The organism is Streptomyces sp. NPDC048424 (assembly GCF_040651555.1).
Lineage (GTDB): Bacteria > Actinomycetota > Actinomycetes > Streptomycetales > Streptomycetaceae > Streptomyces.
On the sequence record NZ_JBEZKE010000010.1, the window covers coordinates 218,400 to 273,418 of the forward strand.

The 55,019-nt window shown below is 73.7% G+C and carries 54 protein-coding genes (2 of these 54 cut by a window edge); 30 read left to right on the forward strand and 24 right to left on the reverse strand.

What is annotated here, in order from left to right:
* The 3 genes in view from AB0D29_RS17315 to AB0D29_RS17325 are tightly spaced (at most 23 nt apart) and all read right to left on the reverse strand, a layout consistent with a single transcriptional unit that may run on beyond the window.
* Positions 1-166 carry the start of a hypothetical protein gene (locus AB0D29_RS17315; RefSeq protein ID WP_362855009.1) on the reverse strand. Its footprint begins 362 nt before the window's first position, so 166 of the gene's 528 nt are visible here — the first part of the coding sequence; its start codon is at positions 164-166; the stop codon falls past the left edge of the window.
* Between the two features lie 23 nt (positions 167-189).
* A complete protein-coding gene (locus tag AB0D29_RS17320; protein WP_362855010.1) occupies positions 190-1,026 on the reverse strand; it encodes a class II fructose-bisphosphate aldolase in 837 nt (278 codons plus the stop codon).
* Positions 1,023-1,925, reverse strand: a complete 903-nt coding sequence (locus AB0D29_RS17325) for an SIS domain-containing protein (RefSeq protein WP_362855011.1) — start codon at positions 1,923-1,925, stop codon at positions 1,023-1,025. The genes AB0D29_RS17320 and AB0D29_RS17325 overlap by 4 nt, the downstream gene beginning before the upstream one ends.
* A gap of 199 nt (positions 1,926-2,124) precedes the next feature.
* Between AB0D29_RS17325 and AB0D29_RS17330 the strand changes: the two genes are divergently transcribed.
* The gene (locus tag AB0D29_RS17330) at positions 2,125-2,904 is read left to right on the forward strand and encodes a DeoR/GlpR family DNA-binding transcription regulator (RefSeq protein ID WP_362855013.1); all 780 of its coding nucleotides are present in this window, start codon (positions 2,125-2,127) and stop codon (positions 2,902-2,904) included.
* Positions 2,905-2,955: 51 nt separating this feature from the next.
* Here the strand turns inward: AB0D29_RS17330 and AB0D29_RS17335 are convergent, their stop codons facing one another.
* The 4 genes from AB0D29_RS17335 to tdh form a co-directional block, all read right to left on the reverse strand.
* Positions 2,956-3,684: a hypothetical protein gene (locus AB0D29_RS17335; protein WP_362855014.1), complete on the reverse strand. Its 729-nt coding sequence runs from the start codon at positions 3,682-3,684 to the stop codon at positions 2,956-2,958.
* A gap of 233 nt (positions 3,685-3,917) precedes the next feature.
* A complete protein-coding gene (locus AB0D29_RS17340) occupies positions 3,918-4,832 on the reverse strand; it encodes a LysR substrate-binding domain-containing protein (RefSeq protein WP_351288977.1) in 915 nt (304 codons plus the stop codon).
* 255 nt (positions 4,833-5,087) lie between these two features.
* Positions 5,088-6,296 carry a glycine C-acetyltransferase gene (locus AB0D29_RS17345; protein ID WP_362855016.1) on the reverse strand — a complete coding sequence of 403 codons (1,209 nt, stop codon included), beginning with the start codon at positions 6,294-6,296 and terminating at the stop codon, positions 5,088-5,090.
* 124 nt (positions 6,297-6,420) lie between these two features.
* Entirely contained in the window at positions 6,421-7,449 is a 1,029-nt protein-coding gene (gene tdh / locus AB0D29_RS17350; protein ID WP_362855017.1) for an L-threonine 3-dehydrogenase, read from the reverse strand.
* A 211-nt stretch (positions 7,450-7,660) separates the two neighbouring features.
* On the opposite strand from tdh, the gene AB0D29_RS17355 reads away from it, so the two are divergent.
* A complete protein-coding gene (locus tag AB0D29_RS17355) occupies positions 7,661-8,569 on the forward strand; it encodes an alpha/beta hydrolase (protein WP_362855018.1) in 909 nt (302 codons plus the stop codon).
* Positions 8,570-8,607: 38 nt separating this feature from the next.
* Here AB0D29_RS17355 and AB0D29_RS17360 read toward each other — a convergent pair whose 3' ends face one another.
* Positions 8,608-9,345: a class I SAM-dependent methyltransferase gene (locus tag AB0D29_RS17360; protein WP_362855019.1), complete on the reverse strand. Its 738-nt coding sequence runs from the start codon at positions 9,343-9,345 to the stop codon at positions 8,608-8,610.
* Positions 9,346-9,459: 114 nt separating this feature from the next.
* Positions 9,460-10,380, reverse strand: coding sequence for a LysR family transcriptional regulator (locus AB0D29_RS17365; protein ID WP_362855020.1), 921 nt, complete (start codon positions 10,378-10,380; stop codon positions 9,460-9,462).
* Positions 10,381-10,555: 175 nt separating this feature from the next.
* Between AB0D29_RS17365 and AB0D29_RS17370 the strand changes: the two genes are divergently transcribed.
* Together AB0D29_RS17370 and AB0D29_RS17375 are read left to right on the forward strand one after the other, a co-directional pair.
* Positions 10,556-12,019 carry an MFS transporter gene (locus tag AB0D29_RS17370; RefSeq protein WP_362855021.1) on the forward strand — a complete coding sequence of 488 codons (1,464 nt, stop codon included), beginning with the start codon at positions 10,556-10,558 and terminating at the stop codon, positions 12,017-12,019.
* A gap of 49 nt (positions 12,020-12,068) precedes the next feature.
* The gene (locus AB0D29_RS17375; protein ID WP_362855133.1) at positions 12,069-14,171 is read left to right on the forward strand and encodes a SpoIIE family protein phosphatase; all 2,103 of its coding nucleotides are present in this window, start codon (positions 12,069-12,071) and stop codon (positions 14,169-14,171) included.
* 13 nt (positions 14,172-14,184) lie between these two features.
* Here the strand turns inward: AB0D29_RS17375 and AB0D29_RS17380 are convergent, their stop codons facing one another.
* Positions 14,185-16,026: a glycoside hydrolase family 15 protein gene (locus tag AB0D29_RS17380; RefSeq protein ID WP_362855022.1), complete on the reverse strand. Its 1,842-nt coding sequence runs from the start codon at positions 16,024-16,026 to the stop codon at positions 14,185-14,187.
* A gap of 112 nt (positions 16,027-16,138) precedes the next feature.
* Positions 16,139-16,702: a DoxX family protein gene (locus AB0D29_RS17385; protein ID WP_362855024.1), complete on the reverse strand. Its 564-nt coding sequence runs from the start codon at positions 16,700-16,702 to the stop codon at positions 16,139-16,141.
* A 119-nt stretch (positions 16,703-16,821) separates the two neighbouring features.
* Between AB0D29_RS17385 and AB0D29_RS17390 the strand changes: the two genes are divergently transcribed.
* Positions 16,822-17,286 carry a MarR family transcriptional regulator gene (locus AB0D29_RS17390; protein ID WP_351288959.1) on the forward strand — a complete coding sequence of 155 codons (465 nt, stop codon included), beginning with the start codon at positions 16,822-16,824 and terminating at the stop codon, positions 17,284-17,286.
* Between the two features lie 55 nt (positions 17,287-17,341).
* On the forward strand, positions 17,342-17,647 hold the full coding sequence (locus tag AB0D29_RS17395) for a YkvA family protein (RefSeq protein WP_362855025.1): 306 nt from the start codon (positions 17,342-17,344) through the stop codon (positions 17,645-17,647).
* A 56-nt stretch (positions 17,648-17,703) separates the two neighbouring features.
* On the opposite strand, the gene AB0D29_RS17400 is transcribed toward AB0D29_RS17395, so the two are convergent.
* The 3 genes from AB0D29_RS17400 to AB0D29_RS17410 all read right to left on the reverse strand — a co-directional run bounded on the left by AB0D29_RS17400 (position 17,704) and on the right by AB0D29_RS17410 (position 20,067).
* Positions 17,704-18,075 (reverse strand): VOC family protein, encoded by a 372-nt coding sequence (locus tag AB0D29_RS17400; RefSeq protein ID WP_362855026.1) that lies wholly within the window; start codon positions 18,073-18,075, stop codon positions 17,704-17,706.
* A gap of 64 nt (positions 18,076-18,139) precedes the next feature.
* Positions 18,140-18,775 carry an alpha-ketoglutarate-dependent dioxygenase AlkB gene (locus tag AB0D29_RS17405; RefSeq protein ID WP_362855027.1) on the reverse strand — a complete coding sequence of 212 codons (636 nt, stop codon included), beginning with the start codon at positions 18,773-18,775 and terminating at the stop codon, positions 18,140-18,142.
* A gap of 56 nt (positions 18,776-18,831) precedes the next feature.
* Positions 18,832-20,067, reverse strand: coding sequence for an MFS transporter (locus AB0D29_RS17410; RefSeq protein ID WP_362855028.1), 1,236 nt, complete (start codon positions 20,065-20,067; stop codon positions 18,832-18,834).
* A 370-nt stretch (positions 20,068-20,437) separates the two neighbouring features.
* Here AB0D29_RS17410 and AB0D29_RS17415 point away from each other — a divergent pair, with 370 nt between their 5' ends.
* The 7 genes from AB0D29_RS17415 (at position 20,438) to AB0D29_RS17445 (ending at position 27,507) form a co-directional block, all read left to right on the forward strand.
* Entirely contained in the window at positions 20,438-20,665 is a 228-nt protein-coding gene (locus tag AB0D29_RS17415; protein WP_030708804.1) for a CbtB-domain containing protein, read from the forward strand.
* A gap of 12 nt (positions 20,666-20,677) precedes the next feature.
* Complete coding sequence (locus AB0D29_RS17420; RefSeq protein WP_362855030.1) at positions 20,678-21,508, forward strand: CbtA family protein; 831 nt, start codon at positions 20,678-20,680, stop codon at positions 21,506-21,508.
* A gap of 92 nt (positions 21,509-21,600) precedes the next feature.
* Positions 21,601-21,951, forward strand: coding sequence for a metalloregulator ArsR/SmtB family transcription factor (locus AB0D29_RS17425; protein ID WP_030708808.1), 351 nt, complete (start codon positions 21,601-21,603; stop codon positions 21,949-21,951).
* Between the two features lie 112 nt (positions 21,952-22,063).
* On the forward strand, positions 22,064-23,401 hold the full coding sequence (locus AB0D29_RS17430) for an MFS transporter (RefSeq protein WP_362855134.1): 1,338 nt from the start codon (positions 22,064-22,066) through the stop codon (positions 23,399-23,401).
* Positions 23,402-23,519: 118 nt separating this feature from the next.
* On the forward strand, positions 23,520-24,899 hold the full coding sequence (locus AB0D29_RS17435; RefSeq protein ID WP_362855032.1) for a hypothetical protein: 1,380 nt from the start codon (positions 23,520-23,522) through the stop codon (positions 24,897-24,899).
* Between the two features lie 65 nt (positions 24,900-24,964).
* A complete protein-coding gene (locus AB0D29_RS17440; protein WP_362855034.1) occupies positions 24,965-26,269 on the forward strand; it encodes a MoxR family ATPase in 1,305 nt (434 codons plus the stop codon).
* Positions 26,266-27,507 carry a VWA-like domain-containing protein gene (locus AB0D29_RS17445; RefSeq protein WP_362855036.1) on the forward strand — a complete coding sequence of 414 codons (1,242 nt, stop codon included), beginning with the start codon at positions 26,266-26,268 and terminating at the stop codon, positions 27,505-27,507. Before AB0D29_RS17440 ends, AB0D29_RS17445 begins: the two co-directional genes overlap by 4 nt.
* On the opposite strand, the gene AB0D29_RS17450 is transcribed toward AB0D29_RS17445, so the two are convergent.
* The gene (locus AB0D29_RS17450; RefSeq protein ID WP_362855038.1) at positions 27,453-28,349 is read right to left on the reverse strand and encodes an alpha/beta hydrolase; all 897 of its coding nucleotides are present in this window, start codon (positions 28,347-28,349) and stop codon (positions 27,453-27,455) included. The genes AB0D29_RS17445 and AB0D29_RS17450 overlap by 55 nt on opposite strands.
* A gap of 77 nt (positions 28,350-28,426) precedes the next feature.
* On the opposite strand from AB0D29_RS17450, the gene AB0D29_RS17455 reads away from it, so the two are divergent.
* Positions 28,427-29,059 carry a sigma-70 family RNA polymerase sigma factor gene (locus AB0D29_RS17455; RefSeq protein ID WP_362855040.1) on the forward strand — a complete coding sequence of 211 codons (633 nt, stop codon included), beginning with the start codon at positions 28,427-28,429 and terminating at the stop codon, positions 29,057-29,059.
* Here the strand turns inward: AB0D29_RS17455 and AB0D29_RS17460 are convergent.
* Both AB0D29_RS17460 and AB0D29_RS17465 read right to left on the reverse strand, forming a co-directional pair.
* On the reverse strand, positions 29,056-29,565 hold the full coding sequence (locus tag AB0D29_RS17460; protein WP_362855136.1) for a DM13 domain-containing protein: 510 nt from the start codon (positions 29,563-29,565) through the stop codon (positions 29,056-29,058). The two genes, AB0D29_RS17455 and AB0D29_RS17460, sit on opposite strands and share 4 nt — an antisense overlap.
* A gap of 153 nt (positions 29,566-29,718) precedes the next feature.
* On the reverse strand, positions 29,719-30,312 hold the full coding sequence (locus tag AB0D29_RS17465; RefSeq protein ID WP_362855041.1) for a GNAT family protein: 594 nt from the start codon (positions 30,310-30,312) through the stop codon (positions 29,719-29,721).
* A 217-nt stretch (positions 30,313-30,529) separates the two neighbouring features.
* Between AB0D29_RS17465 and AB0D29_RS17470 the strand changes: the two genes are divergently transcribed.
* Positions 30,530-31,159 carry a molybdopterin-dependent oxidoreductase gene (locus AB0D29_RS17470; protein WP_362855042.1) on the forward strand — a complete coding sequence of 210 codons (630 nt, stop codon included), beginning with the start codon at positions 30,530-30,532 and terminating at the stop codon, positions 31,157-31,159.
* On the forward strand, positions 31,146-32,417 hold the full coding sequence (locus AB0D29_RS17475; RefSeq protein ID WP_362855044.1) for a Dyp-type peroxidase: 1,272 nt from the start codon (positions 31,146-31,148) through the stop codon (positions 32,415-32,417). The genes AB0D29_RS17470 and AB0D29_RS17475 overlap by 14 nt, the downstream gene beginning before the upstream one ends.
* Before the next feature lie 151 nt (positions 32,418-32,568).
* Here AB0D29_RS17475 and AB0D29_RS17480 read toward each other — a convergent pair whose 3' ends face one another.
* Positions 32,569-33,402, reverse strand: coding sequence for a class I SAM-dependent methyltransferase (locus tag AB0D29_RS17480; RefSeq protein WP_362855045.1), 834 nt, complete (start codon positions 33,400-33,402; stop codon positions 32,569-32,571).
* A 147-nt stretch (positions 33,403-33,549) separates the two neighbouring features.
* Here AB0D29_RS17480 and AB0D29_RS17485 point away from each other — a divergent pair, with 147 nt between their 5' ends.
* From AB0D29_RS17485 to AB0D29_RS17500, 4 genes are all read left to right on the forward strand, one after another.
* Positions 33,550-34,284 carry a helix-turn-helix domain-containing protein gene (locus AB0D29_RS17485; protein ID WP_362855047.1) on the forward strand — a complete coding sequence of 245 codons (735 nt, stop codon included), beginning with the start codon at positions 33,550-33,552 and terminating at the stop codon, positions 34,282-34,284.
* 129 nt (positions 34,285-34,413) lie between these two features.
* Complete coding sequence (locus tag AB0D29_RS17490; RefSeq protein WP_362855049.1) at positions 34,414-35,394, forward strand: DMT family transporter; 981 nt, start codon at positions 34,414-34,416, stop codon at positions 35,392-35,394.
* Positions 35,391-36,320, forward strand: a complete 930-nt coding sequence (locus AB0D29_RS17495; protein WP_362855051.1) for a 2-dehydropantoate 2-reductase — start codon at positions 35,391-35,393, stop codon at positions 36,318-36,320. Before AB0D29_RS17490 ends, AB0D29_RS17495 begins: the two co-directional genes overlap by 4 nt.
* A 145-nt stretch (positions 36,321-36,465) precedes the next feature.
* Positions 36,466-37,692, forward strand: a complete 1,227-nt coding sequence (locus AB0D29_RS17500) for a cytochrome P450 (RefSeq protein WP_362855053.1) — start codon at positions 36,466-36,468, stop codon at positions 37,690-37,692.
* 24 nt (positions 37,693-37,716) lie between these two features.
* Here the strand turns inward: AB0D29_RS17500 and AB0D29_RS17505 are convergent, their stop codons facing one another.
* Positions 37,717-38,646 (reverse strand): SigB/SigF/SigG family RNA polymerase sigma factor, encoded by a 930-nt coding sequence (locus AB0D29_RS17505; RefSeq protein WP_362855055.1) that lies wholly within the window; start codon positions 38,644-38,646, stop codon positions 37,717-37,719.
* Between the two features lie 173 nt (positions 38,647-38,819).
* On the opposite strand from AB0D29_RS17505, the gene AB0D29_RS17510 reads away from it, so the two are divergent.
* Together AB0D29_RS17510 and AB0D29_RS17515 are read left to right on the forward strand one after the other, a co-directional pair.
* A complete protein-coding gene (locus tag AB0D29_RS17510; RefSeq protein ID WP_362855057.1) occupies positions 38,820-39,209 on the forward strand; it encodes a helix-turn-helix domain-containing protein in 390 nt (129 codons plus the stop codon).
* 54 nt (positions 39,210-39,263) lie between these two features.
* A complete protein-coding gene (locus AB0D29_RS17515; protein ID WP_362855059.1) occupies positions 39,264-39,530 on the forward strand; it encodes a DUF6296 family protein in 267 nt (88 codons plus the stop codon).
* A 69-nt stretch (positions 39,531-39,599) separates the two neighbouring features.
* Here AB0D29_RS17515 and AB0D29_RS17520 read toward each other — a convergent pair whose 3' ends face one another.
* From AB0D29_RS17520 to AB0D29_RS17530, 3 genes are all read right to left on the reverse strand, one after another.
* Complete coding sequence (locus AB0D29_RS17520; RefSeq protein WP_362855061.1) at positions 39,600-42,023, reverse strand: SpoIIE family protein phosphatase; 2,424 nt, start codon at positions 42,021-42,023, stop codon at positions 39,600-39,602.
* Positions 42,020-46,039, reverse strand: a complete 4,020-nt coding sequence (locus AB0D29_RS17525) for a HAMP domain-containing protein (protein ID WP_362855063.1) — start codon at positions 46,037-46,039, stop codon at positions 42,020-42,022. Before AB0D29_RS17525 ends, AB0D29_RS17520 begins: the two co-directional genes overlap by 4 nt.
* Before the next feature lie 236 nt (positions 46,040-46,275).
* A complete protein-coding gene (locus AB0D29_RS17530) occupies positions 46,276-46,620 on the reverse strand; it encodes an STAS domain-containing protein (protein WP_362855065.1) in 345 nt (114 codons plus the stop codon).
* 218 nt (positions 46,621-46,838) lie between these two features.
* Between AB0D29_RS17530 and AB0D29_RS17535 the strand changes: the two genes are divergently transcribed.
* The 8 genes from AB0D29_RS17535 to AB0D29_RS17570 all read left to right on the forward strand — a co-directional run bounded on the left by AB0D29_RS17535 (position 46,839) and on the right by AB0D29_RS17570 (position 51,926).
* On the forward strand, positions 46,839-47,765 hold the full coding sequence (locus AB0D29_RS17535; RefSeq protein WP_362855067.1) for a SigB/SigF/SigG family RNA polymerase sigma factor: 927 nt from the start codon (positions 46,839-46,841) through the stop codon (positions 47,763-47,765).
* Positions 47,766-47,774: 9 nt separating this feature from the next.
* Positions 47,775-48,134 (forward strand): STAS domain-containing protein, encoded by a 360-nt coding sequence (locus AB0D29_RS17540; protein WP_362855069.1) that lies wholly within the window; start codon positions 47,775-47,777, stop codon positions 48,132-48,134.
* Positions 48,131-49,093 carry a sensor histidine kinase gene (locus AB0D29_RS17545; protein WP_362855071.1) on the forward strand — a complete coding sequence of 321 codons (963 nt, stop codon included), beginning with the start codon at positions 48,131-48,133 and terminating at the stop codon, positions 49,091-49,093. The genes AB0D29_RS17540 and AB0D29_RS17545 overlap by 4 nt, the downstream gene beginning before the upstream one ends.
* A gap of 77 nt (positions 49,094-49,170) precedes the next feature.
* Positions 49,171-49,635 (forward strand): ATP-binding protein, encoded by a 465-nt coding sequence (locus AB0D29_RS17550; protein ID WP_362855073.1) that lies wholly within the window; start codon positions 49,171-49,173, stop codon positions 49,633-49,635.
* An 84-nt stretch (positions 49,636-49,719) separates the two neighbouring features.
* Entirely contained in the window at positions 49,720-49,842 is a 123-nt protein-coding gene (locus AB0D29_RS17555; protein ID WP_351288897.1) for a hypothetical protein, read from the forward strand.
* Positions 49,843-49,896: 54 nt separating this feature from the next.
* Positions 49,897-50,559 carry a DUF4230 domain-containing protein gene (locus AB0D29_RS17560; protein WP_362855075.1) on the forward strand — a complete coding sequence of 221 codons (663 nt, stop codon included), beginning with the start codon at positions 49,897-49,899 and terminating at the stop codon, positions 50,557-50,559.
* A 115-nt stretch (positions 50,560-50,674) separates the two neighbouring features.
* Positions 50,675-51,124: an SRPBCC family protein gene (locus AB0D29_RS17565; RefSeq protein ID WP_362855077.1), complete on the forward strand. Its 450-nt coding sequence runs from the start codon at positions 50,675-50,677 to the stop codon at positions 51,122-51,124.
* Between the two features lie 193 nt (positions 51,125-51,317).
* Positions 51,318-51,926: a response regulator transcription factor gene (locus tag AB0D29_RS17570; RefSeq protein ID WP_362855079.1), complete on the forward strand. Its 609-nt coding sequence runs from the start codon at positions 51,318-51,320 to the stop codon at positions 51,924-51,926.
* 58 nt (positions 51,927-51,984) lie between these two features.
* Here AB0D29_RS17570 and AB0D29_RS17575 read toward each other — a convergent pair whose 3' ends face one another.
* Both AB0D29_RS17575 and AB0D29_RS17580 read right to left on the reverse strand, forming a co-directional pair.
* The gene (locus AB0D29_RS17575) at positions 51,985-53,724 is read right to left on the reverse strand and encodes an ABC transporter ATP-binding protein (RefSeq protein WP_362855137.1); all 1,740 of its coding nucleotides are present in this window, start codon (positions 53,722-53,724) and stop codon (positions 51,985-51,987) included.
* 71 nt (positions 53,725-53,795) lie between these two features.
* Positions 53,796-55,019, reverse strand: the 3' portion of a protein-coding gene (locus AB0D29_RS17580) for an ABC transporter ATP-binding protein (RefSeq protein WP_362855081.1). Its footprint extends 591 nt past the window's final position; the window shows 1,224 of its 1,815 coding nt (coding positions 592-1,815); the start codon falls outside the window, past its right edge — the gene reads right to left on this strand; its stop codon occupies positions 53,796-53,798.

The following is a 55,019-nucleotide window of genomic DNA, read 5'->3' on the forward strand; positions in this document are numbered from 1 at the left end:
TCCCGAAGCGGGACTTCAGCGGGTCGAGGTCGGTGCGGACCCGGACCCTGGACGGGTCCGGCTCCGGCCAGGCGGCGTACGCGGTGAGCCCGCCCACGGCCAGCAGCGGAAGCCCGGCGATCAGCAGGAACCTGCGCCGATTCGTACGTCCCGGCTGTGCTTCCACGACCGCCCCGCCCCCCGTGCCCGTCAGTTCAGGGCGCTGATCATAGCCGCCGCGGTCGCCGTCATCGCCGTACGGGCGGCCGTCAGGTACGGCCGGGGGTCCGCCGCCGTGAGGTGGGTGCGGATGGCCTCGGTCATGGCCACATTGAGCGCGGTGCCGATGTTGACCTTGCGGATTCCGCCGGCGACGGCCGCCGCGAGCTCGGCGTCCGGCAGCCCGGAGGAGCCGTGCAGGACGAGCGGCACGTCCACCGTCTTGGCCAGCCGGCCCAGCAGCACGTGGTCCAGGGCCGCGGTCCGGCTGGTCATGGCGTGGCTGCTGCCGATGGCGACGGCCAGCGCGTCGACCCCGGAGTCGGCGACGAACCGCCGCGCCTCGTCGGGGTCCGTACGGGCGCCGGGCGCGTGCGGGTCCAGCGGGGCGGCCCCGTTCTTCCCGCCGACCTCGCCCAACTCGGCCTCGATCCACAGCCCGTTGGCGTGCGCCCAGTCGGCGGCGGAGCGCGTCGCCTCCAGGTTCTCCCCGTACGGGAGCTGCGCGGCGTCGTACATCACCGAGCTGTACCCGGCGTCGCAGGCCTGGCGGAGCAGTTCCGTGCTCTTGACGTGGTCCAGGTGCAGGCCGACCGGGACCCCGGCGGCCTCCGCGCAGGCGGTGGCCGCGCGGGAGATGGGCAGCAGCCGTCCGCCGCGGAACTTCACGGCGTTCTCGCTCAGTTGCAGGATGACCGGCAACCCGGCGGCCTCGGCCCCGGCCACGACCGCTTCGGCGTGCTCCAGGGTGATGATGTTGAAGGCGGCGACGGCGCGGCCCGCGCGGGCCGCCTCCAGGACGAGGGGGCCCGCGGGTACGAGGCTCATCGGACCGCCTCCTCGCCGGTGGTGAGGATCACCGAGCGGGTGAGATGGCGCGGCGCGTCCGGATCCAGCTGCTGGTGGGCGGCGACGGCGAGGGCGAGGCGGTGGACGCGGACCAGTTCGGCGAGCGGGTCGAGCCGCCCGGCCACCCACTGGGCGCCGGTGGCCCGTACCTGCGCGGCGAGTCCCTCGGGGGCCTCGTCGAGCGACCAGGTGGCGGTGCCGGGTCCGGAGACGCTGATCGGCCCGTGTCGGTACTCCATCGCCGGGTAGGACTCGGCCCAGGACAGCGAGGCCTCCCGCATCTTCAGCGCGGCCTCGTTGGCCAGCCCGACGCTCCAGCCGCGGCCGAGGAAGGTGAACTGCCCCCGGCTCGCCAGCTCGGCGGGCAGCGGCTCGGTGAGGGCGGTCCGGGCGTCGGCGACCACGGCGGGGGTGTGCAGCCCGACGTGGGCGCGCAGCAGGGTGAGGGCGGTGGTCGCGAAGCGGGTCTGCACGACGGACTGTTCGTCGGCGAAGTCGAGGACGACGAGCTCGTCCGCGAGGGTCATCACCGGGGTCGCGGGATCGCCGATGACCGCGGTCGTGGGCACGCCCGCGTCGCGCAGGGCGCCCAGCAGGTCCAGTACCTCGGTGGTGGTGCCGGACCGGGTCAGGGCGACGACCCGGTCGTAGCGGCGGTGGCGGGGGAACTCCGAGGCGGCGAAGGCGTCGGTCTCCCCCTGCCCGGCCTCCTCGCGCAGGACGGCGGCCGCCTGGGCCATGAAGTACGAGGTCCCGCACCCGACGATCGCGGTACGCTCCCCCGGCTGCGGCAGCACCGCCCGCCGGGCCGGGGCCAGTTCGGCGGCCCGCTCCCAGCATGCGGGCTGTGTGCCCAACTCGTACGCGACGTGACTCATACAGGCTCCCTCGTGCGACAGGCGGGTCTGAATGCGTTTTCCTGCAAGATATCGGGCAGTTTCACGCAACTTCAAGCATCCACGGGGTGATCGGTTGAGTTAGTGTCGCCGGGTCGGCCGGTGGAGGCCGAGGGAACCCACCGGCGGACGTCGTGGAACGAATGTCTCAGAACACGCAGAACATCGAAGGGGGCGGCCGATGACGCGCAAGGAGCGCTGGCAGACACTGCTGGACCTGCTCGTGGAGCGGGGCGAGCTGGAGGTGGAGCCGGCGGCGGAGGCCCTCGGGGTGTCGGCCGCGACCATCCGCCGCGACCTCGACCAGCTCGCCGAGCAGCAGCTGCTGGTCCGCACCCGTGGCGGGGCCGTGCTGCACGGGGTCTCGTACGAACTCCCGCTGCGCTACCGGACCTCGCGCCGCGCCGCCGAGAAGCGCCGGATCAGCGAGGCGGTGGCGGCCCTGGTCGCCCCGGGCGAGGTGATCGGCCTGACGGGCGGCACCACGACCACCGAGGTGGCGCGGGCCCTGGCCGGCCGCCCGGACCTGGCCCAGGGCTCGCCGGCGCTCACGGTGGTCACGAACGCCCTCAACATCGCGGGCGAGCTGGTGATCCGGCCGCAGTTCAAGATCGTGCTGACGGGGGGTGTCGCCCGCCCCCAGTCGTACGAGCTCACGGGCCCCCTCGCCGAGCAGGTGCTCGGCCAACTCGCCGTGGACACCGCGGTGCTCGGTGTGGACGGCTTCGACCCGGCGGACGGCGCCGCGACCCGGCACGAGGACGAGGCCTCGGTCAACCGCCTGCTGTGCGAGCGGGCCCGCCGGGTGGTCATCGCGGCCGACTCCAGCAAGCTGGGCGTACGCGCCTTCGCCCGCATCTGCGCGACCTCGTCGGTGGACGTGCTGGTGACCGACACCGGCCTCGCACCGGAGGTGGCGGCCCGATTCACGGCGGCGGGGGTGGAGGTCGTCCGGGTCTGAGGCCCCCGGCCGGCCTCGGCCGGGGGCCTTGCTCCACCCGCTCCCGGGGCGCTAGGGCTGGGGGTTCACCGCCACCCACTGGGACTGCGGGGTGTTGCCCTGCGCCGGCGCGGGACAGATGACAGTGGAGCCGTTGGACGCGCAGTGCAGGGTGTGGACCGTTCCGGCCGTGGTGATGATCTTGTAGAACACGTCGCTGCCTTGGGAGTCCACCGAGATGTCGCACACGGGGGAAGCCGTCGGGTATCCCGTGATGGCGCTCAGGTTGGTCCAGCCCGGGGTGTTGCCCGGACCCGACACGATGTTCGGGCTGTCCGGGGCGGTGTTGGTGGCGGCCCGCCTGCCGGCGTACGGCACCCCGTTCACCAGCGCGGCGAGGAACTGCTCGTTGCCGTTCGACTTTGCCGAGTCGACGCCCGTGCCGCACGCCGTGGTGGTCGCCGTCGCCGTGACGGTGGCCGTGGCGGTCACCGTCACGGTCGCCGTCGGGGTGGCGGTGACCGTCCTCGTCACCGTGACGGTCGGTCTGGCCTTCGGGGTCTTGCACTTCTTGTTCGGGTACTCGTCTTCTTCGTCGTCGTAGTCGTCGTCGCAGTGCGGATCGGCGGCGTACGTCGTGCCGGTGCCGGACTGGCTGGTCGCGGCGGCGGCCACCGCCACCGCGGGGGTCCCCACAGCGACGGTCACCGCCGCCGCGATCGCGACGAGCCTGCGGATCCCCGTCAAGCCGCCGCGGGCTGTCGCCCCACCCTGCTGGGTCGTGCTGTGCTCAGGACTCATGTGGATGCTCCTTGCGCTCGGAGAGCCCCGGGGTGTTCCCCGAGTCTGAGCGCGAGCCTGACCCCAGCGGACCGGAGTATCGCCCTAAACCCCGGCCAACACGCGAATACGCCAGCAAATCGGACTAACGGCGATCGTCCGGCACCGGGCGGCAGGAGCCCGGGGCGATCACGGGCGCCCCGTCCCGAGGGGTTCTCCGGACCCTCCCCGATGCCGGCCGTGCGGGTGCCCCCTCAATGCGCGGGCAGGCGTTCCGACTCGCGGACCAGGGCGGCCAGGACCGGGGCGATCAGGGGGTGGGTCTCGGCGCCGCGGCGGGTGGCGGCGAAGACCCGGCGGGTCGCGGCCGGGCCGGTGACCGGGCGGACCTGGACCTCCTTGAGGTCCATGCCCCGCAGTGCCGAACGCGGTACGAGGGCCACGCCGGCCCCGGCGCCGACCAGTGCGGTCACGGCGCGGAAGTCGTCGGAGGAGTGGACGAACCGGGGCTGGAAGCCCGCCAGTTCGCAGGCTAGCAGCGTCACGTCGTGGCACGGGTTGCCGGGGTACTGGCCCACCCAGTCCGCGTCGGACAGGTCCGCCAGCGACACCGCGGGCGGGTCTGCCAGCGGGTGCCCCGCCGGCAGCACCGCGTCGAAGGGCTCCGCGTACAACGGGAGGACCGACAGCCGGGCGTCGTCCGCCCCCGGGCCGCCCCGGTATTCGACCGCCAGGGCCACGTCCGCCTCGCCGTCCAGCAGCAGCGGCAGGCTCTGGTCGCCCTCCGCGTCACGGACCCGCAGCCGGATGCCCGGCCGCTCCAGGGCGAGCCGGGCGATGGCCGGGGCCAGGACCTCCGCGATCCCCGTCGCGAAGGCGGCCACGGTGACCTCGCCCGCCGAGCCGTCCGCGTACGCCGCGAGTTCGGCCTCCGCCCGCTCCAGCTGCGCCAGCACCTCGTGGGTGTGGCCGAGGAGGATCTCACCGGCCGCGGTGAGCCGTACGCCCCGGCCGCTGCGGGTGAGCAGCGCGTGGCCGGTCTCCTGTTCCAGCGCCGCGAGCTGCTGGGAGACGGCCGAGGGGGTGAGGTACAGGGCTGCGGCCGCGGCGGTCACCGTACGGTGGTCCGCCACGGCCCGCAGGATGCGCAGCCGGCGGGGGTCGATCACCCCTCCATTGTCGCAGGCCACGCAGGGCCCCTCGGCCGCTCGGACCCCGCGGACCCCGCAGACCTCTGCGGCCCCTCGGGCCGCCCCGACCCGTCGGACCGATCCGGCCGCTCCGGCCCCTCGGACCACTCCGACCTCGCGGACCGCTCCGGCCTCTCGGACCGCTCCGGCCGCGCAAGCCGCTGAGGCCGATCAGGCCACGCGGAGCTCTCCGGCACCTCAGGCCACGCAGCCCACTCAGGCCGGTCAGGCCGGTCAGGCCTTCTCGGCCGCCAGCGCCGCACGCGCGTCGGTGAACGCGGCCACCGCGCGCTCCACGTCGGCCGTCGAGTGGGCCGCCGACAGCTGGACGCGGATGCGCGCCGCACCCATCGGCACCACCGGGTAGGAGAAGCCGATCACGTAGACCCCGCGCTCCAGCAGCAGCTCCGCCATCCGGGCCGCCTCGGCCGCGTCGCCGATCATCACGGGGGCGATGGCGTGGTCGCCGGGGAGGATCTCGAAGCCGGCCTCGGTCATCTTCGTGCGGAAGAGCGCGGTGTTGGCGGCGAGCTGCTCGCGCAGGTCGCCGGCGGACTCCAGCAGGTCGAGGACCTTGAGGGAGGCCGCCGCGATGACCGGGGCGAGGGAGTTGGAGAAGAGGTACGGGCGCGAGCGCTGGCGCAGCAGCTCCACGATCTCGGCGCGCGCGGCGACGTAGCCGCCGGAGGCGCCGCCGAGGGCCTTGCCGAGGGTGCCGGTGATGATGTCGATGCGGTCCATGACCCCGTGCAGCTCGGGGGTGCCGCGGCCGCCGGGGCCGACGAAGCCCACGGCGTGCGAGTCGTCGACCATGACCATGGCGTCGTAGCGCTCGGCCAGGTCGCAGATCTCGGCGAGCGGGGCGACGTAGCCGTCCATGGAGAAGACGCCGTCGGTGACGACCAGCTTGCGGCGGGCGCCGCCCTCGGTGGCTTCCTTCAGGCGGGCTTCGAGCTCGGCCATGTCGCGGTTGGCGTAGCGGAAGCGCTTGGCCTTGCTCAGCCGGATGCCGTCGATGATGGAGGCGTGGTTGAGGGCGTCGGAGATGACCGCGTCCTCGGCGCCGAGGAGGGTCTCGAAGACTCCGCCGTTGGCGTCGAAGCAGGAGGAGTAGAGGATCGTGTCCTCCTGGCCGAGGAAGGCCGACAGCCGCGCCTCCAGCTCCTTGTGCACCTCCTGGGTGCCGCAGATGAAACGGACGGAGGCCATGCCGTAGCCCCAGCGGTCCAGCGCGTCCTTCGCGGCGGCGACGACCTCGGGGTGGTCGGCCAGGCCCAGGTAGTTGTTGGCGCAGAAGTTGAGGACCTCGCCGGGGGTGCCGCCCGCGGTGACGGCGACCGCGGCGTTCTGCGGGGTGCCGATGACGCGCTCGGGCTTGTGCAGGCCGGCGGCGCGGATCTCGTCGAGGGTGGTGCGGAGGTCCTCGCGGACGGTCTCGAACATGTGCGGTTCTCCTTGTGCGGCGGAGGGCGGCGAGGGGACGAGGAAGGGGGGGGCCGGGCCCCGCGGAGGGGGGAGGGTGTGCGGAGCCCGGCCGGAGGGAGATGGTTCAGGGGGCGGAGGGCGGTTACGCCGTCCAGTCCAGGATGATCTTGCCGCTGCGGGCGGTCGACGCCTCGTCGAAGGCGGCCTCGAAGTCGCGGTGCGAGTAGCGGCCGGTGATCACGGGGCTGAGGTCGAGCCCGCCCTCCAGCAGCACGGTCATCGCGTACCAGGTCTCGAACATCTCGCGGCCGTAGATGCCCTTGATGGTGATCATCGAGGTGACGACCTTCGCCCAGTCCACCGGGAACTCCTGCGCGGGCAGGCCCAGCATGGCGATCTTGCCGCCGTGCGTCATGTTGTCGATCATGTCGCGCATCGCCTCGGCGCGGCCGGACATCTCCAGGCCGACGTCGAAGCCCTCGCGCAGGCCGAGCTGCGTCTGGGCCTCGGCGATCGAGGACTCGGCGACGTTCACGGCGAGCGTGGCGCCCGCCTTGCGGGCGATCTCCAGCCGCTCGGGGCTGACGTCCGTGATGACCACGTTGCGCGCGCCGGCGTGCTTGGCCACGGCCGCCGCCATGATCCCGATCGGGCCGGCGCCCGTGATCAGTACGTCCTCGCCGACCAGCGGGAAGGACAGGGCCGTGTGCACGGCGTTGCCGAACGGGTCGAAGATCGCCGCGACGTCCAGGTTCACGGTGGTGCGGTGGACCCACACGTTCTGCGCGGGCAGCACCACGTACTCGGCGAAGGCACCGTCCCGGCCGACGCCGAGCCCGATCGTGCTGCGGCACAGGTGGCGGCGGCCGGCCAGGCAGTTGCGGCACCTGCCGCAGACCAGGTGGCCCTCGCCGCTGACGAGCGCGCCGATCTCGATGTCGCGGACGTCCGCGCCGAGCGCCGCTACCTCGCCGACGAACTCGTGGCCGAGTACGAGCGGGGTCTTGACCGCGCCCTGCGCCCAGCCGTCCCAGGCCCGGATGTGGAGGTCGGTTCCGCAGATGCCGGTGCGCAGCACCTTGATCAGCACATCACCGGGGCCGTACTCGGGCTCGGGGACGTCCATCAGCCACAGTCCGGGCTCGGCCTTGTGCTTGACGAGTGCCTTCATGGGGTGGCTCCAGGCATGCGGAAGGGGGCGCCGCGGGCGTGCGGGCCCGGACGGCGTCGGTGACGGGCACCAATCTGCCGATCGGCGCGGTGATCAGTCCATCGAGACTTTCTTAAGCGGGTCGACAGCGCAGCTTCACGCCTATGCTCCTCAGGTGACGGGGCAGGGTCCCGTGCCGGTACGGGCACGGGGAAAAGGGGAGGTGAGGGGCGTGCCGAGTCTGCGCAGCAGGGCGCTGTCGGCGGCGCTGATCGCGGCGGGACGCCGAAGACGGTTCGCCACTGCCGAGGCGGTACGGACCCGGGTGGCGGAGTCCGCCCGCCGACCGGCCTCGCATCTGCCGCCGCGTTCGCTGGGGCGGGTCGCGGACATCTCGCGGACCTTCGTCGGAGCCTGGCCGGTGTACGACGTCTCCCCGCTCGGGAGGGAGCCCGCGGCGCAGGTGCTGTACGTGCACGGCGGCGGGTACATCAACGAACTGGTCCGCCCGCACTGGGCGCTGATCCGGACCCTGGTCACGCAGGCGCGGGCCCGGGTCGTCGTACCGGCGTACATCCTCGCGCCGCGCGGTACCGCCGACCGGACCGTCCCGGTCGCCGCCGACCTGCTGAGCGGCCTGATCGCGGGCGGCGGCGGTGGCGGAACGGTGCTGATCGGGGACTCGGCGGGGGCCGGGCTGGCGCTGGCGGCCGCGCAGCGGCTGCGCGACCGTACCGGGGCTCAGCCCTCCCGGATCGTGCTGATCTCGCCCTGGCTGGACGTGACGATGAGCCATCCGGACCAGGCGGCCCTCGAGGCGGCCGATCCGATGCTGGCCCGTTCGGGGCTGCGGGAGGCCGGCCGGCTGTACGCGGGGACCCTGGCCGCCGACGATCCCCGGGTGAGCCCGTTGCACGGGGGCTTCGCGGGGCTGGCGCCGCTGACGGTGTTCACCGGGACCCGGGACGTGCTGGCCACGGACAGCAGGGAGCTGCTGCGCCGGGCGCGCGCGGACGGGGCCGAGGTGGAGTTCCACGAGGCCGCGGGGTTGCCGCACGGCTACCCGCTGCTTCCGGTGCCGGAGGGGCGGGCGGCGCGCGACCGGATCGTCGAGCTGATCAGGGCGACGGCGGAGCTGTGACCTGTCCGTCATGACCTGTCCGCCCACGCCGGGGTGCCCTACGCCGTGCAGGTCATCAGTGAGCTGATCGGCCAGGACCGGTACCCCGTCCAGTACGCCTCGTCGCGTACGGCGTCGGCGGGCGGGGTCCGGTTCGGCTGCCAGCCGACGGTGACGAAGCCCGCCTCGACGGCCGCTTCGGCGAGGTCGGCGTGGGCCCATTCGCGGAACTCGAAGGGAACCGGCGGCTCGGTCAGGAAGTGCGCCTTCAGCAGCGGTGCGTCGCCGTCCGGGATCCGGTCGAGGATGCGGACCCCGTACGGCGACCAGTCCACGCGCGGGAACGCCCCCGCGTTGGGCACGATGGCCAGCAGCCGCCCGCCGGCGCGCAGGTTGGCGCGGACGGACCGGAACATCGCGTGCAGGGACCGGCGGTCGGGCGCGTAGCTGAAGACGTACGCGGCGGTGGCCAGGTCGAAGGGGCCGAGGTGGGGAAGGCCGGCGGCGTCGGCGACGTGGTACTCGACGTCCGGCCGGTCCTTCGTGGCCTCGTGTTCGCGGGCCAGCCGGATCATCTCCTCCGAGACGTCCACGCCGACGGTCCGGCGGGCCCCGCCGCGGGCCAGCAGCCGGGTGTTGTAGCCGTATCCGCAGGCCAGGTCGAGGGCGTCGAGCCCGCGCACCCCGCCGAGCGCGTCGAGGGCTCCGTGCAGCGTGTAGGTGTCGGCCGCCGAGAAGGCCGCCGTGGTCTTCGACTCCGCGTAACGCTCGCCGATGGTGTCGTACTGGAACCGCATGCTCTGCCTTCCGGGGGCCTGCCGCAGGTGGGACGCGTGCGTATCGTCCCCCGCGGCGCGGCCGGGGGCCGGGCCGTACACCCGTACGTCCCCCGGACGAGGGAGGCGGTCGGCCTATCGCGGCTCCCGGTCCGGCGGGGGCACCAGCTCGCGGGCGCAGGCGCGCAGCCAGGCGTGCGCCGGGTCGGCGTCGTGGCGCGGGTGCCAGGCCATGCCGAAGGGCAGCGGCGGCAGGTCCAGCGGTATCTCGAAGGTCTCCAGTCCCAGCGCGGCGGCGAGCGGTGCGACCTGGCTGGTCAGCAGTCCGACGAGGTCGCTCTCGCGCAGGACGAACAGGGAGGCGGGGAAGGTGCCCACGCTGCCCACCACGCGCCGGGCCAGCCCCTGGTCGGCGAGCGCGGCGTCCACCGGGCCTTCGAGGCGGCCGCGCCGGGAGGCGGTCAGGTGCTCGGCCGCGGCGAACCGGCGCACCGTGATGCGGCCGCGCAGCAGCGGGTGCCCGCGGCGTACGACGCCCAGCATGCGCTCGTCGGAGAGGTGCTCGACGCGCACTTCGGGGGAACGGGTGTCGACGACGCCGAGTTCCAGGTCGGCGACGCCTTCGCGCAGCGCGGGGACGTCCACGTGGCTCTCCGGGAGGAAGCGCAGCCGCACCCCCGGCGCCTCGCGGGTCATCCGGTTGAAGAGCGTGGCCCCGTAGACGGCGGTGAAGGCGTCGTTGGCCAGCACGGTGAAGGTGCGGGTGAGCGTGGGCAGGTCCACCTCCGCCCCGGTGAGGAAGAGGGCGCGGGCCCGTTCCACGACCGCGCGGACCTCTCCCTGCACGGCGAGGGCGTGCGGGGTCGCCACCATGACCCGGCCGGCCCGGACCAGGACCGGGTCGCCGAGGGCCTTGCGGATCCGGCCGAGGGTCCGGCTCATGGCGGGCTCGGACAGGTGCATGCGGGCCGCGGCCCGGGACACGCTCGCCTCCTCCAGGAGGACGTCCAGGGCGACGAGGAGATTCAGGTCCAGCCCGGATTGCGTCACACGCATAGATCCCTTGCACAAGTTGCACTGGAAAGCAGGTCGGCCCAACTCTACTGTGGCCCAAGGGCGATGGCCGCAGCCGGCCGCCCTTCCTTCCTTCCTTCCTTCCTTCCTTTCGTTCTTGCTTTCCCTCTTCCTTCCTTCCGCCGTACCGCCACGCCACCGACTCCGAGGAGGAGCCGTGCTCCGCCATGCCGTCACGCAGGGTCCCGCCGTACCCGCACCCACCCTCACCCGGCCCGCCCTGCTCGTCCTGTGCGCCTGCGTGCTGGTCGCCCAGGGGATGGTCGCCGCCGTCAACCTGCTGATCCCCCAGCTCGCCGCGTCCGAGCTGCATCCGGATCCCGGCGAGCTGCTGTGGTCGGTGGACGCGTACGTGATCGTCTTCGCCGCGCTGCTCATCCCCGCCGGGGCGCTCGGCGACCGCTACGGCCGCAAGGGCGCCCTGCTCGCCGGGCTCGGCCTGTTCGCGGCGGGCGGGACCGCCAGCGCCCTCGCCGAGGCCCCGGCCGTGCTGATCGCCGGCCGCGGGGTGTGCGGGGCGGGCGCGGCCCTGATCATGCCCGCCACCATGTCCGTCCTGATCCACCTGACTCCGCCCGAGCGCCGCAGCCGCGCCCTGGCCACCTGGACGCTGTCCGCGGGCCTCGGGGGCCTGGCGGGCAACGTCGGCGGTGGCCTGGCCGGGGAGTACCTGACCTGGCGGGCCCTGTTCTGGGCCGTCGTCCCGCTCGGCGCGCTGCTCGCGCTCGCGGTCGCCCGCGCGGTCCCCCGTACTCCGTCCCGGCCCACCGCTGCCGTCGACCCCCTGGGGGCGGCGCTGCTCGCGGGTGCGCTGCTCGCGGTGGTCTACGGGATCATCGAGGGGCCGGCGTACGGCTGGGCCTCGGTACAGGTGCTGACCGCCTTCGGCCTGGGTGCGGGGCTGCTCGCCGCGTTCACCGGCCATGCGCTGCGCGCCGCCCGGCCGCTGCTGGACCCGCGGATCTTCGGCTCGCGCAGGCTCCGCGCCGGGACGCTCGGCATCGGCACCGCCTTCTTCGGACTCTTCGCCCTGTTCTTCGTCAATGCCCAGTACCTCCAGTACGCGAAGGGCTTCTCCCCCGCCCAGACCGGCTTCGCGATCGTCCCGCTCACCGTCGGCATGGCGCTGGTGCCCCGCTTCGGCGCCCGGCTCCAGGAGCGGATCGGGCCGCGGCTGCCGGTCGGCGCCGGGCTCGGCCTGATCGGGGCGGGGCTGCTGCTGGTCTCCACCGCCGACGCGGGCACCCCGTACCCCGTGTACGCGCTCTACCTGCTGGTGCTGTCCGTGGGCACGGGCCTGTGCGCGCCTTCTCTGACGCTGACGGTGGTCGCCGAGCTGCCCTCCCACCAGGCCGGGCTCGGCTCCGGGCTGAACACGGCGGCCCGGGAGATCGGCGCCGCCCTCGGGGTGGCGGTGGTCGGCACGGTGCTGGCCTCGCGCTTCCACGGGAACCCGCAGGATCCGGCTCAGGTCGCCGCCTTCACCGACGCGATGGGGGCCGCGCTGCGCACGGTGGCCGTGGTGCTGTTGTGCGCCTCGGCCGCGGTGGTGACCGGGTACCGGGCGGGGCGGCGCGGGCGCGGCCGGGATGCAGTGGCCGCCGCCGAGGGCGCATCCTGACTGTGTGATCGCGAGAGCGGACAGCGGCGGCGTACCGGCCCCCGATGCCATGACGCAGGCACTCGCCCGGGCGACCGTGAACGCCGTGCAGGCCGTGGGTGGGTACGCGGGCGGGATCTACCTGCGCTCGCCCACCGCCGGTCTCCTGCTGCTGGCGGTGTTCATGGGCCTGCCGCTGCCCCTGTTCCGCCCGTGGTGGCGGATCCAGGTGAACCGCCCGTACCCGCCCGCCGAGGTCTACCGCACCGGGCAGGCCGTGCACCTGGCGGACGCGGAGTCGGCCGTGGGCCGCTTCCCCCAGCTCGTGGCCAGCCTGCCGTTCCCCTTCGCCTCCCTGTACGAGCCGGTGACCGCCGGGACGCAGCGGTTCGGCGTGCTGCTGGTGCTGCGCCCGGCGACCCCCGGCATCCCTGTCGGGGCCGTCGACCGGGAACGGTTGCGGAAGGCCGCGGACCAGCTGGCGCAGGACCTCGCGGAGCTCGCCACGGCCGGCGCGCCCGTGGCGTGGGAGGGCGACCCGGTGGCGGTACCGACGCCGCCGCCCGACACGGGGTCCGCGGGGGCCCGCGCCGCCCTGGACCGGCTCGCGCTGGCGGTGCTCTCCCTGGACCGGCAGGGCAGGATCGGGTTCGTCAACAGGGCGGCCGAGGAGCTGCTCGGCCTCGCCGGCCCCCAGCTGTACGGGAAGGTGCTGTGGGAGGCTCTGCCGTGGTTGGGGCACCACGCCTACGACGACCACTTCCGGGCCGTCTTCATGTCCGGCGAGCCGGCGCGCTTCCCGGCCCGTCGCGGCCGCCACCCGCCCGGGGAGTGGCTGTCGGTGGACCTGCACCCCGCCCCCGACGGCGTGACCCTGACGATCGGCCGCTCCGAGAAGCCCGCCTACGCGCCCGCGCCGGTGGTCCAGCCCGCTGCCGGCCCGGCTTCGCCCGTGGACCAGGCCTCCGCGCTGTACCGGCCGGTGGCCCTCGCCATCGCGCTGTCGGAGGCCGTCACGGCCCGGCAGGTGTCGGCGGTGGTCACCGAGGAGCTGCTGCCGGCCTTCGGCGGCCGCCAGCTGGCGATCTACCTGCTCGACGAGCGGCACCTGTACCTCGCCTGGGAGACCGGTTTCCCGCAGGGCTTCCTCAACCGGTTCGACGGGGTCTCCCTCGATGTGCGGCTGCCGGGCGTGGAGACGCTGACCACGGGCCGGCCGATGTTCTTCGAGTCGATGCAGCACCTCGCCGCCGCCTATCCGGGCATTCCGCTGGACGCCCACGTCGGTGCCCGCGCCTTCCTGCCGCTGATCGCCTCCGGCCGGCCCGTCGGCTCGTGCATCCTGGGCTTCGACTCGCCCCGCGGCTTCAGCTCGGAGGAGCGTACGGTGCTCACGGCGCTGGCCGGCCTGATCGCACAGGCCCTGGCGCGGGCCCGGCGCTACGACAGCGAGGCGGCCCTCGCGCGCGGGCTCCAGGCGGCCCTGCTGCCGCACCGGCTGCCGGTGCGCGAGAACGTGGACACGGTCGGCCGCTATCTCGCGGGCACCGCGGGCATGGACGTCGGCGGCGACTGGTACGACGTCATCGAGACGGGGCGCGGCCTGCTGGCCCTCGTCATCGGGGACGTCCAGGGACACGGGGTGGCGGCCGCCGCGACCATGGGTCAACTCCGCAGCGCCGTAAGGGCCTTCGCACTCAGCGGCAGCACGCCGGAGCAGGTGATGAGGGGCACCAACCAGCTGCTCATCGACCTGGATCCGGGCCAGTTCGCCAGCTGCTGCTACGTGTTGCTCGACCCGGCGTCGGGCGCCGTGCGGGCCGTGCGGGCCGGCCACCCCCAGCCGCTGCTGCGCCACCCCGACGGTCGGACCGAGGTGCTGGACCTGGCGGGCGGGGTGGTGCTCGGCATCGACCCGGAGGCCTCGTACCCGGTCACGGAACTGCGGCTGGAGACGGGCGCGGTGCTCGCCCTCTATACGGACGGGCTGGTGGAGACGCCCGGCATCGACATCGACGAAGGGGTCGAGCGGCTGCGGACGGCCCTGGCGGCGGCCCGGCCGTCCCCGCTGACCGAGACCGCCGACCGGCTGGTCGGCGAGGCGGACGGGACCGCGGACCGGCCGGACGACATCGCCCTGTTGCTGGCGTCGCGCAGGGGCGAGGACGCGTAGGAGACCGGGCCCGTCAGCCGGCGTTCGTGGACCGGCCCGTGGACCGGCCCGTGGACCCGCCCGCGGACCAGTCCGTGTCGCCCGCCAGGATCAGCGCGGTGTTCACCAGTCCGACGTGGCTGAACGCCTGCGGGAAGTTGCCGAGTTGGCGGCGGGCGACGGGGTCGTACTCCTCCGCGAGCAGTCCCACGTCGTTGCGTACGGCCAGCAGCCGCTCGAAGAGGTCGCGGGCCTCCTTCTCCCGGCCCGTCAGGTACAGGGCGTCGGCCAGCCAGAACGAGCAGGCCAGGAAGGCCCCTTCGTCGCCGGGCAGTCCGTCGACGGCGGGGCCCTCGGTGGTGTAGCGGCGGACCAGTCCGCTGCTGCCCAGCTCCGCGCGCACGGCGTCGACCGTGCCGATGACCCGCGGGTCGTCGGGCGGCAGGAAACCGGTCCTGGGGATGAGCAGGGTCGCCGCGTCGAGCTCGCTGGAGCCGTAGTACTGGGTGAAGGTGCCCCGCTCGGGGTCGTAGCCCTTGGTGCACACGTCGAGGTGCACCGCGTCCCGCATGGTGCGCCAGCGTTCCACGTCGCCGGGGATCGAGGAGTCGTGCTCCAGGGCCTGCACGGCCCGGTCGGCGGCGACCCACGCCATCACCTTGGAGTGGACGAAGTGGCGGCGCGGGCCGCGGACTTCCCACAGGCCCTCGTCCGGCCGTTGCCAGTTGCGCTCCAGGAAGTCGAGGAGCGCGAGCTGGATCCGCCAGGCGTGGCGCTCGGAGGGCAGCCCGGCGGACCTGGCCACGTGGAGGGAGTCGATGACCTCCCCGTACACGTCCAGTTGGAGCTGGTCGACGGCCGCGTTGCCGACCCGGACCGGGGCGGAGGAGGCGTATCCGCTCAGCCAGGGCAGTTCGCTCTCGGGGATCCGCCGCTCGCCGGCGATCCCGTACATGATCTGCAGGTCGGCGGGGTCGCCGGCGGCCGCGCGCAGCAGCCACCTGCGCCAGGCGCGGGCTTCGTCCAGGTAGCCGGTGGCGAGGAGGGAGCCGAGGGTGAGGGTGGAGTCGCGCAGCCAGCAGTAGCGGTAGTCCCAGTTGCGGACGCCGCCGATTTCCTCGGGGAGGGAGGTGGTGGAGGCGGCGACGATCCCGCCGGTCGGGGCGTAGGTGAGGGCCTTGAGGGTGATCAAGGAGCGGTTCACGGCCTCCTTGTAGGGGCCCTCGTAGCGGCACTGCGAGCTCCACTCGCGCCATTCCGCGAGGCCCTGCTCCAGGGCTTCGAAGGGGTCGCAGGGATCGGGCCGCGGTTCGTGCGAGGGGTGCCAGGTGAGGACGAACGCCACGCGCCGGCCGGCGGAGACCGGGAACTGGGAGCGGGTGCTGTTGGCCTCGCCCCAGGTGCGGACGGGGGGTTCGCTGCGGAACCAGACGGAGTCGGGCCCGGCGATGGCCACCCGGTCCTCGTAGACCCGGCGTACCCAGGGGACGACGTTCCCGTAGTCGAAGCGCAGGCGCAGGGTGCTGTGCATGCGCACGGTGCCGCTGATGCCCTCGACGATGCGGACCACGTCGGGGGCCCCGTCGCGCTGCGGCATGAAGTCGATGACCTTGACGGTGCCGGTGTCGGTCACCCAGTACGACTCCAGGACGAGCGTGCCGTCGACGTAGGCCCGGCGGGTGCACGGTTCGCCGTCTTCGGCGTCGACGGGGGCGATGCGCCAGTGGCCGTTCTCCTCGTCGCCGAGGAGCTTGGCGAAGCAGGCGGCCGAGTCGAAGCGGGGCAGGCACAGCCAGTCGATGGACCCGTCACGGCCGACCAGTCCGCTGGTCATCAGGTCGCCGATGAGTGCGTAGTCTTCGATGGGTTGTGTCATTTGTGCGCTCTTCCCGCGAATGCCCGGGGCCAATCAGCTCGGGCCCCGGACACCCCCGTGCGCGCTACGTCAGGCTCTGGGGACCGTTCCCCGCGCGCCTCCAGTCGCGCAACTAGTCGCGTACGAGGAGCAGCACCGCGGCGAGGACCACGCCGAGGGCGACGGCGAGGGCGCCGTGGGCCAGGCGGTGGCTGCGCAGGACGGGCAGGAAGCGGTCGACGGCGTACCGGCCGGGGCCGGTGAGGGCGAGGGCGGCGGCGCCCGCGGTCAGCAGCAGTTCGTACTCGATGCCCTTGGGGGCGAAGAAGGCGCCGGCGCCGTGGACGGCGATCGCGTTGATGAGGGTGCCGACGATCGCGGCGCCGGCGAGCGGGGTGAGCAGGCCGAGGGCGAGGCCGAGGCCGCCCAGGGTCTCGGTCAGCCCGGCGAGGACGGCCATGGCGTCACCGGCGGGGTATCCGCTGGCGGTGAAGAACTGGCCGGTGCCGCTGATGCCGCCGCCCTCGAACCAGCCGAAGAGCTTCTGCGTGCCGTGCGCGGCCATCGTCAGGCCGAGGACGAGGCGCAGGAGCAGGAGGCCGGTGTCGTGGCCCGGGGTGGAGGGGGTGGCGCCGTGGGGGCGCGCGGCCGGTGCGGCGGCCTGCGGCTTCGTCGTGGTGACGGAGGGGCTGGTCATGGGGGGTCCTTCCGGTCGGGCGGCCCGGTGGAGCTGGCAGGGAGTTGTTCAAATTCGAACCGCTGATCGTCGACCCTAACCATTGATTCAAATTGGAACAACCCGTGTAGGCTGGCGCCATGGCAGAACCGAGATGGCTGGACGACCGCGAGATGCGGGCCTGGAGCGGCTTCCTGGCCGCATCGGCCCTGGTGAACCGCCGTCTCGACCAACAGCTCAAGGACGAGGCGGGCCTCTCGCACCCGCAGTACGAGATCCTTGTGCGGCTCGCCGCGGCACCCGGGCGCGAGCTGCGGATGACCGAGCTCGCCAACGGCCTGATCAACTCCAAGAGCGGGCTGACCTACCAGGTCACCCAGATGGAGAAGGCCGGACTGGTCCGCCGTCGCAGCTGCCCATCTGACGTGCGCGGCGTCTTCGCCGTGCTCACCGACGCCGGCAGCGCCAAGCTGGAACAGGCCGCGCCCGGACACGTGGCGACGGTCCGCGAGATCCTCGTCGACGTCCTGACCCCCGGACAGCTCGACGCGCTCGCCGACGGGCTGGGCGAGGTCGGCCGCCGGCTGCGCGAACAGGGCGCCTGAGTGGATCCGGCGGCCGTTCGGGTATCGGGTGGCGGTTTCGGGGTATAGGGGCGCCATGGACGGAAAGGTCTGGCTCACCTTGCTCACGGTCGTCGCGGTGGGGCTCGCGATCGCCGCGGCCGTGCTGCTCGTACGGGTCTTCAAGGCACGGCGGCTGCTGCTCGACGCGGGCATCCCGCTGCGCGACAAGGCCCTGTTCTGGGTCGCCGTGATCTACACCGTCTCGCCGGTGGACCTGATTCCGGACCCGGTGTACCTGGACGACATCGGCGTCCTGCTGCTGGCGTTGCGCTCGCTGCACGCGGCGGCCGGGGCCGTGGGGGCCGGCCGTACGGCGAAGGAGCCGGACACCGTCGGGTGAGGCCGGTACGGGGCGGCCCCGTGCGGGCTCAGCGGTACGGGCTCAGCCGTACGGGCTCAGCGGTGCTGGTCGAAGAGGACCGGATTGCCGTCCGGGTCGAGGACGAGGAAGCTGCCCGGACCGGAGCCGGATTCGTCGACCTCCGTCAGGAACTCCACACCGCTCGCCTTCAGCTCCCGCTGCAGCTCGCGGACGTCGGTGAACGAGTCGAGCGGTTGCGCGTCGCCGTCCCAGCCCGGGTTGAAGGTCAGCATGTTCTTCTCGAACATGCCCTGGAAGAGCCCGATCACGTGGTCGCCGTTCTTGAGGATCAGCCAGTTCTGCGCGGGGTCCCCGCCGAAGGCGGTGAATCCGAGCTTCTCGTAGAACGCCCTGGAGGCCTCGATGTCCCGCACGGCCAGACTCACGGAGAACGCACCCAGATCCATGCGTATCAGCCTGGAGGGCGCCCGGTGCGGCCGCAACCCCGTCGCCCGGGCACGGCGCGGGTGGTCAGCGGACGCCCCGGGTCCGGAACTGGACGCTGATGCGGGGCCCGACCGCCCGGACCGACTTGGGCACCGCGTGCTCCATGGTGCGCTGGCAGGAGCCGCCCATGACGACGAGGTCGCCGTGGCCCAGCGGCAGCCGTAGCAGGGTGGGGCCGCCGTCACGGGGACGGAAGGCGAGATCGCGCGGGTCGCCGACGGAGACGATGGCGACCATGGTGTCCTCGGTCGAGGAGCGGCCGGTCCGGTCGCCGTGCCAGGCGACGCTGTCCCGGCCGTCGCGGTACAGGCACAGGCCGGCGGTGGTGAACGGTTCGCCGAGCTCGGCGGCGTAGTGGCGGGTGAGCGCCTCTCGGGCCTCGGTGAGCGAGGGGTGCGGCAGGGCCTCGCCCTCCCCGTAGAAGGAGAGCAGCCGGGGCACGTCCACCTCGCGGTCGTACATCTGCCGCCGCTCGGCGTGCCAGGGCACGTCGGCGGCCAGCCGCTCGAAGAGCGCGTCGGCGCCGCTCAGCCAGCCGGGCAGGTGGTCGACCCAGGCCCCGGCGCCGAGGTCTGTGCGCCGCAGGCCGCCCAGGGGGCCGAGCCGGATCTCGTCACCCTGGTCGAAGAGGGAGCCCTGAAGCCCCTGGACTGCGTGCATGCCCCCAGCCTAACCCCATGAACCGAACACGTGCACGAATACTTCGGCGCGCCCGCTCAGCTGCCGCCCGCGCGGACGACGTACGGCCGGGCGAGGACGGTGACGGCGACGGAGACCGCGGCGACGACGGCGATCGCGGCGCCCGGGGCGAGGTACTGGGCCAGGCCGCCGGCGAGTGCGGCGCCGAGGCCCTGCCAGGTCATCCGGCCGGCCGACTCGACCCCCTGGACCTGGCCGCGCACCGGGTCGGGGGTCAGGTCCAGGAGCTGCTCCTGGAGGGGCAGCGTGGCCGCGAATCCGGCACTGGCGAGGAACACCGCGACCGCGACCACCGGGAGGGGCGGCTGGAACGCGAACAGCAGGAAGGGGACGGCCAGCAGCAGCCGCAGGGCGAAGGCATGGCGGCGGCGCTGCCCGGCGGTCAGCAGCCGTCCGACGGCCAGGTCCCCGAGGAGCATGCCCGCCGATCCGGCGGCCAGGAGGGTGCCGGCGTGGCCGGGGTCGTAGGAGATGAACAGGGCTTCGCAGCCGACGATCAGACCGTTGGGCACCCACAGGTTCAGCAGCAGCGCCCGCCGGCCGGGGTGGGAGAACAACTCGGTGTTCGTCGTCCAGGTCTGACGCAGTCCGGGGCGACGGGTGAGCCGGACCGAGCGTTCGCGGACGGTGGCCGCCACCACGGCGAGGCCGAGGGCGGTCAGGGCGGCGGCGACGAGGAAGACCCCGTACGGGCTCAGGTACGACAGCAGTACGGCCCCGAGGGCGTAGCCGAGGATCGCCGTGCCGCCCGAGGTGATGTTCATGAGCGAACGCGCCGGCGCGTAGCCGGAGTTCGGCACGATCTCGGCGAGCAGCCCCAGCCGGGTGCCGGTCCCGAGGGACTGGAAGAAGCCCAGCATCAGCAGCAGGGCGAACCGGGCGACCAGCGGCAGCCCCGGAACGGCCTGGGCACAGACACCGATCAGCGAGGCGGACTGGAGCGCGACGACGGTCCGGCGCGGCCGGTTCCCGTCCGCGACCGACATCAGCGTCAGCGCGCCGAGCACCGTGGCGAACGTGGCGCCGTACATGCTCACAGCCGTCAGGAACGGGGAACGGGTCTGCTGGTCGACGAGGGTGCCGAGGGCGAAGCCCGACAGGGTGCTCGCGGCGACGGTCAGGGCGAAGCCGGCGTAGAGGCCGGTGAACTCCCGGTTGCGGAGCAGGTCTCGGTAGCCGGTGGCGGTCGCGGGGGCCGGCTTGGAGGTCGAGGGGGTGGGAGAGGCAGAAGAGGAAGGAAGGGAAGAAGGCATGAAAAAAGCCTCCGGACACGTGCACGGGGCACGCACGCCGAAGGCCAACACCGGGATTCTAGCAGTCTTTTCCGTACCACTGCGTGGACACCAGCGGTGCCCGGACCGGGCCCGGAGCGGGATCCTGCCCGTACCCGCGTGTGATCAGAGACTCACGCACTTGGCCGCAGGCCCGCCGCACGGTAGCGTCACCCCGACATTTGCACATAGCGACGACGGCGAGACGGAAGCCCGGTGTGAATCCGGCATGGTCGCGCCACTGTGTGCTGCGGTGACATCCCCTCCGGGATGGCTCCGCGGCGAGTCAGACCCGAGGACCGTCGTCCTGCACCACCGTATGGGACGCGTTGTTCCCCGAGGAGGTTCCATCATGGCCGAGGCTGTCGCTTCCGCTGCCGTATCCACCCCCGCCGGCTCCCTGTCGGCTCCGCTGCCCGTGCGCGCGGTGCTGCCCTGGGCGCTCTTCGTCGGTCTCCTGATGCTCGTCGCCCTGTACTTCGTCGGCGCCGAACAGGGCGCCACGGCCGTGTTCGCCGGCGAGGGCGTGCACGAGTGGGTCCACGACGGTCGTCACCTGCTCGGCTTCCCCTGCCACTGAGAGGCCACGCACATGTACGCCTCCACTGTCAGAGGTCTGCTGGTCCGCGGGATGCTCGCGGGCCTGATCGCCGGGCTGTTCGCCTTCGCCGTCGCCTACGTGGTGGGTGAGCCCCCGGTCCGGGGTTCCATCGCCGTGGAGGAGGCCCAGGCCGCCCAGGACGCGGCGGGTGCCCCGAGCGCCCACGCCGGGCACGGCGGCGGCGACGCCGCACCGGCCGAAGCCGCGGAAGAGGAGGAACTGGTCAGCCGGCCGGTGCAGTCCACCTTCGGCCTGGCCACCGGCGTCCTGGTCTACGGGGTCGCGCTGGGCGGTATCGCCTCGCTCGCGTTCTCGTTCGCCCTCGGCCGCGTCGGCGGGTTCAGCCCGCGGGCCACGGCGGCGCTCACCGCGGCCGGTGCCTTCGCGACCGTCTACCTGGTGCCGTTCCTCAAGTACCCGGCCACCCCGCCGGCGGTCGGCAATCCGGACACGATCGGACAGCGCACCACGCTGTTCTTCCTGATGATCCTGCTGAGCGTGCTGCTCGGCGTCGGCGCGATCATCCTCGGGCGACGGCTGGCACCGCGCCTGGGCAACTGGAACGCGACGCTGACCGCAAGCGGCGCCTTCGTCGTCGCCGCGGCCCTGGCGTTCGCGTTCCTGCCGGACAACAGTGATGCGGTCCAGCCCGGTTTCCCCGCCGCCCTGCTGTGGGAGTTCCGGGTCGCCTCGCTGGCCGTGCAGTTGGTGCTGTGGGCGGTGTTCGCCATCGTCTTCGGCGTCCTGGCCCAGCGGCTCCTGGCCGCGCGCGCCGACGGCGCGCAGGCGACGGCCCAGCAGCCGGCGCCCGCGGTCGGCTGATCCGCCGTACCGCCCGCACAACGGGCCCCGCCACCCCTGCCGGGGGTGGCGGGGCCCGTGGCATTGCGCCGCGGCCGCCCTACGATGTGCGCATGAGCGCAGGCACGGATCTGGCAGGTGCCCAGGTCCCGCAGGAACGGGGTGACCGGCTGGAGGTCGCCGCGTCCGTTCTGGCCCTGCTCGCGGACCGTACCCGGCTGGCGCTGATGGAGCGGCTCGCCCGGGGCGAGGCCGATGTCACCACGCTCACCGAGGCGTGCGGGGCGGCCCGGCCGTCGGTCAGCCAGCACCTCGCCAAGCTCCGCCTCGCCGGGCTGGTCACCACCCGCAAGGACGGCCGCCGGGTCGTGTACGCCGTACGCCACGGGCACCTGCGACGGCTGGTCGACGAGGCCCTGAACGCCGCCGACCACCAGCTCGGTTCGCTGCCCCCGCACGACTGACACGGCGACCGCCGGGGTTCCCGCTCGCAAGGCGACCAATAGGTGCACAGGTACGCACATGTTGGCTACGCTGACGTGGAGTCATCGACCCGCCGACCGGACGGGGCCGCCCGTGCTGTCCGTACTGCGCAACGGCACCTATCGCCGCCTGTTCACCGCCCAGGTCATCGCCCTGGTCGGAACCGGTCTCGCCACCGTCGCGCTGAGCCTGCTCGCCTACGACCTCGCGGGCTCCGACGCCTCGGCGGTCCTCGGTACCGCGCTGGCGATCAAGATGGTCGCCTACGTCGGCATCGCCCCGCTGATCGCGGCCGTCGCCGGCCGGATCCCCCGCCGCACCCTCATGGCGGCGATGGACCTCACCCGGGCCGGCGTGGCCTCGGCCCTTCCGTTCGTCACCGAGGTCTGGCAGATCCACCTGCTGGTCTTCCTGCTCCAGGCGGCGTCGGCGGCCTTCACCCCGACCTTCCAGGCCACCGTCCCCGAGATCCTGCCTGCCGAACACGACTACACCCGGGCCCTGTCGATGACCCGGCTCGCCTACGACCTGGAGAGCCTCTTCAGTCCGGTGCTGGCCGCCGCCCTGCTGACCCTGGTCTCCTACGACTGGCTGTTCGCCGGCACGGTCCTCGGCTTCCTCGGCTCGGCCGCGCTCGTCGTGGCCACCGTGCTGCCCCGGCCCGCCCCGGTCGAACGGACCGGCGGTGTCCGCACCCGGGCCGGCTTCGGCATCCGCCTCTTCCGGGCGACTCCCCGACTGCGCGCCCTGCTCGCCCTCGACCTGGCCGTCGCGGCCGCCGGGGCCCTGGTCTTCGTCGGCACCGTGACCCTGGTCCGCGGCCACTTCGGCCGCCCGGCCGGCGCCGTCTCGCTCGCCCTGGGCGCGTACGGCGCCGGATCCATCCTGACCGCGCTGGTCCTGCCCCGCCTCCTGCAACGGGCCACCGACCGTACGGTGATGCTCCGCGCCGCCTTCGCCCTCCCGGCGCTCCTGGCCGCCGCGGCGGCCGTCACCTCGACCGCCCCGGGCTCCTGGTCCTGGCCCGCGCTCCTCGTGGTCTGGGCCGCGCTCGGCGCCGCCTGCTCCGCCGTCCTGACGCCGGGGGGCCGCCTGATCCGCCGCTCCACCGCCGACGCGGACCTGCCCGCCGCCTTCGCCGCCCGGTTCTCCCTCTCCCACGGCTGCTGGCTGCTCACCTACCCGCTGGCCGGGTGGCTCGGCGCGGGGGCGGGCCTGCCGCTGACCGCGATGGTCCTGGGGACCGTCGCCCTCGGTTCCACCGCGGCCGCGGCCGCGACCTGGCCCGCCCGTGACCCGTACCGCCTGGAACACGTCCACCCGGACCTGCCACCAGGCCACCCCCACCTCGCCGACGCCCACCCCTGCGGCTCCGGCTGGCGCCACGACCACCACTACGTCATCGACCGCCACCACCCCCAATGGCCCTGACGGCCCCGCAGCGCGCCGAAAACCACTGGTGGACCCCTGGCCAGATGGCTACGATCACCGCGATGACCACTCCTTCCGTTCACAGATCGGGGGTCCCGTCCGCGCAAGGTGAGTGCTGATGCTCACTCAGACCGCGGAGGGCGATTCCCGCCTTTCCCTCTGGCTGCGCGTACGTGAGTACGCCGTGCCGCCTTCCATGATCGAGACCGCGACCGCCCGGCGTTCCGTCGGGGACTGGGCCGGGGCCTGCGCCGCCGCAGGTGTCGACGTCGATCTCAACCTGCGCTCCGTGGCCCGCTCGTACGGACACGACCTCACGGCCCGGATCCGGGCCGACCTCCGCCATCTGGCACCCGACCTGTTGCGCTGGCACATGCCGCGCATCGCTCCCGACGGGCTGCTGCGCCCCGATCTGACCCTCTCCCTGGCCCGGTACGAGGTCACGGAGCGGCCCCGCGCGCATGCGATCCACCTCGTGGCCCGGACGGCTCCGGCCTGGGCGGACGCCGGTCAGCGGATCAGCCTCGCACTGTGGGACGGATCCGGCGACGGTGGCGATCCGCGCCCGCGCGCCCGTCCCCAACGGCGGTTCCGCCTCGACCTGCACCGCCACTTGTGGGACGCGCGCAGGACCGGCGAGCTGAGGGTCCGCTCCGGGGCCGACCAGCCCCCGGCGGACTCGGGGCTACGGGAGATGCTCCCGCCCGGACACAGCTGCGCCGTGGACCGCTGGGCCGCCGAGGCCGAGATCCTGCTCCGTGCCGAAGGGCGGGCCGCCGGAGCCGTCACCGTACGGTTCGGTGCCCGGCAGCGGCTGGTCGTGGATCTGCGTGCGCGCGGGGACGGGGCCGGTGGGGCGCCCGCCCTGCGGATCGGGGCGGCGCCCGCGGACGGGAGCGCCTCCGCGCTGCCGGTCCTGCCCGACGCGGCCGTCCGGGTGCTGCCCGACCTGGAGCTGCTCCGCGCCGGTGCGCTCGGTGCCGACCAGCTGCACCCCTTGGTCGCCGCCGCCCTCGTACCGGGTCGTCCGCCGGTCCGTCCGTCCCGGACCCCGGAGCGGGCGGGGCAACCGCGCCTCGTCGAATGCCGGGGGGCCCGGCACCGGATCGGCCTGGTCGACGGGGTACTGGCCCCACTGGACCACGATCCGGCCGAGATCCGCCGGGAGGAACTGCTGGCGGCACTGACGGGCACTCCGCTCCCCTGCCTGCAGGCCATCGACGCGGCGCACCGGCACCCGGACTGCCTCACCGGCGTCCGCGAACGCCTGGACCACGGTGACACCGCCGGCGCGCTGGCCGTCGTCGAGGGTCTGCTGGGCCCCGGCGCGCTGCTGCGCGCGGGCGCCCTGCGGGACGCCCTGGAGGCGGCCGCACGGCAGCGGATCACCTACGGGCTGTTCCGGGCGGGGCTGGCCGGGCCCGGACCCGGCCGCACCGGAGGGAGCGCCCGCCGCCCCCGGCAGTACCGCCCGCACCCGCGCCAAGCCCTGTGCTGACCCGGGGACTTACCTCCCCGCACCGGTTCCTTCCGCCGCTCACGAACCCACAAAGGTGATCGACCATGCCCGCACACACCCCGTTCCCTGCGACCGACATCGCCAACGCCCCTTCCTCACCGGCCTGTTCCCCCGCCGACCCGGCCGGCCCCTCCCAGCTCGACATCGCCGGTGAGCTGCTGTCGCTGCTCCGCGACACCACCACCGAACCGCGCCCCGACGCCCAACTGGAGGCCCTGACCCTGGCCGTTGCCGCCGACCTGCCCGTCCTCCTGTGGGGCGAGCCGGGGATCGGGAAGACGGCGGCCCTGACCCAGCTCGCCGAGTCCCTGGACCTTCCGCTGACCACGGTCATCGCCAGCGTCCACGAGCCGTCCGACTTCTCCGGCCTCCCCGTCCTGGGCGACGACCCCGCAGAACAGGGCGTGCCGATGGCTCCGCCGGACTGGGCCGTGCGCCTCGTACGGGCCGGCCGGGGACTGCTGTTCCTGGACGAGCTGTCCACTGCGCCGCCCGCCGTGCAGGCCGCCCTGCTGCGCCTCGTACTCGAACGGCGGATCGGCACGCTTCAACTGCCACCCGGGGTCCGGATCGTGGCCGCCGCCAACCCGCGGTCCTCGGCCGCCGACGGCTGGGAGCTGAGTCCACCCCTGGCCAACCGGTTCGTCCACCTCCAGTGGACCCATGACCACGAGGTCGTGGTGCGCGGGCTCGGCGGGACGTGGCCCCGCGCGAGCCTGCCGCGCCTCGACGCGCAGGCACTGCCGGCGGCCGTGGACCACGCCCGCCGTGCGGTGTGCGGTTTCCTCTCCGCCCGCCCCACGCTCGTACACCGGCTGCCCAGCAGTGAAACGCGGCGGGGCGGCCCCTGGCCCTCCCCACGCAGCTGGGACATGACGCTGCGCCTGATCGCCTTCGCGACCGCCGCCGGCTCCTCCAGGGAGGTGCTGTCCTTGCTGGTCAGAGGCACTGTGGGGGACGGTCCGGCCCTGGAACTGCTCGCCGGACTCGACCGGATGGACCTCCCCGACCCCGAGGATCTGCTCGCCGACCCGGCGGGCGCCGTCCTGCCCGAGCGGGGAGACCTGCGCCAGGCCGCGCTCGACGCGGTGGTGGCGGCGGTCCGCAAGCGTCCGGAGAGGTCCCGCTGGGACGCGGCATGGGCCCTGCTGGTCCGGGCCCTGGAGACCGGAGCCCCGGACCTGCTGGTCGTCCCCGCGACCACGCTCGCCACGCTGCGCCAGGAGGACTGGGACGTCCCGGCATCGATCGAGCGGCTCGCCGGCGTGGTGACCCTGTCGCGGCGCGCGGACCGGGCCGCGGACCGGGCCGCGGCGCGGATCGCGGCCCCCGCGGGGGCCGGACGGTGAGCCCGGACGCACCGGGGGCCCTGGACCTCGACAAGCTCTTCGCCGCCCGGCTGCACGCCGCCCGGGTCCGGCCGTACCTGGCGACGGCACTGTTCGCCCTGCACACCGTGGAGTCGCGGCGGGTGCCGACGATGGCCGTCGACCGGCACTGGCGGTGCTACGTCTCCCCCGCGTTCGTGGACCGGACGCCGGTGGAGGAGCTCGCCGGGGTCTGGGTGCACGAGGTGTCGCACCTCCTGCGCGACCATCACGGGCGCGGCGACCGGTACGCACGGGCGCACGGACTGACCGGCCCCGGAGAACGGCTGCGGATGAACATCGCCGCGGACTTCGAGATCAACGACGACGCGTTCGGTGACGGACTGGTCGGGCCGAAGGACGCCGTCACGCCGCAGGCGCTGGGGCTGCCCGCCGGCCGGCTCATGGAGGAATACCTGCGCCAGTTCCGGCTCTCGGCGCATACGGAGAGCATGGCCTGGCTGGACTGCGGCAGTGGCGCCGACGGGCTGGACCGGGAGTGGGACCTGGGTCCGGACGGCGCGCACGGGCTCAGCACACAGGAACGGGACGCGGTCCGGTTCCGGGTGGCCCAGGGCATCAACGGCCGTCCCGGCAACACCCCGCAGGCATGGCAGCGGTGGGCGGAGGAGGCGTTCCACCCGTCGCAGCCCTGGCGGGACCTGCTGGGGGCGGCCATCCGGTCGGCGGTCTCCGGTTCGGGCGCCGGCGAGGACTACAGCTACGGCCGTCCCTCCCGGCGTTCGGCCGCGGTGCCCGGGGCCGTGCTGCCGAGCCTGCGGCGCAGGCCGCCCCGGGTCTCGGTGGTCATCGACACCTCGGCTTCGGTCAGTGACGCCGAACTGGGCAGTGCGCTCCTGGAGGTCGCCTCGATCTCCCGCGCCGTGGGCGGCCGGCGCGACCTCGTCACCGTGGTGCCGTGTGACGCGGCGGCCCGGATCGTGCACCCGCTGTGCCGCGGCGAGGGCATCCCGCTGCTGGGCGGTGGCGGCACGAACCTGCGGGCGGGCTTCACCAAGGCGCTCCGGACGGGGCCTCGGCCGGACGTGATCGTGGTCCTGACCGACGGCCAGACGCCCTGGCCGGACAGCCCGCCGCCGTGCCGGACGGTGGTGGGGCTCTTCCCGCGCGGGCGGACGGACCACTGGGACGAGGACAACCCCGACTACGTGCCGGACGCGCCACCGCAGTGGGCCCGGGTCGTGGCCATCGGGTCGTGAGCGGGGGCCGTTCTCCGGTCCAGGAACGCCGTGGTCGTCGCCACGAACCGGGCGGCGTCGTCGAGCCACGGGTAGTGGCCCGCTCCGGGCTGTACGACGAGGGTGGCGTCGGGGAACAGCTCCGCGAACTCGGTCACCGTCCGGGGCGGACTGTTCAGGTCGAACTCCCCGGCGACCAGCAGGACGGGGGCCTCGAAGGCGGCGAGCGCCGCGCGGGTGATCTCCGGGTCGAAGGCGCCCTCGGCGGCGAAGAGGGCGACGGCCTCGCCGTTGACGGGCCGGCCGGCCGCGTGGTGCTGCTGCGCCTCGGCGTCCCACCGGCCGCAGAAGAAGGGCGCGACGGCCTCCCAGTCACTGCCGGTGCCGGCCGCCATCGCCTCCAGAGCGGCGAAGGCGGCCGGGAACCACGGCTCGTCGCTCCGGCGCAGCGCGAGCTCGCGGCGCGTCTGCCCGGTGACGGCGATGCCGACGGCCCGGACCCCGGGGCCGATCAGCGCGAGCGCGGCGACCTTCTCCGGGTGGCCGGCGGCGTACTGCGTGGCGAGGTTCGCGCCGCCGGAGTGGGCCAGCAGGTCGATCCGGGAGAGCCCGAGGTGTTCGCGCAGCGCCTCGACGTCGCCGACCAGGCGGTCGCAGCGGTAGGAGGAGGGGTCCTCGGGAACCGCGGACCGGCCGGTGCCGCGAAGGTCCAGGGTGATGAGCCGGCGGTGCGCGGACAGGCCGCCGAGGTCGCCGAGGTAGCGGGAGTCGGAGGGGCCCCCGGGAAGGCAGACGAGCGGTTCGCCGTCGCCGGTCACACGGTAGGAGAGCCGGGTTCCGTCGGGAGCGGAGAAGGTGGGCATGAACCGGATCCTGCCAGCCATAACCGGGTTGTACAACCTGGTTATGGCTGGGCGGCGTACGGGTGTATAACCGAGGCATGACAGGGGAAGAGGACGCGCACCACCGCCCCGGGGCACTGACCGAGGAGCAGGCCGGGCGGATGTTCGCCGGCATGAACGAGGTCATCCGCGCCGGGGAGGAGATGCGGCAGCTGCGCACCGAGATGATCCGGGTGCTGGCCGGCTGGGGTTGGACCCAGGACCGGATCGCCCGGCTCGCCGACATGAGCCAGCCCGCCGTGTCCAAGCAGGCGGCGAAGCACAGGACGGACGGGCCGCCGACGCCGATGGGGCTCGCCCTCGACCAGTACGACGCGCCCTGGCTCGAAGGGCGCCTGTGGGGTCTCGCGGAGGAGATCTCCGAGGCGTTCGACGACACCGCCCGCTGCGCCCGGCTCGTCGATGCCCTCGCCCGGGGGAGGAAGCGCTTCACGCCCGGAAACGTCGACGCGCTGCGCCGCCTGGTGGAAGAGGACCTGCTGCTGCACCGGGCCGAGCTGCCCGCCGGCTGCCGGAGCGCGTACGACGAGATCAGTCGCGGCCTCGACGTCCCGCCGCGGGCCGGCGCCACCGGCACCACCACGGCCACCGCGTCGGCCTCGGTGCGGCGCGCCCTCGCCCACCGCATCCAGCGCGACCACCTGGGTTCGCGCGGGCCGGACGCGATCTAGACCGGCTTGAGGGTGGCCGCGCCGAAGGAGACGTCGAAGCGGTCGCACCAGATGGCGAGGCTCGTGTAGTCGGCCAGGTTCACCCCGGCCGGAACGGGGTAATTCTGGTCGCCCTTGTTGCCCTTGAGGGCGCCGAGGCTGACGTGCTTGCCGTCGTCGAAGACGCGCCAGCCGTCGACACCCTCGATGACGGGCGCGTCGGTCAGCCAGACCCTCAGGGCGGGGCCGTTGCTCGTGTCCAGGTCCTCCACGCGCAGGACGTGGGAGCCGTCGGCGAGGCGGAGGAGTTTGACGGTGCCGGTGGTGGCGTGCTCGTGGCTGATCAGGCTGCCTTCGGCCACCGTCCGCGGCGCGGCCGGCGGGTTCGCCGACGCGGCGGGGTCCGGGGCGGCCGAGACGGAGGGGGCGGCCTCGTTGACCGACTCCTCCACCCACAGCTTCCAGGGCTCGAACCAGTACAGACCGAAGGCCAGCCCGACCGCCGCCACCGCCGCGCCGCCGATCAGCAGCGGCTTGCGCCGCCGTCCGCGCTCACGTACCACGTCCGGTCCTCCGTCATGCCGCTGTGCACCGCCGCCCGTTGCGGGGTACGGCGCCCGGAGGTGGTCCCGCCCGGTGCGATCATCAAACCACGCCCCTGCCGGGCCGGGCGAAGCCGGTCAGAGCTCCCAGGACCGCGGGCGCGCCAGCGCCTCCCACTCCGCACGGAGCAGGGAGAGGACGGCGACGTCGAGGCGGCGCCCCCGGTGCAGACAGGCCGAGCGCCGCACGCCCTCCTCAACGAACCCCGCTTTGGCGAGGACGTTCAGCGCGGCCGTGTTGCCCGTGTGGGTGACGGCCTGGACGCGCTGCATGGGCAGTTCACCGAAGGCGAGATCGGTCAGTGCGTCCACGGCGTCGGTGCCGAGGCTCCGGCCCCGGTGCTGCGGGTCCATCACCAGATGGATCTCCGCCGTGCCGTCGACCATGTCCTGGTCGACCAGGGCGATGTGGCCGATCGGCGTGCCGTCCGGGAGCAGGATCAGGAAGTCGTCCCGGTCGTGTTCGTCCCGGTCCCGCTCCAGGCGCTCACGGACCGAGGTGAGGGAGCGGGGCCAGAAGCCGATCTCGAACGCGGCCACGGGGTCGGACCGCCAGGCGTGCATCAGCTCGGCGTCCTCGGCGTCGAGCGGTGCGAAACCGACCGTCCTGCCCCGCCAGCACAGCACGCGGTCGGTCGTCACGGGCGCGTCGTCCAACTCGTTCTCGGTCACGGGCGGATGCTACGGGCCGTCGGAACGGGACGACGAACGAATTTCGCCGCCGTTCACGCCTCCACTCGCACCGCCGCTCACGCCGCAATTCACGCCGCATTCATGATCCCCGCATGTGCCATCTGTCATGTATGTTTCACCCGGCATTTGCGCTGCATCGGCATCGTTAACCACGCACCTGCGGGGCAGTCGATCAGTCGCCAGGAGGGACACGCCCATGCCTCAGCACTCCAGCCTCCGCCCGCTGACCTGGGGAGCTTCGCTCGCCGTCAGCGGACTGCTCCTGACCGGTTGCGGAGCATCCGCCGACTCCAAGGCCGAGCCGGCCGCGGCGACTTCCGCCTCCGCTTCTGCTTCCGCGTCGGCCGCCCCGTCCTCTTCGGCTCCGCTGAAGCCGGGCGAGGTGCGTGTCGCGGGCCAGGTCGACAAGCCGTACACCCTCACCCTGACCGACCTCCGCGCCCTGCCGCAGACCTCGGTCTCCGTGGAGTTCACCAGCGCCAAGGGCCCGCAGAAGCACACGTACAAGGGGGTCCTGCTCCACGACGTGCTCAAGAACGCCCAGCCGCGTTTCGACGCCTCGAAGAAGAACGGACAGCTGCGCGGGGTCGCCGTCGCGACCGGCGGCGGGGACTACCGCGCCGTGTTCGCCTGGGCCGAGATCGACCCGGGCTTCGCCAAGTCCCAGGTCCTCCTCGCGGTTTCCGAGGACGACGTCCCCTTCGAGGACGCGTCCGGTCCGCGCCTGGTCGCGCCCCAGGACACGAAGGGCGGCCGCTACGTGTCCGAGCTCAACCGGCTGTGGGTCGGTGTCGTCGATCCGGTGGTCGACGGTGGACAGCACTGACACCGATCCGGGCCGACCCGAACCGGGCCGACCCGATCGGCGCCTCGGCCGGCGGGCCCTGCTCGGCGCGGCCGGGCTCGGCGTCGTCGGCGCCGGGACGGCGGCCGTGGCCGGCCTGCGAACGGGCGGCGCACCACCGGTCCGCGCGCGGACGGTGGCCTTCCACGGACGGCACCAGGCCGGGATCCTGCATCCCCGTCAAGCGCACGCCCGGCTGGCCGCCTTCGACTTCGGGACCCGCACCGACCGCGGCCGGGCCGCCGCCCTGCTGCTGCGCTGGAGCACCGCCGCCGAGCGGCTGACCCGGGGCGAGCCGGTGGGCGAGGAGCTCTCGCCGCCCGGTTCCCGCGCCGTCGACACGGGCTCCGCGCTCGGCGCGGGACCCGCCTCCCTCACCCTCACCTTCGGGCTCGGCGCCACCTTCTTCGACCGGGTCGCCCTGACCTCGGCGCGCCCCGAGGCCCTCGCGCCCCTGCCCGCCTTCCCGGACGACCAGCTCGACCCCGCCCGCGGCGGCGGTGACCTGTTCGTACAGATCGCTGCGGACGACCCGCTCGTCACCGTCCACGCGCTGCGGACGCTCCAGCGCCTCGCCCACGGCGAAGCCACGGTCCGCTGGACGATGGCCGGCTTCACCAGTGCGCCCGAGGGCGCCTCGCCCGGCCGCGCCCACCGCAACCTCATGGGGCACCTGGACGGAACCGCCAACCCCGACCCGGCCGATCCCGCCGAACGCGCGCGGATCGTCGTGTCGGACCCGGCCGCCCCCGCCTGGCTGGCCGGCGGCTCCTACCTCGTCGTACGCCGCATCCGCATGCTCCTCGACCACTGGGACACCCTCCCCCGGGACCACCGCGACCAGGCCGTCGGCCGCCGTACCGCCGACGGCACCCCCCTGACCGGCGGTCAGGAGACCACCCCGGCGGACCTCGGCGCGGCCCGGCCCGACGGCGTCCCGGTCATCGCCACCAACGCCCACATCCGCCTCGCCGCCCCCGCCACCACCGGCGGCGCGACCATGCTCCGCCGCGGCTGGTCCTACCACGACGGCCTCCGCCCGGACGGCGCCCCGGACGCGGGCATGCTCTTCCTCGCCTGGCAGTCCGACCCCCGCACCGGATTCGTCCCCGTGCAGCACCGCCTCGCCCGCGGCGACGCCCTCGCCCGCTACGCCGTCCACGAGGCGTCGTCCCTCTTCGTGGCCCCCGCCGGCGCCAGCCCGGGCGCGTACGTCGGCCAGGCCCTGCTCGAAGGCTGACGCACGGCTGCCCGACGGCGGGCCGAACCCGCCCGGGTCACCGCCGCCTTCACCGGCGCGGGGTCAGAGCCGCTCGACGATCCGCGAGGCTGGGGCGGCGCATGTCGAAGTGGTCCGCGAGCGCCTGGACGGGCTGCGGGGCCGCGCGAAGCTACGGGCGGGTGGCCGTGACCAGGTAGTAGTCCAGGATCTGCTGCTCCCAGGCGGCCAGGAAGTTCCGGGGCCAGGTGCCGGGTTTCCAGAGGCGGGCGAGCCAGCGGTCCCAGCCGGGCCAGACCTGCGCTCCGATCGAGGCGACCTCGACATCGGCGAAACCGGCCCCACCCAGGGCGTCGGCGAGCCCGGAGACGGGCCGGGCGATGTCGAGGCCGCTGGCGAACGAGTCGAGCAGTCGCGCGAGCCGGTCCGCGTGCGAGGGTGCGCCGTCGACGGTGAAGAAGCTGGCGACCGCCACCCGCCCGCCGGGGCGCAGGACCCGCGCCGCCTCCCGGGCGAAGGCGGACAGGTCCGGGAAGTGCTGGGCCGCCTCGACGCTGAAGAGGGAGTCGAACTCCGCGTCGCCGAGCGGCAGGCTCTCCGCCGCCCCGAGGACGAAGCGCAGCCGGTCCGGCCGCGCTTCGAGGTGCGCGGAGTTCGCCTCGCGGGCCCGCTGGAGCTGCTGGGGGTGGATGTCCACCCCGGTCATCACCGCGGGCCCGTACTCGTCGAGGGCGAGGGCGCAGCCGAGGCCGAGACCGCAGCCGATCTCCACGGCCTTGCCGCCCGCCGGGGCGGCCGCGTCGAGTACGTGCCGGTAGAGGTCCTGCTCGCTCCGGATCCGGTCACCCTGCGACAGCGGCCGTTCGAGATCGACGGACTGCCAGAAGCCGAAGTTGATGAACCCGCCGGCGAACACCGGCACGGCGCTGAGATCGGCCGGTCCGTACGTCTCCCAGACCGCGGGGCGTACGACCGGAGCGGGCTGCTCCGCAGATCCACCCGACAACTCCCCACCACCCTCCTCGTGACGGAGCGTCCTGCCCCGAGGTCATCAGTGTGGCCCGGGAGGCACCGTCACGACAGAGGGCCCCGACAGGATCCCCCTACCGGGGGATCCTTCGCTGTCTGCCGAAACATGGGGCATCCTGGGGGTATGAACACCTCGCATGCCGGAACGCCGGCGGACGAGCCGGCGCCCGCCGCCCGCCTCGCCGCCTTCGCCTCGGCCCTGGCCGACGAGACGCGGGCCGCGATCTGCATGACGCTGCTGGAGGGGCGGGCCTGGACCGCGGGCGAGCTGGCCCGGATGACCGCGGTCGCGCCGTCCACCATCAGCGGCCATCTGTCCCGGCTGCTCGACGCGGGTCTCTGCGTGACCGAGCGGCAGGGCCGCCACAGTTACGTGCGCATCGCGGACGCCGCGACCGCCCGCCTCGTCGACCAGCTCGCCTCGTACGCGATCCCGGACCGGGACGCGGCGCACGCGGTCCCCGTGGTCGCCGCACCGGACCCGCTGGCCCGCGCCCGCACCTGCTACGACCACTTCGCCGGCCGGTTCGGCATGGCGGTGACCGACGCGATGGAGCGGCGCGGACTCCTGCGCACGGAGGGCGCCTTCGAGCTGACGGACGAGGGCCGGTCCTGGTGCGAAGGGGCCGGCATCGGCCTCGCCCACGAGGGGCGCAGGCCGCTGGCGAGTTCCTGCCTGGACTGGACCGAGCGCCGCCGCCACCTGGGCGGCATCACCGGGGCGCGGCTGTGCGCGCACGCGTTGGGCGAGGAATGGGTGGTGCGCCCGGCGGGCGGCGGCCGGGCGCTGGACGTGACCCGGGCCGGGGAGCGGGCCTTCGGCGATCTGCTGGGGCTCACGCCGGACGCGTGGAGCTGACCTCGGAGAGTCCGGAGCGCTGCGCAAGGATCCGGGTCCGGATCCAGGTCCAGGTCCAGGTCCAGGTCCAGGTCCAGGTCCGTCAATATTTCGGTCGACAGCGAAATGTTGCGGCCGTAGGGTGGATGCATGACGTTCCGCTCGGGTCGAATCCCGCCCCACGTGCTCACGATCGGCGCCGTCTCCTTCACGGTGTTCGCCTGGGCCTCCGCCTTCGTCTCCATCCGCAGCGCGGGCGCCGCCTACTCCCCCGGGGCGCTGGCCCTCGGCAGACTGCTGGCCGCCTCGCTGGTGCTCGCCGTCCTGCTCCTGGTCCGCCGCCAGGGGCTGCCGCCCCGCGAGGCCTGGCGCGGGATCCTGGTGTCGGGCGTGGTGTGGTTCGGCGGCTACACGGTCGCGCTGAACTGGGGCGAGCGTCTGGTCGACGCGGGAACGGCGTCCCTGCTGGTGAACACCGGGCCCATCCTCATGGCCCTCCTCGCGGCCCGCCTCCTCGGCGAGGCACTGCCCCCGCGACTGCTGGCGGGCATGGGCGTCTCCTTCGCCGGAGCGGTGGTCGTGGGCCTGTCCATGTCGTCCGGCGAAGGCGGTTCGACCTCGGTGCTGGGCGTCGTACTCTGCCTGCTCGCGGCCGTGGCCTACGCGTCGGGGGTCGTCGCGCAGAAGCCCGCGCTCTCCTACGGAACACCCCTGCAGATCACCGCCTTCAGCTGCCTGACGGGAGCCGTGGTCTGCCTGCCGTTCGCGGGACAACTGGCCTCGGAACTGCCGCACGCGCCGCTGTCGGCCACCCTGAACATGCTCTACCTGGGCGTGGTGCCCACCGCCCTCGCCTTCACCACCTGGACCTACGCCCTGGCGCGCATGCCCGCCGGCAAGCTGGGCGCGACGACGTACGCCGTACCGGCCATCGTCGTCCTGCTGAGCTGGGCCTTCCTGGGTGAGGTACCCGCGTGGCTGTCCCTGCTCGGCGGCCTGCTCTGCCTCGCCGGCGTCGCGGTGTCCCGGTACGGACCGCGCTCCCCGCGGACTCCCGGCCACGACCGGCCGCTTCCCGCGGACCGTCCGGAACCCGGCCTGACCGGAACCCACGAAAGGCACTCCTCATGAAGATCCTCACGGTCGGCGCGGGCGCCGTCGGCGGCTTCTTCGGCGCCCGGCTCGCCGAGGCGGGCCAGGACGTCTCCTTCCTGGTCCGGCCGGCCCGCGCGAAGGCCCTCCGGGCGCGCGGACTGCGCGTCGAAGGCCAAGGCGAAAAGCTCCACCTGACGCCGAAGCTGGTGACGGCCGACGCCGCGGGCGGCCCGTACGGCCTGGTCCTGCTCTCGGTGAAGGCGACCGCCCTGCACACGGCCCTGGCGGACATCGAGCCCGCCGTCGGCCCGGACACCGCCGTCGTGCCCCTGCTCAACGGGGTCGCCCACCTCGACGCGCTGACCGCGCGCCTCGGGGCCGGAGCCGTCCTCGGCGGGGTCGCGAAGGTGGTCACCACGCTGAGCGCGGAGGGCGACATCCTCCGCATGGCCCCGCCCGCGGTCATCCTGACCGGGGAGACCGACGCCCGCCCCTCGGCCCGCGTGGAGCGGATCCGTACCGCCCTGGCCGACGCGGGCATCGACTCGCCGGAGACCGGGGACATCGTCGCGGCCATGTGGCACAAGTGGGTCTTCATCTCCACGCTGGTGGCCCTGACCTGCCTGATGCGCGGCACGGTCGGTGAGGTCAACGCCGTCCCGGGCGGCTCGGCCCTGGGGCCGTCCCTGCTCGCCGAGGCGGCAGCGGTGGCGGAGGCCGCCGGCCACCCGGTGCCGGAGTCCGAACGCGCCTTCACCACCTCGACCGTCACGGCCTCCGGCTCTCCCCTCACCCCGTCCCTCTACCGCGACCTCGTGGCCGGGGCGCCGACGGAGGCCGACCACGTGCTGACCGATCTCACCGTCCGCGCCCGCGCGTTGGGGGTGGCCGCTCCCCTGCTGGACCTCGCCGCCCTGCACCTGCGCGTCCACGAGCACCGCCTCGCCGCGGCACGTTCCTGACGGGGGAAGGGCGCCGGCAGGGCGGCCTACCGGCCCGGGCGGGCTTCGGGCAGGATGACCGGCGCACCGACCGAACCGAGCGCACCGGAGGTCGTCGCCCACGGCGGTGACCCCTGCCAGGCCCGACCGTGATCCGGAGGTCCCCGTGACGTCGTACGACGACCAGGCGCGGCGTGACGAGCTGTACCGCGACCCGTACCCGCTGTACGACCGCGCCCGCCGGGCCGAAGGGCTGACGTACGTACCCGAGTTCGCCGCGTGGCTGGTGGCGCGCGACCGGGACGTACGGGAAGTGCTGCTGCGCGCGGAGGACTTCTCCTCGGCGAACTCCCTGCTGCCGGACGTCGCGCTGTCGGAGGCGGCGCTCGGCGTGCTGCCCCGGGGCTTCGGACCCCGGCCGACCGTCGTGTCCTCGGACGGCGCCGCCCACCGGCGGCACCGGGCCCCGCTGAACCGGGGGCTGTCCGCCGCCCGGGTGGCGGCGCTGGTGCCCTACGCCCGCGCCTGCGCGAGCGAGCTGGTGGACGGCTTCGCGGCGGACGGGTCGGCGGAGTTGGTGGAGGCGTACGCCCGGCGGTTGCCCGGGATGGTGATCGGGCGGCTGATCGGGCTGGACCCGGCCGACGTGCCCGCCGCCGTGCACGGCGGCTACCGGGCCGAGGAACTGCTGTTCCGGCCGCTGCCGCCGGAGGAACAGGCGGCTGCCGCCGAGGACGTGGTGGCGCTCCAGCACCTGCTGGACGGGTACGTCCGCGACCGGCGCGCACGGCCCCGGGACGACATGTGTTCCACCATGGTGGCGGCCCTCGCCCCCGGGGACGCCGAGCTCACCCTCGAACAGCGCCACGAACTGGTGACGAGTCTGCAGAACCTGCTGATCGCCGGATTCCTCACCACCAGCGCCCTCATCGGCACCACGCTGCTGCACCTGCTCGGTGACCGGCGGCAGTGGCGGATGCTCCGCGCCGATCCGTCGCTCGTCCCGGCGGCGGTGGAGGAAGCCGCCCGCCACGACACCGCCATCCAGGCCTTCCGGCGGATCACCACCCGGCCGGTGACCCTCGCCGGGACGCATCTCCCGGCGGGGGCCACCGTGCTGGTGGCGTACGGTGCGGCCAACCGCGACGAGGAGCGGTACGAGCGGCCCGCCGAGTTCGACATCACCCGGCCCGGAAACCGTCAGCACCTCGCGTTCGGGCACGGAGCCCACGGCTGCCCCGGTTCCCAGCTGGCGCGCGAGCAACTCCGTCTGACACTGGACCTGTTCGCGCGCCGCCTGCCGGAACTGCGGCTCGACGAGGACCGTCCGCGACCGCGGATGCGGCCCACGCTGATCCACCGCTCGCCGCAGGCCCTCTACGCGACCTGGTGACCGGGCCGCCGGGCGAGCGGCGGCTCAGTCGTGCAGCAGCTCCTCGCGCAGGCTGCCCAGCGTGCGGGAGAGCAGGCGGGAGACCTGCATCTGGGAGAGACCGAGCTCCGCGCCGATCTCCGCCTGGGTCAGCTCCTCGCCGAAGCGCAGCTGGAGGATGCGGGTGGAGCGTTCGTCCAGGTCGGCGAGGAGGGGCGCCAGCGCGTGGCGGTCCTCGACGGCCTCCAGGGCGGGGTCGGTTTCGCCCAGGGTCTCGGCGAGGCTGCGCGGAGCCTGTCCGGCCCCGTTCGCCTGCGCGCTGCCGGCGGTGTGCTGCTGGGGCGCGTCGAGGGACTGGGTGGAGTAGCCGTTGGCCGCGACCAGGCCCTGGCGGACCTCGTCCTCGGTCAGGCCCAGGTGCGCGGCGAGTTCCGCCGGGGTGGGCGGGTGCTCCGACTCGGAGGTCAGCGCCTCCGTGGCCTTCGCGAGCTCCACGCGCAGCTCCTGCAGCCGGCGCGGCACCCGCACGGCCCACGTGGTGTCCCGGAAGTGGCGCTTGATCTCGCCGGTGATGTACGGCACGGCGAGCGTGGCGAACTGCGTGTTGCGCTCGGGGTCGTAACGGTCGATGGCCTTGATCAGGCCGATGACGCCGACCTGCACGATGTCCTCGTTCTCGGGGCCGCCGGGGCGGTCACGGAACGGGCGGGCGACGAAGTGCACGAGTGAGATGTTCATCTCGATGAGCGTGTTGCGCACGTACTGGTACTCGCGGGTCCCCTCTTCGAGGTTCCGCAGCCGTTCGAAGAACACCCGGGTCAGTTGCCGGGCGTCGCCGGTCGGCACTTCCCGCGGGCGGGGCACGAAGGGCAGCCCGCTGAGGGCAGGGACGGATCCGACCCCGCCGCTGGCGGCAGGGGTCGTCGTCGGGGGCGTGGACGGGCTCGTGGCCTCGGCCGTGGCCGTGGGGGTCATCGTCGTCGCTCCTTGGGCACGGGTGCTTGCGGCGCGTTGCGCGACTGCTCGGGTCATGCGGAACTCTGCTTCCGCTCACCTGCACCCTGCCGGGGTCACGGACACACGTCAAGTCATACCGGAAATACATTTCTGGATTTGCTTTTCGCGGGTAGCCGTCCAAGGATGTCCGCGTGGAGAACGAGCACACCGGTTCCCGACGGAACCACTGGACCTTCCTGACGAACCACGCCCGGGTGCTGATCGCGATCGCGCGCGACCCGGGGGTCCGGCTGCGCGACCTCGCGGCGATCTGTGACCTGACCGAGCGCACCGTGCAGACGATCGTCACGGACCTGGAGGCCGACGGATATCTCACACGGACCCGGGACGGCCGGCGCAACCGCTACGCGATCGCCCCCGGCGCGCGCTTCCGCCACCCGGCCGAAGCCGGCCGCGAGATCGCCGGACTGCTCGCCTACCTGGCCGGCCCCCTGTCCGCCCCGATGGCGCCGGCCGCGCCGGCGTCCCCCGCCGGGGCGGCCGCCTCGCCCGGTGAGGACAGAGCAGCGGGTGAGGCTTAGCGTGGCTGGTGGGGGCATCCACCCGGGCGAACGCCCACGGCAGGAGGATCCGCCATGAGCACAGGTCACGAAACCGAAGCCCCGCACGAGGACCGGCAGGCGGAAGCCTACGAAGTGGTCTTCGCGGCCACGGACCGGCCCGGCGAGGACGTGGTCCGGATGACCCGCACCGACGCGTCGGGCCCGGGCGGCCATCCCGTCTACGAGGACGCCAGCGGCATCCTCCGGGCGGAGATCAGCGACGAGGGCGAGGTCCGCGTGCTGGCGACCGGCGGCGGCCAGGACCCGGCCCGCGTCCTGCGGGCCCGGGCGGTGGCCTGACCGCCGGCACCGTGCGGGCGCCGGCCCGATGGACTGACACCGGCGCCGTACGTCGGGCGGCGGCGGGCCTCAGCCGACCTGGATGCCGATCACGCACGTGTCGTCGTCCGTGTCGGACCGGCTCTCGGCGAGCAGGCGGTCCAGCCGCCCGTCCAGATCCCCGGCTCCGGCGGCCGCCGCCTGCACCAGATGGCCCAGCGAGTCCTGGACCGAGCAGTCCCGCCGTTCCACCAGGCCGTCCGTGAACATCAGCAGGGTGTCGTCCGGTTCGAGCCGCACCTCCCGCTCCACGTACGTGACGTCCGGCAGCGCGCCGAGGAGCAGGCCCTCGATCAGCGGGAACGCTTCGGCCTCGCCCCCGCGCAGCAGTACGGGCGGCAGGTGCCCCGCACGCGCCCAGCGCATCACCCGGGTGCTCGGGTCGAAGAGCCCGCAGACGGCGGTGGCCGTCACGTGCTTGGCCAGGTGGTGGGTGACCGTGTTGAGCCAGGACAGCAGCTGGGCGGGGCCCGCGCCCGTGACGGCGAGGCCGCGCAGGGCGTTGCGCAGCACGACCATGCCGGTGGCCGCCTCGATGCCGTGGCCGGCGACGTCACCGACGGACAGCATGATCAGCCCGGAGGGCAGGACCACGGTGTCGTACCAGTCGCCGCCGACGAGCGACTCGGTCTCCGCCGGCCGGTAGCGGACGGCGACCCGCAGGCCCGGGGCCTCGATGGCCGGTGGCGTCGGCGGCATGATGGCGTGCTGGAGCTGGAGGGCCAGCCGGTTGCGTTCCGCGGACTCCGCCTCGCTGTGGGCGAGCTGGTCCCTGGTCGCGGCCAACGCGACCTCGGTCCAGTGCTGGGCGGAGATGTCCTGGTAGGCGCCGCGCACGGCGTGCAGCCGCTGGTCCGCGTCGAGTACGGGCTCGGCGACGACCCTGATGTGGCGGGTGATCCCGTCGGACCTCTGGAGGCGGAAGTTGACGGAGGCGGGACGGCGGTGGCGGAGCACCGCCCGCAGGAAGCGGTCGAGGGCGGCCGAGTCGTCCGGATGGGCGTGCCCGGGCAGTTCCCGCAGCCGGACCGGGGGCGCGGTGGCGGGAAGTCCGTGCAGGGCGTAGAGCTGCGCGTTCCAGGTGGTCTCGCCAGTGGCGAGGTTCTCCTCGAAGCCGCCGATGCGGCCCAGGCGCTGGGCGTGCTGGAGGAGGTTGGCCAGCCGGGCCCGCTCGTCCTCGATCCGCCAGATCAGCAGGACGGCGGAGCCGTGCCGGCTGACGCTGATGTCCGCGACCGAGGTGAGCGGGATCTGGTCGACGAGCGCGGTCAGGCTCATGCGTTCGGCCCTGAACGGCTCCCCCGTCGCGTGTACGCGCTCGATGATGTCGAACAGCCCGCTCTCGCCGGCGGCCATCGGATAGGCCTCCAGCAGCAGCGCACCGTTGACGTCGCCGCGCGGCCGTCCCACGGGGTCGACGAACCGGCTGCCGGCGTGCCGGATCCGGAAGTCGCCCAGCCGGCCCTCGGCGTCGAGGACCGGAGTGAGCACCACGGCGGGGTCCTGCAGTCCTTCGGCGAGGTCGATGAGTTCCGCGACGTCCGGGAGCACCCCTTCGGTGGCCGCGAGCTCGCGCGGGGGCGAGGCGTCCATGGTCCGGGCGCACAGCTCGGCTAGGGCCTCGACCTGGCGCTCGATCTGCGGCGGCTGCGGCGCCAGGGGCTGCGGCCAGCAGATCTCCAGGACGCCGTGGATCCGTCCGCCCGTCCCCGTCGGTACGGCCATCCGGCCGCCGTCGGGCCAGTGCAGGTGGCCGATGGAGGGCAGCCCCTCGCGGTTGAGGCGGGCGAGGGTGACCAGGCGGCGCTCGCGCAGCGCGAGGCGGGCGACGGTGGAGACGCCCGGGGGTACGTGGCGCCAGCGGACGGCCTCCCTCGGCGGGAAACCGGCGTGGCCGGCGAGGGCCAGCGAGCCGTCGGGCACCGCCGTCCACACGGCGACGGCGACCGCGCCCAGCGGGCTCAGGGCGTTCGTCAGGAGGGACTCGGCCACCGCCTGGGTGTCGGCGTCGGCCGCCAGCATGCCGCTCTCGGCGGTACGCAGCCGGACCGACACCGTGGAGTACGGCTCGGCCGGGTCCTCGTCCGTCCCGGCGCGCTCGACGAACGCGGCGGCGATCTCGCTGACGTGGTCGCGGGACGCCTGGTTGACGATGTCGGCGGCGAGTTCGAGGGGGGACGTCCCGCTCTCCCGGCACAGCAGGTCGAGCTGGCGCGCGGCCGCGGCCGGCGTGCAGTGCAGCTGCCCGATCAGGATGCCCTTGGCCAGCTCGACCAGGGCGCGGCCGTCGGCGGCGGCCTGTGCCTCCAGGACCTCCCGGCGCAGCCGTTCCACGGTGGCGACGAGGCGTCCCATCGGGGTCGGGACCTGGTGCGGGAGGGCGCCGGCCGGCTGGTCGCCGACCGGCGTCGGCTGCGGGGGCGCGCCGTGGTGCCGCTGGGTGTCCCCGGTCATCGCGTGAGCCAGTACCGGACGCGGCCGATGAGGTCGTCGGCGTCCACCGGCTTCGTCACGTAGTCGCTGGCGCCGGCGGCGAGGCTCTTCTCCCGGTCCCCGGGCATCGCCTTGGCGGTGACCGCGATGATGGGCAGGCCCGCGTACGCCGGCATCCGCCGGATCTCGGCGGTGGCGGCGTAGCCGTCCATCTCGGGCATCATCACGTCCATCAGGATGAGGTCGACGCCCGCGTGGTGGGTGAGGGCGTCGATGCCCTTGCGGCCGTCCTCGGCGTGGACCACGCGCATGCCGTGGAGTTCCAGGACCCCGCTGAGGGCGAAGAGGTTGCGCGCGTCGTCGTCGACGACGAGGACGGTGCGTCCGGCCAGGTCGCCGTCGAGCACGTGGGCCGCCTGCTGCCGTGGGGTGTCGCCCTGGACGAGGGGCAGCACGTCCCCCGGCTGTTCGGCGGACAGGTGGAGCGCGATGCGTTCCCGCAACTCGTCGAGGCTGGACAGCAGTTCCACGTGGCGGGCCGCGGGCCGCTCGCGCAGGGCCTCCTCCTGACCGGTCCGGCCCCGCGGGTTGTTGTGGGCGAGGACGGGGAGCGAGGAGAGGGCCGGGTCCCCGTCGAGCGCGTCGAGGAAGCGCAGTGCCTCGCCGTCGGGCATGTCGAGTTCCAGGACGACGCAGTGGAAGGAGTCGGACGCCAGGGCGGCGGCGGCCTCCCGTGAGCTCGTGACGCTGACCACGTGGATGCCGGCGTGCTCGCGCGTCGTCTGGTGGCGGGGGGCGAAGTCCCGGCCGGCGCTCTCGGCGACCAGGGAGAGCAGCCCGCCCGGCCGCTCCTCGATGACGAGCAGGCGGCGGGCCCGCCGCTGCGCCGGGAGCACGGGGGTGCCGGGACGGCCCGGACCGGCCTGACCGGACGCGTCCGCGTACGAGGGCTCCGCGGGGGCGTCGGGATCGGGGGCGTCCTCGTAGTCCGCGCGGCTGACCGGCAGGAAGAGGGTGAAGGTGCTGCCCTGGCCGGGTGTGCTCTCCGCGGTGACGGCCCCGCCGAGCAGCTGGGCGATCTCACGGCTGATGGAGAGTCCGAGGCCGGTGCCCCCGTACTTGCGGCTGGTGGTGCCGTCGGCCTGCTGGAAGGCCCCGAAGACGGACTCCAGCTGCTGCGCGGGGATGCCGATGCCCGTGTCCCGTACCCGGAAGGCCAGCATGGGCCCGCGCCGGGGGAGCCCGGCGGGCATCTCGGAGGCCGCCGCCGGTTCGATGCGGAGCTCTACGCCGCCGCGCTCGGTGAACTTGACGGCGTTGGACAGCAGGTTGCGCAGGATCTGGCGCAGCCGCGAGTCGTCGGTGAGCAGGTCGTCGGGGGCGTCGGGGGCGGTGGTGACGGTGAAGTCGAGGCTCTTCTGGGTGGTCATCGGCCGGAAGGTGGCGTCGACGTACTCGAGCAGCTGGGGCAGGTCGACCCGCTCGGGGTTGATGTCCATCTTCCCCGCCTCGACCTTGGACAGGTCGAGGATGTCGTTGATCAGCTGGAGCAGGTCCGAGCCGGCCGAGTGGATGATGCCCGCGTACTCGACCTGCTTGGGGGTGAGGTTGCGGGCGGGGTTCTGGGCGAGGAGCTGGGCGAGGATGAGGAGGCTGTTGAGCGGGGTGCGCAGCTCGTGGCTCATGTTGGCCAGGAAGTCGGACTTGTAGGTGGAGGCCAGCGACAACTGCTGTGCGCGGGTCTCCAGTTCCTGCCGGGCCTGCTCGATCTCCAGGTTCTTGGCCTCGATGTCGCTGTTCTGGCTGGCGAGGAGGGCGGCCTTCTCCTCCAACTCGGCGTTGGAGCGCTGGAGTTCCTCCTGCTGGACCTGGAGTTCCTCCGAGCGGGCCTGGAGTTCGCCGGCGAGCCGCTGGGACTCGCCGAGGAGCTCGTCGGTCCTGGCGTTGGCGACGATCGTGTTGACGTTGGCGCCGATGGTCTCCATCAGCTGGGCCAGGAAGTCGCGGTGGACGGGGGTGAAGGCGGTGAAGGAGGCGAGTTCGATCACTCCGAGCACCTGCTCGTCCACCACGATCGGGAGGATGATCAGGCTGCCGGGAGTGGTGTGGCCCAGCCCGGAGGAGATGACGTAGCCGCCCGGGACCTGGTCGGTGGCGATGATCCGGTGGCTGCGGGCCGCCTGCCCGACGAGGGACTCGCCGAGGGCGAACGTGACGCGCTCCTCGGCGTCCGCGGACCGCCCGTAGGAGCCGACGAGGGTGAGCACCGTGCCGCCGGGGCCGTCCTCGGCGAGGTAGAAGGCGCCGTACTGGGCGGCGACGAGCGGCGTCAGTTCGTCCATGACGAGTTCGGCGACGGCGGCGAGCCCCCGGTGGCCCTGCATCAGGCCGGAGATGCGGGCCAGGTTGGACTTGAGCCAGTCCTGCTCCTGGTTGGCCCGGGTGCTCTCGCGCAGCGAGCCGACCATGGAGTTGATGTTGTCCTTGAGTTCGGCGACCTCGCCCGAGGCGTCGACCGTGATCGAGCGCGTCAGGTCGCCCTCGGCGACCGCGCTGGCGACCTCGGCGATGGCCCGGACCTGCCGGGTCAGGTTGCCGGCCAGCTCGTTGACGTTCTCGGTCAGCCGCTTCCAGGTGCCGGAGACGCCCTCGACCTCGGCCTGGCCGCCGAGCCGGCCCTCGCTGCCGACCTCGCGGGCGACCCGGGTGACCTCGGCGGCGAAGGCGGACAGCTGGTCGACCATCGTGTTGATGGTCGTCTTCAGCTCCAGGATCTCGCCCCGGGCGTCCACGTCGATCTTCTTGGACAGGTCGCCGTTGGCGACGGCCGTCGTGACGAGGGCGATGTTGCGGACCTGGCCCGTGAGGTTGTTCGCCATGGAGTTGACGTTGTCGGTGAGGTCCTTCCAGGTCCCCGCCACATGGGGGACGTGCGCCTGGCCGCCGAGCCGGCCCTCGGTGCCGACCTCGCGGGCCACCCGCGTCACCTCGTCGGCGAAGGCGGACAGCGTGTCGACCATCGTGTTGATGACCCCGGCGAGCGCGGCGACCTCGCCCCTCGCCTCCACCACGATCTTCTGCGAGAGGTCTCCGCGGGCCACGGCGGTGGCGACCTGGGCGATCGACCGCACCTGACCGGTCAGGTTGGACGCCATGACGTTGACGTTGTCGGTGAGGTCCTTCCAGGTGCCGGAGACCCCCCGGACCGTGGCCTGGCCGCCCAGGTTGCCCTCGGTCCCGACGTCGCGGGCCACCCGCGTGACCTCGTCGGCGAACGCGGAGAGCTGGTCGACCATCGTGTTGATGGTCTCCTTCAGCTCCAGGATCTCCCCGCGCGCGTCCACCCGGATCTTCTGCGTCAGGTCGCCCTGGGCCACGGCGGTGGTGACCTCGGCGATCGAGCGCACCTGGGCGGTCAGGTTGTCGGCCATGACGTTGACCGATTCCGTCAGGTCCTTCCACGTCCCGGAGACGCCCATGACGTCGGCCTGGCCGCCGAGCCGGCCCTCGGTGCCGACCTCACGGGCCACGCGCGTCACCTCCCCGGCGAACCCGGAGAGCTGGTCGACCATCGTGTTGATGGTCTCCTTCAGCTCCAGGATCTCCCCGCGGGCCGTGACGTTGATCTTCTGCGAGAGGTCGCCCTTGGCCACGGCGGTCGCGACCTGGGCGATCGAGCGCACCTGGGCCGTGAGGTTTCCGGCCATGAAGTTGACCGAATCCGTGAGGTCCAGCCAGGCGCCCCCGACGCCCGGCACGTCGGCCTGGCCGCCCAGGGTCCCCTCGGTGCCCACCTCGCGGGCCACCCGGGTCACCTCGGAAGTGAACAGCGACAGTTGGTCGGCCATCCCGTTGAAGACGGTGGCGATCTCCCCGAGCAGCCCGTCCGCCGTATCGGGCAGCCGGGTGCGGAAGTCCCCGTCGCGTACGGCGGTCAGCCCGGCCAGCAACTGCCGCAGCTCCGACTCGCCGATCCCGCCCTCACCCGGCAACGGTGGCACCCCGTTCAGTGAATCCGTGCCCGCCCGCTCGGCCATCCGCCAACCTCACTCTCGATCTCACCGGCACCGACACCCGGGACGGAACGGACCCCTGGCATCAGGGCGCGCCGGAGCGCCGGGCTCCGCCGGGATCCGGCGTCGCCCGGGCATCGGTCGGGTGAAGGCTAACGCCACCGAAGGGAGGACGAACCCCAGTCGATCACACCGGAGGCAGCGCATCCGGCTCCGGGGCGCACCAGCGGCGGGCTACCCGTGCGCCGGTCCGCGCGGGCTCACGTCCCCACGGCGTCCTCGACGCTCGCGTGCAGGGAGAGCACGGTGTCGGCGCCGGTCACGGCGAACAGCCGGCGCAACTGCTCGCCGGGGGCGGCGATGCGCAGGGCGGTGAGGTGGTGCAGACGCAGCAGCAGGTTCAGGAAGGAGGAGTCTCCGAAGGTGATGGCACCGGCGTCCAGCACCACCAGCGGGTACCGGTCCGCGGCGGCGACGAGTGCCTCCTCCAGCGGGGTCAGCGTGTCCTGGTCGAGCTCCCCGTGGGCCGCCACCACCCACCCGGCCCCCGCCGGGTAGGTCTCCCCGACCACACCCTGCTGGTGCGCGTCCCTTGCTCCGGTCATGTCCGCCTCCCCGGATCGCCACCTGTACGTCTGTACGTCGTCCTCAGGGAGTATGCCTGCTGATCGCGCCGACGCGGCCGCCGCCGTCCGCGTCGGCGCCCCTTCGGCCGCACGGCACGACCCTGCGGAAAAACTAATTCCGCCGAGCTGTGTAGAACCGCGAAGTCGGGGCAGAAGGGCCCGGGCAGCCGTCAGTCGATCGGGAGGGAGCGGCCACCATGTCTCGCTCGTCCACCGCAGTAGGCCCCATTCGTGCAACAGAGGCGCACGCGCCTGCTTGTGACCAAGGCACCGCGGGAGCGCCAACGCAGGACGAGGACCTGTTCCATGTGGAGAACGCCCGGGAGATGGCTCCCGCCGACGCACGGGAACTGTCGCGGCTCTTCTTCGGGAGACTGCGCACGCTGGAGGAGGGGACGCGCGAGTACCAGTACACGCGCAACACCCTGATCGAGATGAATCTCTCGCTCGTGCAGTTCGCCGCGCGACGGTTCCGCTCGCGGGCGGCCGGCGGGGGTCTCGACCTGGACGACATCATCCAGGTGGGGACCATAGGTCTGATCAAGGCCATCGACCGCTACGACCTGGAGCGCGAGGTCGAGTTCTCCACGCTCGCCCTCCCCTACATCACGGGTGAGATCAAGCGCTACTTCCGCGACACCACCTGGGCCGTGCACGTCCCGCGCCGCCTGCAGGAACTGCGCATGGAACTCGCCAAGGCCCAGGAGACCCTGACCGACGACCTGGGGAGGGCGCCGACGGTCAAGGAGGTCGCCCGGCACCTGAAGCTGTCCGAGGACGAGGTCATCGACGGGCTGGTGGCCGCGAACGGCTACACGAGCGGGTCCCTCGACACCGCCGGCGCGGAGAGCGACGCGACGTCCACGACGAGCCCGACGACCCGGCCGCTGGCGGAACGCCTCGGCGAGGTCGACCCCGCCATGGAACTCTTCGAGGAGTTCCACACCCTCGCGCCCCTGCTGAAGCAACTGGACGAACGCGACCGGCACATCCTGCGGATGCGCTTCGGCCAGGAGAAGACGCAGGCCGAGATCGGCGCCGAACTGGGCATCTCGCAGATGCAGGTCTCCCGCATCCTGTCGCGGACCCTGGCCCGCCTGCGCGCCGGCATGCTCACGGTGTAGGGCCGGGCCATGACCTCCCTGCGGACGGGAACGGGAGCGGGATCGGGAAGGGGCGCGGCGGCGCCCCTGACCGTCCTGCCGCTACAGGGCCGCCCCGGCGTATGCCTGAGCGGCAGCTGCGACCTCGACACCCGGCACGCCCTGTCCGCCGCGCTCGGCGTCGTGACCGGGGTGCCGGGCCCCGTCGTCCACCTGGACCTCTCCGCCGTGGCCTTCCTCGACACGGCCGCGGTGGCCGCCCTGGTGCAGGCGTCGGCCGCCCTCAACGGGCAGGGGCGGCGCCTGCTGCTCCACGACCCGCCATACTCGCTGCGCAAGGTAGTGGAGATGTTCCCGGACGAATGCGCCGCGCTGGAGGTCGCAGCATGATCACTGTTCCTGCGCCCGCCGGGCCCGGGGCCTTCGTCCACCCTGCCCTCTTCTACCGGGATCTCGACGAGTACCTCACGGGCGTGGGCGGTTTCGTACGGGCCGCCCTGTCGGCCGACGAGCCGGTCCTGGTCGCCGTGCCGGGCCCGCACCTGGACGCCCTGCGCGAGAGCCTCGACACGAGCGGGACCGAGATCGCCTGGACGGACATGACCGGGCTGGGCCGCAATCCCGGCCGCATCCTGGCCTCCCTGCAGGACTTCGCCGACCAGCACGCGAGCCGGGCGGCGCGGATCGTCGGCGAGCCGATATGGCCCGGCCGCTCCCCCGCGGAGGTGCTGGAGGCCACCCGCCACGAGGCCCTCATCAACACGGCCTTCGCCGGCCGGCCTGCCACCATCCTGTGCCCGTACGACGTACGGGGGCTGGCGCCCTCGGTGGTGGCCGACGCCCGGCGCACGCACCCCACGCTGATCGAGGAGGGCCGAGACCTGCCGAGCGCCGCCTACACCGACGCGTCCAGGGTCAGCGCGGACTGCGATCTGCCCCTGCCCGAGCACGACGGCGAGGTGGACCGTCTCGACTACGCCGCCGGCGGGCTGGCCGAGGTGCGCGAGCACGCCGAGAACTGGGCGCGTGGCACGGCCCTGACCCCGGCACGCCGCGGCGACCTCGTCCTGGCCGTCAGCGAGGCGGCGGCCAACTCCCTCTCCCACGGAGGCGGGAAGGGCACCCTCCGGCTGTGGACCACCACCGGAGCGGGAGCCGGCGCGGGGGTCGTCGCCGAGATCCACGACGGCGGCCGGCTGGCCGACCCCCTGGCCGGGCGCCGCCGCCCTTCCCTGGCGTCGACCGAGGGAGGCCGCGGGCTGTGGATGATCCACCAGCTCTGCGATCTGGTCGAGGTCCGTGCCGCGGAGAGCGGCTTCACGCTGCGACTCCACATGGCGACGCTCTGAGAGCGGCGGTCCCCTAGACTGTACGGGCACGTACCCGAGAGCAGAGTCCAGAGTCGACGTGGGGGTGAAAGACCACAGTGGAGACCATCGGTCCGGAAACGGGCGATACCGTCAGCGCCGCCGTTCCCGTCCGGGGGCAGCGCCGTCGGCTCGCCCTGACGGGCGTCCGCGGCTCCGTGGCCAAGGGCCGCGACTTCACGCGCCAGGCCCTGCGGGACTGGGGCTGGGACGGGACCGAGACCTCCGAGGACACCCTGCTCCTCGTGTCCGAGCTGCTGACCAACGCCTCGCTGCACGCGGGCGGTTGTCACGAGCTCGTGCTGACGGCCGGGGATTGCCTGCGCATCGAGGTGTGCGACGGCACGACGACGATGCCCTACCCCAACCCGGCCCCGCAGCGCGGCCTCCCGGGCGGTCACGGGCTGCACATCGTGGAGCGGCTGTCCGACCGCTGGGGTGCGCAGGTGCACACGGGCGGCAAGGCCGTCTGGGCCGAGATCGATGCCGCCCGGCTGGTGTCCGGCAGGCCCACGGGGCGCTGACCGCCGGTCCCGCCCGGCCGGACCGCCCGCCCGCCTGCCCGGTACCCGGGGCGTGAATCCGGCCGCCGCGGGCAAACGCGCGTCATGACCTCCCATCAGCTCACCACCCTGTCCCTCACCCCGGCGCCCGGGCCCGCCTGGGTGCACCTGCTCGTCATAGGCTTCGCGCTGATCGTCCTCGTCCACACCCTCGCCCGGCACCGCTAGGCCCTGTCCGACCTAGCCCGTGCTGGAGCCGCGTCCACGGGGTATCCGCGGTGCATGGAAACCTCTTCGGCTCGGCCGGGCGGCTCGTGGCGCCCGTGGTGGGGGCGGATCGCCGCAGGTCTCGCGGTGGTCGTGGTGCTGATCGTGCTCGCGGAGCGCTTCAGCCTGATTCCGGGATTCGGCGGCCTCTTCGGCGAGGACACCCGGGACCGCTCCGGTCCCGCGCTGCTCAAGTCGATCCAGGACATGGACCGTTACGAAGCGGCGGTCGGCAACTTCCAGGTGGTCGTGGACCTCGAGAAGGACGCGGCGCTGCTGCCGGACGCGATCCGCGGGACCCGCACCCTGTACGTGGGCGCGGGCGCCGTCGGCGGCTACGTCGACCTGGGCGGACTGGACGAGCGGAGCGTCACCGTGAACGGCGACCGCACGAAGGCCTCGATCCGGCTGCCGCACGCGGTGCTCGGCACCGCGGCCCTCGACCCGGACCGCTCGTACGCGGTGTCCAAGCAGCGGGGCCTGCTGGACCGCATCGGCGATCTGTTCTCCGACAACCCGGCCGGCGAGCAGGCCGTGCAGAAGCTCGCCGTGCAGCACATCAACGAAGCGGCCCGCGAGAGCGGTCTCGTCGAGCGTGCGGAGCAGAACACCACGTCGATGCTGGAGGGCCTGCTGCGCTCCCTGGGCTTCCACGAGGTGACGGTGGCGTACGGCTGAATCGTGCGCCGGCCGGCGTTTTCCGCTCCGGGCCGGGTAGCCGCGCCTCAAGACGTCCTGACGGACGACCCGCACCACAGGGTGCGGGGCTGCCCACCACACGGAAGAGGTGCACATGTCGCACGTCGAGGAGTACGTCGAGGTCAACGTCCCCGTCCGCACGGCCTACAACCAGTGGACGCAGTTCGAGGACTTCCCCGCCTTCATGGAGGGGGTCGAACGCGTCGACCAGCGCACGGACACGCTCACCCACTGGGTGACGAACGTGAACGGTGTGCAGCGCGAGTTCGACGCGCAGATCACCGAGCAGCTCCCGGACCGGCGCGTCGCGTGGATGACGGTCGACGGGGAGGCCCGCCAGGCCGGGCTGGTCGTCTTCCAGCCGATCGACGCGACCACCACCAAGGTCGTCCTGCACATGAACTGGGTGCCCGACGGCCTGGCCGAGACGGCCGCCGACAAGCTCGGCTTCGTCAAGCGTCAGGTGATGGGCGATCTGAAGCGGTTCAAGCTGTTCATCGAGTCGCGCGGGGTCGCGACCGGAGCCTGGCGCGGCGAGGTGTGATCCCGGCCGGAGGGGCGGGCAGGGCGGTACGGGTCCGGTGTTCAAGGGGGTTACCCGCCTAAGGGAGGCGGGTACCCCGGGTATCTCGGCCAAGTTGTCCGTACGCCCCTGCACGCCCCCCGCAGTGACGTTCCATCACCCCTGAACGGGGGCACCCGTGGTGCCGTTGGTTCGTCTACCGAGGAGAGCACTGATGACGAAGGTCCTCGTCCTGCACAGCGTCAGCCTGGTCAGGTCGGCACTGGCCGCCCTGCTGAGATCGGAAGGGCGCTTCGAGGTCACGTCGGCGGGCTGGCGGACGGCGGTGCGCCAGGCCGAGTCCTTACGACCAGACGTGACGGTCGTCGACCTCGACTGTCCGGGGACCACCGCCGTCCTCGCCGACGACGGACGCGCGGACCGCCAGGTCCTCGCGTCCCCGTCGCCGGTCCTGGTCCTCGCGTCGACCGGTGCGCCGGGTTCGCTGCACCGGGCCTTCCGGGCCGAGGCCCTCGGCTACGTCGACAAGGACGGCTCGCCGGGGCGGCTCGTCCGGGCGGTCCGGAAGGTCGCCGCGGGGGAACGGTTCATCGACGCCTCGCTGGCCTCCGCCTTCATGGAGGCCGACCCCGTACCGCTGAGTCCGCGGGAACTCAGCGTGCTGGCCCGGGCCGCGGAGGGCGATTCCATCGCCGAGATAGCCCGCGCCCTGCACCTGGCGAGCGGGACGGTACGCAACTACATGGCCGCGGCGACCCGCAAGACCGGCGCGCGCAACCTCATCGACGCGATCCGCATCTCCCGGCGCGCCGGCTGGGTGTGATCCGCGGCCGCCGCGGACGGGCGCGCCCGGGGCCGCCCGGCGGAGGCGGCCGGCCGCGTCAGCCGTCCGTCCCGTTCCACCCGCCCACCAGATCGCGGTACAGCGGCGACCTGTCCGGGAGTTCCGCGTGCGTGCCGCACACGGCCCGGGTCCCGTCGAGGACGAGGACCCGGTCGGCGCGGGCCGCGGACGAGACCCGGTGGGCCACGACGACGAGGGTGCCGGGGCGCTCCGCGAGGGCCCGTTCCGCACGTTCCTCCGTACGCGGGTCCAGGTGGCAGGTGGCCTCGTCGAGCAGCAGCAGCGGGGCCGGCGAGAGGTAGGCGGCGGCGAGCGCGAGGTGCTGGCACTCCCCTCGGGACAGCAGCCGGGGGGACACCTCGGCGTCCAGGCCGCCCAGCCGCTCCACCAGGTCCTCCAGCCCCAGGGCGCTGATGGCGCGCCGCACCGGGGCGTCCCCGGCCCCGGGGACACCCGGGTGCGGGGACAGGTGGGTGAGGTTCTCCCGCACGGTGCCGGTGAACACGTAGGCCTGCTGCGGCAGCAGGGTCCGCCGCGGGTCCGCTCCCGTGGCGGCCGGGTCCCTGCGGGCGGCCGCGCCGGCGACGAGGACCGTCCCGGCGTCGGGTGAGAGCATCCCGGCGAGCAGCGCGGTGAGCGTGGACTTGCCGATGCCGCTCGGCCCGACCACGGCGAGGTGCTCCCCCGGCCGCACCACCAGGTCGAGGGCGTCGAGTACGGGGGCGGCGCCGGGGCCGTAGGCGAAGGTGACGTCCCGGAGCTCGGCCGCGGCGGCGGTCTGCCGGCCGGTGTGGACGAGCGCCCGCGGCCCGGTCGCGCGGTGGCCGTCCGGCTCCCCCGGCGACGGTTCACAGAAGCGTTCGAGGACCACCACCAGCCGGGTTCCGGCGGAACCCAGTGCCGTCATCAGCGAGTTGAGGGCGGGCAGCAGTGCCTGCACCACGTACGTGAGGCCGCCGGCCAGCGTACCGGCGGTGATCCCGCGCCCGAGCAGCCAGGGCGTCGCGGCGAGGAGCGCGATCACCGGCAGCCGGCCCGCCGCGGCCAGGGCCAGGGTGCGCACGGCCGCCCAGCGCGCGAGGGTCCGCGCCAGCCGCTCCTGGGCGGCGATCAGCGGCTCCACCCGGGCCCTGGCCGCCTCCTGTCCACCGCAGGCGACGACGTCCCGCAGGCCCTCCCCCAGCGCCCCCACCCGGTCCGCCAGCGCCTCGTCGGTGTCCAGGGAGCGGCGTTGCGCGGACGCCATGGGGCGCAGGGTGGCCAGGAAGGCGGCCACGCCCAGCAGCAGCGGGGGCAGCACGACCAGCAGGAGCACCGGGGCCAGGGCTGCCATCCCCGCGAGGACGCCCACGGCGGTGAACACGAACGAACGCACCGTCAGGACCAGTCCCGCGAAGGAGTCCCGGGCCATCTCCGTCTGCTGGGTCAGCCGGGACACCGCGCCCGTGTCGGGGGCGCGCACCGGGTCGGCGACCGCGCGGTCCAGTGCCTGCCGCACGGCCCGCCGGACCAGGCCGTCCCGCAGCGGCTCCACGAGGTCGGCGAGTCCGGCGAACACGCCGCGCAGCGCGAAGGCGCCGAGCAGGGCTCCGGCTCCGGCCGCCGCCAGCCAGGCGAGACCGGTGGCGGTGCGGCCGGCGAGGAAGCCGTCGTCGAGGGCGCGGGCCACGCCGTAGCCGCCGAGGAAGGTGTGCGCGGACTCCAGCAGCGACCAGGCCGCGAGCCGTCCCACGGCGCCCTTGCGGCCGTGCAGGAACCGTCGGCCCTCGGGGGCCACCCGGCGCCAGGCCTCGCCCTCGCCCTCGCCGTGGCCGTGGCTGTCGCCGTCGCTTTCGCCGTCGCCGTCGGTCACCGCGCCGCCTCCGATACCGCTTCGCTCGCCGCCTCCGTCGCCGCTTCCGCGTCCGCCGCGAACACCGCCCGGTAGGCGGGCTCGTCCCGCCACAGTGCGGCGTGGGTGCCGGCCGCCCGCATCCGCCCCTCCTCCAGCCATACGACGAGGTCGGCGCGGACCGCGGACGAGAGGCGGTGCGCGACCACGATCCGGGTGCCGGGCCGGATCCGGTGGGTGAGCGCCCGCTCGACCTCTCGGGCGGTGACGGTGTCGAGGCTGGAGGTGGCGTCGTCCAGCACGAGGAGCCGGCCCGCGTGGCAGAACGCCCGGGCCAGGCCGAGGCGTTGGACCTCACCACCGGACAGGGGGGCGTCGGCGAGGCGCGTGCCGTACCCGTGCGGCAGGCGCCGTACGAACGGGTCGGCGCCCGCGGCCCGGGCCGCGGCGCGCACCGCTTCGGGGTCCGGGGCCGGACCCGCACCGAACGCGATCGCGTCGCCGACCGTGGCCCCGAGGAGCACGGGCCGGTCGAAGGCGTGCCCGACCTCGCGGCGCAGCCCTTCCGCGGTCAGCTCCCGCAGGGGTACGCCGTCCAGCAGCACCTCGCCCGCGTCGGGGTCGGTGAGCCGGCCGGCCACGGCGGCGAACAGCGTCTTGCCGGAGCCCGACCTGCCCACCACCGCCACCGTCGAGCCTCCGGGGACCACCAGGCTGATGTCGTGCAGGACCGTCGTGCCTCCCCGTACGACCCGGACCTCGCGCAGCTCCAGGGTGCCGGGGCCGCCGTCCGGCAGCTCCGCCCGACCGTGGTCGAGCACGGGCAGTGTCAGCAGGTCGGCGGTCCGGCGGGCGGCGGCCCGGCCGCGGACCACGGCCGCCAGCCCGCCCGTCACGGCGCCGATGCCGGCCGCGAGGCCGGCGTACCGCAGGACGGCGAGGAGTTCGCCGACCCCGATGGCCCCGGCCGACAGGCGGATGCCGCCGACGGCGAGGACCGAGTACAGGAGCATCGGCATGAGGGCCGCGGACCGGGCCGTGGTGCCGCCGTAGACCTGCCACATGCGCCGGCCCTCGGCGCCGAGCTCGGGCAACTGGGCGAGGATCCGGGTGCGTTCGCGGTCGGCGGTGCCGGCGGCGGCGATCGTGCGCGCTCCAGCCAGTGCCTCGACGAGGCGGCCGGCGGTCGCGAGCTGGACCTGCTGGTAGCGGGCGATGCTGGTACGGGTGTCGCGGGTGAA

What these genes read in the sequence shown, in the direction of transcription:
- AB0D29_RS17320 (WP_362855010.1), bottom strand. Translation starts at nt 1,026, where the DNA reads ATGAGCCTCGTACCCGCGGGCCCCCTCGTCCTGGAGGCGGCCCGCGCG.
- AB0D29_RS17325 (WP_362855011.1), bottom strand. Translation starts at nt 1,925, where the DNA reads ATGAGTCACGTCGCGTACGAGTTGGGCACACAGCCCGCATGCTGGGAG.
- AB0D29_RS17330 (WP_362855013.1), top strand. Translation starts at nt 2,125, where the DNA reads ATGACGCGCAAGGAGCGCTGGCAGACACTGCTGGACCTGCTCGTGGAG.
- AB0D29_RS17335 (WP_362855014.1), bottom strand. Translation starts at nt 3,684, where the DNA reads ATGAGTCCTGAGCACAGCACGACCCAGCAGGGTGGGGCGACAGCCCGC.
- AB0D29_RS17345 (WP_362855016.1), bottom strand. Translation starts at nt 6,296, where the DNA reads ATGTTCGAGACCGTCCGCGAGGACCTCCGCACCACCCTCGACGAGATC.
- tdh (WP_362855017.1), bottom strand. Translation starts at nt 7,449, where the DNA reads ATGAAGGCACTCGTCAAGCACAAGGCCGAGCCCGGACTGTGGCTGATG.
- AB0D29_RS17360 (WP_362855019.1), bottom strand. Translation starts at nt 9,345, where the DNA reads ATGCGGTTCCAGTACGACACCATCGGCGAGCGTTACGCGGAGTCGAAG.
- AB0D29_RS17365 (WP_362855020.1), bottom strand. Translation starts at nt 10,380, where the DNA reads ATGCGTGTGACGCAATCCGGGCTGGACCTGAATCTCCTCGTCGCCCTG.
- AB0D29_RS17375 (WP_362855133.1), top strand. Translation starts at nt 12,069, where the DNA reads ATGACGCAGGCACTCGCCCGGGCGACCGTGAACGCCGTGCAGGCCGTG.
- AB0D29_RS17380 (WP_362855022.1), bottom strand. Translation starts at nt 16,026, where the DNA reads ATGACACAACCCATCGAAGACTACGCACTCATCGGCGACCTGATGACC.
- AB0D29_RS17385 (WP_362855024.1), bottom strand. Translation starts at nt 16,702, where the DNA reads ATGACCAGCCCCTCCGTCACCACGACGAAGCCGCAGGCCGCCGCACCG.
- AB0D29_RS17390 (WP_351288959.1), top strand. Translation starts at nt 16,822, where the DNA reads ATGGCAGAACCGAGATGGCTGGACGACCGCGAGATGCGGGCCTGGAGC.
- AB0D29_RS17395 (WP_362855025.1), top strand. Translation starts at nt 17,342, where the DNA reads ATGGACGGAAAGGTCTGGCTCACCTTGCTCACGGTCGTCGCGGTGGGG.
- AB0D29_RS17400 (WP_362855026.1), bottom strand. Translation starts at nt 18,075, where the DNA reads ATGGATCTGGGTGCGTTCTCCGTGAGTCTGGCCGTGCGGGACATCGAG.
- AB0D29_RS17405 (WP_362855027.1), bottom strand. Translation starts at nt 18,775, where the DNA reads ATGCACGCAGTCCAGGGGCTTCAGGGCTCCCTCTTCGACCAGGGTGAC.
- AB0D29_RS17410 (WP_362855028.1), bottom strand. Translation starts at nt 20,067, where the DNA reads ATGCCTTCTTCCCTTCCTTCCTCTTCTGCCTCTCCCACCCCCTCGACC.
- AB0D29_RS17415 (WP_030708804.1), top strand. Translation starts at nt 20,438, where the DNA reads ATGGCCGAGGCTGTCGCTTCCGCTGCCGTATCCACCCCCGCCGGCTCC.
- AB0D29_RS17420 (WP_362855030.1), top strand. Translation starts at nt 20,678, where the DNA reads ATGTACGCCTCCACTGTCAGAGGTCTGCTGGTCCGCGGGATGCTCGCG.
- AB0D29_RS17425 (WP_030708808.1), top strand. Translation starts at nt 21,601, where the DNA reads ATGAGCGCAGGCACGGATCTGGCAGGTGCCCAGGTCCCGCAGGAACGG.
- AB0D29_RS17435 (WP_362855032.1), top strand. Translation starts at nt 23,520, where the DNA reads ATGCTCACTCAGACCGCGGAGGGCGATTCCCGCCTTTCCCTCTGGCTG.
- AB0D29_RS17440 (WP_362855034.1), top strand. Translation starts at nt 24,965, where the DNA reads ATGCCCGCACACACCCCGTTCCCTGCGACCGACATCGCCAACGCCCCT.
- AB0D29_RS17450 (WP_362855038.1), bottom strand. Translation starts at nt 28,349, where the DNA reads ATGCCCACCTTCTCCGCTCCCGACGGAACCCGGCTCTCCTACCGTGTG.
- AB0D29_RS17455 (WP_362855040.1), top strand. Translation starts at nt 28,427, where the DNA reads ATGACAGGGGAAGAGGACGCGCACCACCGCCCCGGGGCACTGACCGAG.
- AB0D29_RS17470 (WP_362855042.1), top strand. Translation starts at nt 30,530, where the DNA reads ATGCCTCAGCACTCCAGCCTCCGCCCGCTGACCTGGGGAGCTTCGCTC.
- AB0D29_RS17485 (WP_362855047.1), top strand. Translation starts at nt 33,550, where the DNA reads ATGAACACCTCGCATGCCGGAACGCCGGCGGACGAGCCGGCGCCCGCC.
- AB0D29_RS17490 (WP_362855049.1), top strand. Translation starts at nt 34,414, where the DNA reads ATGACGTTCCGCTCGGGTCGAATCCCGCCCCACGTGCTCACGATCGGC.
- AB0D29_RS17495 (WP_362855051.1), top strand. Translation starts at nt 35,391, where the DNA reads ATGAAGATCCTCACGGTCGGCGCGGGCGCCGTCGGCGGCTTCTTCGGC.
- AB0D29_RS17505 (WP_362855055.1), bottom strand. Translation starts at nt 38,646, where the DNA reads ATGACCCCCACGGCCACGGCCGAGGCCACGAGCCCGTCCACGCCCCCG.
- AB0D29_RS17515 (WP_362855059.1), top strand. Translation starts at nt 39,264, where the DNA reads ATGAGCACAGGTCACGAAACCGAAGCCCCGCACGAGGACCGGCAGGCG.
- AB0D29_RS17520 (WP_362855061.1), bottom strand. Translation starts at nt 42,023, where the DNA reads ATGACCGGGGACACCCAGCGGCACCACGGCGCGCCCCCGCAGCCGACG.
- AB0D29_RS17525 (WP_362855063.1), bottom strand. Translation starts at nt 46,039, where the DNA reads ATGGCCGAGCGGGCGGGCACGGATTCACTGAACGGGGTGCCACCGTTG.
- AB0D29_RS17530 (WP_362855065.1), bottom strand. Translation starts at nt 46,620, where the DNA reads ATGACCGGAGCAAGGGACGCGCACCAGCAGGGTGTGGTCGGGGAGACC.
- AB0D29_RS17535 (WP_362855067.1), top strand. Translation starts at nt 46,839, where the DNA reads ATGTCTCGCTCGTCCACCGCAGTAGGCCCCATTCGTGCAACAGAGGCG.
- AB0D29_RS17540 (WP_362855069.1), top strand. Translation starts at nt 47,775, where the DNA reads ATGACCTCCCTGCGGACGGGAACGGGAGCGGGATCGGGAAGGGGCGCG.
- AB0D29_RS17545 (WP_362855071.1), top strand. Translation starts at nt 48,131, where the DNA reads ATGATCACTGTTCCTGCGCCCGCCGGGCCCGGGGCCTTCGTCCACCCT.
- AB0D29_RS17555 (WP_351288897.1), top strand. Translation starts at nt 49,720, where the DNA reads ATGACCTCCCATCAGCTCACCACCCTGTCCCTCACCCCGGCGCCCGGG.
- AB0D29_RS17560 (WP_362855075.1), top strand. Translation starts at nt 49,897, where the DNA reads ATGGAAACCTCTTCGGCTCGGCCGGGCGGCTCGTGGCGCCCGTGGTGG.
- AB0D29_RS17565 (WP_362855077.1), top strand. Translation starts at nt 50,675, where the DNA reads ATGTCGCACGTCGAGGAGTACGTCGAGGTCAACGTCCCCGTCCGCACG.
- AB0D29_RS17570 (WP_362855079.1), top strand. Translation starts at nt 51,318, where the DNA reads ATGACGAAGGTCCTCGTCCTGCACAGCGTCAGCCTGGTCAGGTCGGCA.